This is a genomic window from Paenibacillus provencensis, from assembly GCF_042678545.1.
In the GTDB taxonomy this organism is placed as follows: Bacteria; Bacillota; Bacilli; order Paenibacillales; family Paenibacillaceae; genus Paenibacillus; species Paenibacillus provencensis.
Genome location: NZ_JBHTKX010000003.1, coordinates 1 through 57,671 on the forward strand (window position 1 = coordinate 1; position 57,671 = coordinate 57,671).

Sequence of the window (57,671 nt, forward strand, 5' to 3'; positions counted from 1 at the left end):
ACCGGGATGGACGTACCGCTGGTGTACCAGTTGTTCCGCCAGGAGCACCGCTGGGTAGCTATGTACGGACGGGATAAGCGCTGAAAGCATCTAAGCGTGAAGCCCCCCTCAAGATGAGATTTCCCAATTAGTAAGACCCCTTGAAGACGACGAGGTAGATAGGCTGGGGGTGGAAGTGCAGCAATGCATGGAGCTGACCAGTACTAATCGGTCGAGGGCTTATCCAAAACATAAATCCAAAATTGTTTCGTATCTAGTTTTCAGGGAGTAAATCCTTGAATAAGGCTTTTAGATTTATACACACTCATGTGATGTACCAAATCTAACGCAGATTTTTCTTCGAAAAATCCTGTTTGGTGGCGATAGCGGAGGGGTTCCACACGTACCCATCCCGAACACGACCGTTAAGCCCTCCAGCGCCGATGGTACTTGGACCGCAGGGTCCTGGGAGAGTAGGACGCCGCCAAGCATACCCTAAGGGTTATTTTTTTGCCCTTGAAGTTATTCTTAAATATTAGGGCCCTTAGCTCAGCTGGTTAGAGCGCACCCCTGATAAGGGTGAGGTCGGTGGTTCGAGTCCACTAGGGCCCACCATTTAATCCTAATAGTATTTACTTTGGGGCCATAGCTCAGCTGGGAGAGCGCCTGCCTTGCAAGCAGGAGGTCAGCGGTTCGATCCCGCTTGGCTCCACCATTGATCCCTGATAGCTCAGTTGGTAGAGCACTCGACTGTTAATCGAGTTGTCACAGGTTCGAGTCCTGTTCGGGGAGTCCAATATCCTGAGAGCATTCATTTGCTCTCAGGGACTTAGCTCTCACGGAGAAGTGTCCGAGCTGGCCGAAGGAGCACGATTGGAAATCGTGTAGGCGTCACAAGCGTCTCGAGGGTTCGAATCCCTCTTTCTCCGCCACTAAATTATTGGACAAGCAGTATTTATAGCAAGGCCCGTTGGTCAAGGGGTTAAGACACCTCCCTTTCACGGAGGTAACAGGGGTTCGAATCCCCTACGGGTCACTTTAATTTATTTCTTCGATTGGGGATGAGAACCCATCAGGGTTCGTCGAAGCGTTTACTTCGTTAGCAACTGCATCGCAGTCTCGAACGAATGTGAGAGTATCCCCTACGGGTCACTTTAATATGGAGACTTAGCTCAGCTGGGAGAGCATCTGCCTTACAAGCAGAGGGTCGGGGGTTCGATCCCCTCAGTCTCCATTCTTAATATCGCGGGGTGGAGCAGCTCGGTAGCTCGTCGGGCTCATAACCCGAAGGTCGCAGGTTCAAATCCTGCCCCCGCAATTGAATTACATGGAACTGTGGTGTAGAGGCCTAACATGCCTGCCTGTCACGCAGGAGATCGCGGGTTCGAATCCCGTCAGTTCCGCCACTTTTACTTCTGATTTGGAATACAGTTTTGGTAATCAATTTGCCGGTGTAGCTCAACTGGTAGAGCAACTGACTTGTAATCAGTAGGTTGGGGGTTCAAGTCCTCTCGCCGGCACCATAGTTTCATATGGAGGATTAGCGAAGTGGCCAAACGCATCAGACTGTAAATCTGCTCCCGTAAGGGTTCGGTGGTTCGAATCCATCATCCTCCACCAGTTTCTTTTAATATGGCGGTCGTGGCGAAGGGGTTAACGCACCGGATTGTGGCTCCGGCATTCGTGGGTTCAAGTCCCATCGATCGCCCCATTTTTTACTCCTTATCACTGTTGGGGATTAGCCAAGCGGTAAGGCAACGGACTTTGACTCCGTCATGCATAGGTTCGAATCCTATATCCCCAGCCATTTTAATAAGAGCCATTAGCTCAGTTGGTAGAGCACCTGACTTTTAATCAGGGTGTCGAAGGTTCGAGTCCTTCATGGCTCACTTTTTTAAATAACATATGCGGTCGTGGCGGAATTGGCAGACGCGCTAGATTCAGGTTCTAGTGGTGTAACAGCCGTGGAGGTTCGAGTCCTCTCGACCGCACCATATGTTTTGCGGAAGTGGCTCAGCGGTAGAGCATCGCCTTGCCAAGGCGAGGGTCGCGGGTTCGATTCCCGTCTTCCGCTCCATAATACGCGCCCTTAGCTCAGCTGGATAGAGCGTTTGACTACGAATCAAAAGGTCGGGAGTTCGAATCTCTCAGGGCGCGCCACTTTTATGAAATGATAACAGGCCATTATCATTCTTAATCTGTGTAACGGGATGTAGCTCAGCTTGGTAGAGCACCTGGTTTGGGACCAGGGGGTCGCATGTTCAAATCGTGTCATCCCGATTTCATATATTTTGCGGGTGTAGTTCAATGGTAGAACTCCAGCCTTCCAAGCTGGTAGCGTGGGTTCGATTCCCATCACCCGCTTACTTGAAAAAGCCTTTCGCTTATTGCGGAAGGCTTTTTTGTGCGCGATTTAACAAATTAAAAAAAGCATTTATATTCACCAATCTATTCTCTGTGCTCGGGGGGTGTCTAGGGCTGATTCCTTTTGGCACATTTGCCTCCTCGATCGGATTTCTGGAGAATACAAAGGTTCTCCGACGTGCGGCCTTGTTGGCGGGTGCTCTGATGTTTATCATCGTCGGGGTGTTCCCTTCGTTAAGCGGATGGCTGGCCAAGCTGCCTTTGACGGTTGGAAATGCTGTTCTGTTTGCCGCATATCTCCAAATGTTCGGTACAGCCATTCGAACGTTTCAAGGTGCGGGTATTTAATCCGAAGACCATCTATCGGGTTGCACTGCCCGTGCTTGTTGGAATAAGCATCATGAATATACCGATTTCTGCTTTTAGAGACTTCCCTCCGCTGCTTACGCCGCTGTTGTCCAATGGACTTGTAATGGGTGTTGTGCTTGTGATTATTTTAGAAAATATGGTGGGATGGGACAAATACGAAACGGCCAAGTTAAATAATAAAATGGGATGAGTAGAGGCAGCGAGCTGAACCATAGAAAAAGAAAGCAGTAAACGCAAGATTCAGGTAAAGCTTAAGCTGATGACGATAAGAAGATTTATCTGACTGATCGATTGATCGATAACGGAAGATCAGTGAAAAAATAGGAAGCTACGACGAATCACATGCCGCTTATAGGGAGGACGGGTATGTGTCGTAGCTTCTTTTTTGTACCGTCAGAGGGCAGAATGGAATGCTTCCTCTCTATGCAGCACATTAATATTTTATATTGTGTCGCTTGGAACAATCGGGGATTCGGCTATGACCTTTTATTAATGAGGAGCAGCCCGGATCTTTTTTTTGGTCCATAAATTTAATTCAAGAGAACCTCACTTATGGCGCGTTTAGCCAGCATTTGATGAACGGCATCGTCCATCGGCGGATTATGGAGTCCGAATCTCACATCACGGTACATGCGTGAGAGCGGGTGGGAGCTGGCCAGGCTGTGAACCCCGACGATTCGCATGGCTGTATCTACAATAGAGAGAGCGTTCTGAACAGCAAAGGTCTTCGCTGCGCCAAGGTCGGGAGCAATTCCGGTCAAGTCGCTGTCTGTCAGAGGTCTCTCAAGCTGCTCCCATCTGGCTGCTACACTGTACAAAAAATGCCGGGCCGTCGTAAGCTCCATTTCGATCTGCCCAATTTTGTGCTGAATGTGAGGAAGCTCGATGATGGGATGGGTAAGACTGTTTGGCTGATATGCCGCGGCGAAACGAAGCGCTTCTCTCCTTGCTCCCTGGGCGATGCCAAGATATACGGCTGGAATGTTAAGCAAGTAGGCGTTGGGACGAATGGATTTCTTACCTGCAGCACGTCTTCTAACTAGCGCGTCTTCAGGCAGCAACACCTGGTTCAGCACAAGATCATGGCTCGCTGTTCCGCGCATGCCTGTCATGTTCCAAGTAGGTTCAATACTTACACCTGGCATATCTTTATGAACCAGATATTCGCCTATTTCACCGGTAATCGTATCCGTGGCAGATACGACATAATAATGCAGTGCTGTTGACAGCGAAGTGAATGTCTTCCGGCCTGTCAGCACATAGCCGTTGCGGTCTGGTTTCTTCTGCACAGAGGTCTGCGGCTTCCCTCCACGTGAAGGACTGCCGGTCGCTTTTTCTGAATCAGCTGCGTTAACCAAGGCGCCTTCCGTTATGATGGCTGTACATAAAGCACGGAAAGCCGCTTCATCCCATAGCTGGTTCTGGCCCACGTTAAACACGGTAATATGATGCCATCCAATAGCGAGTGCTGTTGCTGCATCGACCTTGGCGATACGTTCCTGACACTGCAAGAAATCGGAGAGGGATAAGCCAAGTCCCCCATACTCCTTAGGAACAGAATAGGCGTGGTAGCCTGCTGCCAGCAAATCTTCAATCAGTGCGTAGTTCAGCTCATTCTGCTCATCTGCTCTTGCCGCACTATCCATATGTTGTTCTCCAATGTTTCCGATGATCTCAATATGATCTATCTGCGATTTATTGATCACTAGTGACACCTCTATTCGGGTTGGTCTGATCTGAAATTAACAACTATAGCTTGAGTGCCATCTCCTGAATTTGATCGAGCATGCCTGTCATTTCCATTCCGGCATGGTTGCCAAGCAGGATAACCGTTATGCCATTATCCAGATTGCGCGAAATACCTGTGGAATAGCCTGTGCCGCTGCCGTTATGGAACACGATCGTGCCTTCTTCTGTCTCACTGACGATCCAGCCGTATCCATAGTTTTGGTCAGAATAAGGAGAGTACATCGTCTCTTGAATTTCCTCTGACAGAACTTTATCCCCTCGCAGAGCCTGATCCCATTTCAGCAGGTCATCGACCGTAGAATACAGCGTACCGGTTCCAGACTGGGAAACATAATAGCTCGCCTCAGCCCATGTGCCGCTCTGATTAGTATAGCCTTTAATCGTTTTGGTTGAAGGCGTTGCCGTGCCCGTATCCTTCATGCCAATCGGCTTGAAGAAATGCTCCTGAAGATAAGCCCCATACTCTTTGCCTGATATCTCTTCCAAAATAGCAGCTAGCAAAATGTAGCCATTATTGCTGTAACGGTATTCAGCACCTGGCTCTGCCATCAGCTTCTTTGTACGAATCTCGGCCAGTGTATCCTCCATTGTAATCCCTTCCTCACGCGTAAAATTGGAAGGTAGCCCGGAAGTATGCGAGAGCAGCATATGAATTGTAATTTCATTGCCGCGGTCGATTCCGGATACGTATTTCGAAACCGGATCTTCAAGCGAAATATTCCCCTGCTGAACCTGCTGCATGATGGCTGCAGCTGTAAAGCCTTTGGTTATGGAGGCAATGCGTGATTTTTGATCCGGGCGAACAAGGGAATTGATATCCGATAATCCGTAGCCTTTTCTCAATTGAATATCTCCATTACTAGCTACAAGCGCTATGCCTGAATAGCCAGCCTCCTTAAGATACTGGTCAATTGCTGTAGATTCACGATTAATGATTGTCGACGAATCTGATTTCAGTGTGATGATCATTTTGGTAGGTGTATTGGTTAATTGCAGCCCGGCCTTCATCGCATCCGAGAGGGAACGAAGCGGAATCATCAGCGTGCCGCTCATATTCTTGGATGGAGCAGGGAGCATGAGCCGATCGTCATTGATTTGAATGACGTTGGTTCCCGCCCGGTGTGTAATGGTATCGCCATGATCGTAAATTTCCACCGTTTGTTTGGCTTGGTTCCATTTCACTTGTCCACCGAGAGCAGAAGCCGCCTGCCTTAGAGGAGCGTATGTGGTTCCCTTCTCAACAAAAGGGGCATATTCCCACGTCACGGATTGGCTGTCGACTGTAATTGAAGCAGGCTTGGTTGCAACGGAAGCAGCTTGAGCCTGCGAGACACCAATGGTCTGTGTCAATAAAGCAGAGGTAACAAGTATGGCTGATAAAGTTCGATTAAGCATCGAATTCTTATGAACATTTGTGCTGAATCTAATCATGTTGTAAGTAAGCCTCCAATTCTGATTATGACCTTATGTAATGGATCTAACCGGATTAGACGAGCAGCAATCATCAAATCAGGATACCATACTGGTTTCATTTTATAGGATTGATAGCTGGTAAACAACCCATATACTGGGCGGCTTAATTTAATAACTCCTCCATCAAAAATGCTGCCCTGAAACGCAGGCTGCTCGCAGGCAGGCGCAGAGAGCGGCCCGTCAGCTGCTCACATTTGTCCAGTCGATAAATAACCGTATTCCGATGAAGGTACAATTGCTTGGCCGTATCGGCGATATGGCAGTGGTTATCCAAAAAACATCGCAGCGTCTTCAATAGCTCCCCGCGTTCCTTGTCCTCCAGAAAGAGCAAGTGTGCGAACGTTTCTTTGATAAACTCCTGCAGATCCTCCTGTGGAAGCATTCGTAAGAGGTCAGATAACTCTTTGACATGATAGAACTGAACGTAACGCTGCTGCTGGCTGTGCATGCCCGTCTGCAGTGCATCCAGTGCCTCCTGGTAAGCCCTCGGCAGCTGGGACAGCTCATCTGCGGTATTGCTGACCCCGATGGACAGCGATACTTTATGCTGAGACCAGAGCGAATGAATCATCTGCTGTAGACGTGAGGCAAGAAGACGATCAGGCAGCTGGTGCTCGTCTAAGGCAGCTTCCTCAAGGGTATTCACTGGAAGCAGCATGACGACGGCGTCATTTTTGGAAAAAAGAATAAATGAGAAGCCGCTCGCCTTGGCTTCTCCTTTAACGAGCTCATACAGGTCCTCCTTCATTGAAGCTGTACGCCCCCCGATCGAGTCGTTCGGCAGCATGGGTGAATAGGAAGAACTGAAGCTATTGCGGTTGCAAAGCGGTGCATCCTTCTTCAGCACAATACAGTAATAGGAACGCTGCTCGCTGAGACCATATCTGCGGCCGCGATGAATCAGGTCCTGCTTGTCTGAGATCAGCCCATCCACAAGGTCTCCGAAGAAGTCATTCTTGTAGCGGCGGGAGCGTTCCTTGACAGCCTGGCGCTTCAGGAGATCAAAGCTAATAACGTTAGCCGCCTGCTCAAGGGTGAGCAAGGAGAGCGTACTGACAGGATTCTGATTTGTAAAGGACAGCAGGTACCCTTGGGACTGATCGGTTTGGATCGGATATTGCAGCAAATAGGAAAATGGAACAGCACTGCCGGATGGCAGCGGGATGCTGGGAGAGCGGGCTTCGTTCAGCATAGACGGCAGCCAATTCGAGATATCTTGCAGGAACGAGGAGTAGGCAGTTCCAAATCCGGATGATGTAGCAAAAGGCTCCAAGCTGCGGTTCACAAGAATTACAGGATAGGAGAGGAGCCTTGCGAGCTCCTCCAGGATCGTTTGAAGGCTTTGTCCTTCCAGAAGAATATCTGAGAAGTAACGGTGGCTCTCAAGCGCATATCTCATCTCCTCTGTTCTGGATTCCATAATACGGGCCAGCAGCTGATGCAGCGCTTCGGAGAGGGCGCAATCGAGAGACAGCTCAAGCAGTGGAAATTGAAGGCGGTCGGCAGCCTCCTTGGCTTCTTGAGGAATGTGATTAAGATACCGCTTTGTCTTGATGCCAAGTCCGGCACAGCCCAGCTCAGCCATCCTTGTGACCAGCTGTGTCAATACCTCAGGCTTGTCTTTGATGACATATCCGGTGGTGAGGAGGAGCTCGTTAGGCTTTAAGTAATCGAAGATATCGGGCGAGTCCATCATGTTGACCGAGTACACATTACGGTGGAGTCCCTCGCGGCCGGCCGTCACCCGGGAGCTGGCGAGCATGGGAATATCGAGCAGATCGGATATTTTCATAGATTACCTCCGAAGGTATCGAATCTTGAATGCAGCATCTCAATCAAACATCTGCCCGGTTGAAAGGAGCAGGCCTTGCGTGAAGATCGTTAGGGCAAGAAAGATTGGGAGAAGGAAAAATGATTTTTAGGTATTTTACGTCAGGTATACGTGAGGTTATTGCTAGAAGTTGGTTAACTTAACCAACAAATTAAAATGTTTTAGTCTACTATAGCCAATGACAATGAAATATTCAATCCTTTATGATGAGATCAATTCAGCGAAATGTAATAAATACTAACATAAGGCAGGGTGTGATCAACATTAGTACAACGCTTATATATAACGGCACCATTCTTACAATGAATGCGGACAATGAAGTGTACTCTCCGGGATACGTATACATCCAGCATGACCACATCGTAGAGACAGGAGCATGGCCTCTGGAGGAAGGGAGTGTCCGCCATCGGCTTGAGGCAGATCGGAAAATAGACGCCGGCGGCAAAGCCGTCATTCCTGGTCTCATTAACGGCCACACGCATCTGTTCCAGACCTTTCTTCGCGGCGTTTCAGATGACCACCCTTTGTCCGAGTGGCTGCGGCAGGTTATTTGGCCGGGATCGCTTGCCATGGAGGCAGAGGATTTCTATTTGGCAGCACTGATCGGGTGTATCGAAAATTTAAAATCAGGTGCTACTTACATCATGGATCACCATTACATTCATACCTACGAGGAGAACACGGAGAATGTACTCCGGGCTATGGTGGAATCGGGGATTCGTGGACACCTGGCCCGCGGGGGAGTGGATCTAAGCTACGAACCGAGGCTGAGAGAAGAGGAGGACGTTATCTTCGAGCGCACGGCGGCGCTGCTCGACCGCTGGCAGGGCGAAGGGACAGGACGCATCGAGATTGCTATGGGACCATTGAATTTGTACGGATGCTCAAGGCCCTTCCTTGAACGGGCGGCAAAATTCAGCAGGGATCGAAATCTGATCACGCATATTCATGTCGCCGAAACGAGAGATCAGATCGACAATACGCTATCCCGGTTTGGACTTCGTAATCTGGAGCTGGTCGAAGCGGTCGGCATGCTCGGTCCAAGGACTCAAGTGGTACACGGAATTTGGCTCGATGATGGCGAGCTTGAGCTGCTCGCACAGCATCAGGCATCCATTATTCATTGTCCGGTATCGAATATGTATCTCGCTTCCGGTGTTGCAAGGGTGCCTGAAATGCGAAAGGCGGGCATCAATGTTGCTCTAGGTACGGATGGACCGGGCAGCAACAACTGTCAGGATAATCTTGAAGTGCTGAAGTTCACAGCATGTCTGCATAAAGTGTATCATCTGGACTCCACTATGCTTCCTCCAATGGAGGTGCTCGAAATGGGTACCCGCGGCGGAGCCAAGGCAATGGGCAGAGAGAAGGACTTAGGATCACTAGAACCTGGGAAGAAGGCAGATATCGTCATTATTGATATGCAAAAAGCACATATTGCACCAATTCATCGTTATTCCTCGGCACTGGTATACAACGCCAACGGGAACGATGTTCATACGGTGCTTGTGAATGGACAGATTGTTGTGGAAGCCGGACGCTGTACGCTTGTCGATGAGGAGGAGATCATTAGGCACGCACAGGCAAGAGTGAATCGGCTAAGGGAAAAGCTGATGAACCGTTATCCTGTCTACAGTGTTCGCAGCTAATTACGCTTCTATAGAAGGAGGGGATGGGATGGGATGACACATCGAAGGTGGGTGACAAGAAGTATAGAGTGGGGGATGGAGCTTATCTTCTATGTCTTTGCCATTCTGCTGGCTCTGGTTGCAGGCGGGCTCGTGATGGCTGCGGCCAGCGTATCGCCGCTGGAAGCATACGGGCTGATCTGGCAGGGGGCAGCCGGCAGTGTGAACAGTATTAAAGAAACCCTTGTAAAAGCAACCCCGCTCTTATTCGCAGGTCTCAGCTACAGCTTTGCTTATCGAAGCGGGCTATTCAATATCGGAGCCGAAGGCCAGATCTACATCGGGGCACTTACAGGGGCAATGGCTGCTCTGCTTATGCCGGCAGGCACTCCGTTTCTATTGCATCTGCCGCTGTCTCTCTTGTGCGGCTGTCTTGGCGGAGCGATCTGGGGAAGCATTGCAGGTCTGCTCAAGGTAGGCCGGGGAGCAAGCGAGATCATTAATACAATCATGCTGAATTATATTGCTATTTATTTGATCAGCTATATGGTCACGGGCCCGCTGAAAGATCCGAATGGGAGCATGCCTCAATCGGCTCCTCTTCCGGACAGTTCGGTCCTGCCGACACTGCTTGGGTCCAGGTTGCATTATGGTTTTATTATCGCTATTGTCGTCGCGATTATGATGTACTTCCTGCTTCACAAGACGACCTGGGGTTATGAGATCCGCTCCACAGGACTTAACGGACAGGCCGCCAAAGTCATGGGGATGCCGGTGAGAAGAAATATGGTCATGGTGATGCTTGTCAGCGGTGGTCTGGCTGGGCTCGGCGGATATATTGAAATTGCCGGTGTTCAGCACAGGTTATTGCAAAATTTCTCACCAGGCTATGGTTATGAAGGAATTGCGGTGGCACTGCTCGGAAACACGCATCCGCTCGGCAATATGCTATCGGCACTCTTGTTCGGAGGGATGAAGAGCGGAGCGAATGCAATGCAGAGAGCAACCGGCGCTTCCACTTCGCTCGTGCTTGTCATTCAGGCACTGATGATTATCATCGTGGTATGCAACCGGTATTGGTTCGGCAAATACAAACGTCAAATTACAAATTGGATACAACACAAGCTCAAAGGGGCGTATGCCGACCCTCACCCGGGCAAGGTGTCTCTTTCCAAGGCAGGAGGCGGGAAAAATGGGTGAAGAGCTGTGGATCAGTTATGTCGGTGCTGCAATCAGGCTCTCAATACCACTGCTTCTGGCAGCAATCGGTGTGCTGTTCATGTCCAAGAGCGGAATTCTGAACATTGGCATGGAGGGCATGGTGCTGATCGGCGCGCTGGCTGGAGTCGTCGGTGCGTACTACGGCAGCAATGTATGGGCTGGACTTGCTGCTGGAGTTCTGGTCTGCGGCTTGGTTGGCATCATCTATGCATTCTTGACTGTAACGACCGGAGCGGACCAAGTCATCATCGGCACGGCGCTGAATCTACTCGGTCTGGGTTTGACGACGGTCTTTGGCAGGAGTCTTCTGGGCATGGGGTCTGAAACGATACAAGTGGATGCGGTTCCCGTACCTCATATTCCGTTACTTCAAAATATACCTTGGATCGGTCCGGCGTTATTTGAACAAAATCTGCTGGCATACCTCGCATTTTTGCTGGTTCCGATAACAAGTGTGGTTTTATACCGAACACGATGGGGGCTAACGGTTCGTGCCGTGGGCGAGAATCCGCTTGCCACAGATACGCTTGGGGTCAGAGTGCATCGAGTTCGCTACACCTGCTGTCTCATTGGCGGCATGCTGGCAGGACTTGCAGGCTGTGCGCTGTCACTCGGCATTCTGAATCAATTTACGGAGAATATGGTAGCGGGCAGAGGCTTTATCGCTCTATCGGCTGTCATCTTCGGGCGCTGGACACCAGCGGGAACGATGGGGGCTTCCTTGTTATTCGGGGGAGCTGATGCGCTTCAGCTTCGCATCCAATCCTTCGGCATCGAGATTCCGTACCAGTTCATGCTGATGTTTCCTTATATTCTGACCATGCTTGCGCTGGCCTGGTTCTCAGGTAAGGCAAGACAGCCTGCTGCGACAGGCAAACCTTATAAAAGTGCAGCCAATCGTCACGCATAGGCAGCGTCGTGGTGATCAATACACGGAAGGAGGGGATGAACCAGTGCAGTCACACACTTCTCAGCCTATAGAACAGCCTTCGGTTGGAATGAAGAATCCGTCCCTTGTCAGGAGTTCGGCTGATTATATTTTGGAAACCAGAGGACTTACCAAGCGGTTTGGATCGTTTACCGCCAATGATCGACTTGATCTCCACATCAAATATGGCGAAATTCATGCCATTCTGGGTGAGAACGGAGCAGGTAAGAGTACGCTGATGAATATGCTGTCAGGCCTTCTTCATCCCGATGAAGGAGAGCTTCTGTTTAAAGGTAAGCGCGTCAATTTTGATTCACCCAGACAGGCAATGGAAGTCGGAATCGGCATGGTCCACCAGCATTTCATGCTGATACCGGCATTGACTGTGGCAGAGAATGTGGTGCTTGGACTTAAGGAAGACCGAAGTCCCTGGTTTCATTTTCGCAGAGCTTGTGCAGAAATTAAGAGGATCTCAGATGCCTACGGTCTTGATGTGGACCCTACAAAGCGGGTCAGTGAATTATCTGTCGGTCAGCAGCAGCGTGTTGAAATTGTGAAGACATTATACCGCGGCGCAGAATTCATCATTATGGACGAACCAACCGCCGTACTTACTCCACCGGAGGTCAAGGATTTGTTCATTGTACTGCGATCGCTGAAGGAGCAGGGGAAAACTATCGTTTTTATAAGCCATAAGCTGCAAGAAGTGGAAGCGGTCTGTGATCGGGTAACTGTGCTTCGGGCCGGTCAAATGGAGGGTTCTATGGCGATGAAGGAAACCACCCCTGCGGAGCTGGCAAGGCTCATGGTTGGAAGAGAGATCACAGCACTGAGGCATAGTCCATATAACAATAGCCAACGATGCTTGCTCGAGGTGCAGGATCTATCAGTGGTTCGGAGCCAGATCCCTGTATTGTCTGACATCAAACTCACTGTTCAGGAAGGGGAAATTGTCGGCATCGCTGGTGTAGACGGCAACGGACAACGCGAGCTGAGTGAAGCACTCATGGGCCTGGCGGAACTGGCGAGTGGAGAGGTCAAGCTTGACGGCAGACCTGTACAACGTCTGCATCCCCGCTATATGACCGAGCAAGGTGTAGGCTACATTCCCGAGGATCGGCACAAGGAAGGGCTCATGCTGCCTATGAGCATTGGTGAGAATTTGATCGCGAAGCAGTACAAGTCACCCATCTTCAGCAAATTCGGCATGCTGCGGAGGGGGGCGATAAGAAAGACCGCTGAGCAAGCCGTACAGGAGTTTGATATCAGAACGCCTTCGAGCGAGCGTACGGCTGGTCAGCTGTCGGGAGGCAATCAGCAAAAAGTGATTCTGGCCAGAGAGCTCATGCTGAATCCAAAGGTGCTTATTGCGATGCAGCCCACTCGCGGGATGGATGTAGGAGCAGCAGAGTATGTACATAAGCGGCTTCTGGCGGAGAGGGATCGGGGAGTTGGAATTCTGCTCATTTCTACAGAGCTTGAAGAGGTGATGTCCCTCTCGGACAGAATCGCTGTCCTATTCAAAGGCCGTATTGTGGATATGGTGAGCAGGGAAGAGGCAACGCGTGAACGAATCGGCCGGCGAATGGCCGGGATGATGGATTGATCAATTTAAAGGGGGATGCACTAAATGAGGATTAAACGATTCCACTTGTTGTGTACATTGATTCTAGGTATTGCTGTACTGCTTGCAGGATGCGGCGGTGCTGCGGAAAGCGGACAGAGCGAGGAAGCAGCTGCAGGTTCCGGCACGCCTGTTACAGAATCAAATCAGCCGCTTAAGGTCGCTCTGCTCACTCCGGGCCCAGTGAATGATAACGGATGGAATGCGACGGCGTATAAGGGGTTGAAGCAGATTGAGAGCGAGCTTGGCGCGGAAGTACAGTATTCCGAGAAGGTTGCCCAGTCTGATATGGGGGAGTTTATTCGCGGATATGGGATGGATGGGTATGATGTCGTCATTGGTCATGGATTTGAATTCGCAGAACCGATGATGTCTGTTGCCGGTGAATATCCGGATACCTGGTTTCTGGTCACGAGTGCAACCGTGAGCCAAAGCCCGAATGTCGCTTCCATTAGCATTAACAATCGGGAGCAGGGGTATCTGATGGGAACTGTAGCAGCTCTGATGTCTGAAACGGGGACGGTAGCGGCGATCGGCGGGCAGGAGATTCCTCCGATTACGAATTCCGTCAAAGGATTCGAAGAAGGGGCAAAGGCGGCTGTTCCCGATATTAGCGTCCTGACGACCATGACAGGATCCAGTGATGATGTAGCAAAGGCCAAGGAGACAGCAATTTCCCTCATTGAAAAAGGTGCCGATGTTGTTATGACTAACGCGAATCAGGCGGGGATGGGCGGTATTGATGCTGCCAAGCAGGAGGGTGTACTCGCGATTGGCTCCAATGAAGATTTAAACCCTGTTGCACCGGATACGGTGGTTACCAGTGTAATTCAAGATTATCCAACCGCTATGACGGCCGCGATCAAATCCATTATGAACGGAACGATGAAGGCGGAGCCGATGTCCCTAGGCGTGAAAGACGGTGCTGTATACATGAGTCCCTACCATGGATTCGAGGAGAAAATGACTCAGGAAGTCAAGGATAAGGTCCAGGCTACGATTGACGCGCTGAAGAGCGGAGAGATTTCAGTTCAGAACGAGTAGTAGTGATGAATAGGCAGGAAGTATATGAACTCAGGAGGGGATCACAATGATTGATCAAAAACTGCTTAAACCATTAGGCTCATCAGCCCTGTCAGATACCGTGCTCGAGAACGAATGGCATCCGGTATGCGCATCGCATGAGCTTGTTGACAAGCCGATATCTGTCATCGTGCTCGAGGAGAGGGTTGCTGTTTACCGGTCGAGTAAAGGTGTGCATGCGCTGCGCGATCTCTGTGTTCACCGCGGAGCCATGCTGTCCAAAGGCTGGGTAGACAAGAATGAAAACTTGGTCTGTCCTTATCATGGATGGCAATACAATTCGGAAGGCAAATGTGTATGCATCCCTGCTCAAGGAAAGGATGACCGTATTCCACCAAGAGCGAAGGCAACCAAATATCATTGCCAAGAAAAATTCGGTATTGTGTGGGTATGTATCGGTCAACCAACGGCTGTTTTGCCAAGCTTCGATGAATTTGAGAATCCGGAATACCGACCGCTGGTTTGTGGTCCGTATCATGTGAAGGCTGCAGGGACGCGCGTCATCGAGAATTTTACGGACTTTGCACATTTGATGTATGTGCATGGCGGCCTGCTCGGTCACCCGGATTATTCGGAGCTTCCTGATTTCGAGGTGTTCAAGGAACCTGACCGTGTGTATACCGGGGATGTGCCGATCTTTCAGCCGGTTGCCCATTCCGGATCAGAGCATCGCGAGGGAACCACATATGTCTATGTAAAGGAGGTGTTTAGACCGCTTGCTGCCCGTTTATCCAAGAGAGATCAGGCAACGGGTCAGACGCTCTGGATTATGCTGACCGTGCTTCCTGTGTCAGAACAGGAGTGTATCGTGTATATGCCGGTATCTCGCAACTATGCGCATGAGGTGGATGACCAGCAGTTTATTGATTTTCAGGATACCGTATTCGAGCAGGACAAGTGGATTATTGAAACCCAGAAGCCTGAGCTATTGCCGCTGGATCTGCAGACAGAGCTGAATCATAAAGCGGATCTGTTATCCGTAGCTTACCGCCGCTGGATTAATCAGATGGGTGTGCGGATTGGAACGACTTAAGTTAAGAGGGTGCTTCGTACAGAAATAGAGTAAGACAAACAAACAATCAAACAAACACACATTTCAGAGCAACAAAGGTTCACTATGCTATAGCTTGAAAATATAGAGAGAAGAAAAGCCTCCTGACTCTTCAGTGAGGCTTTTTTGTGAGCAGCATCACGATTGAAACTATACTTCTATGTTATCTTTATTGACGCATATAATAAAATATATTGTTAATCTATGTAACTGTTGATAGAATCTGTTTATATTACTAGATTCAAATAGGGAGGATTCATATGATCAAGAGATTTGGTGTTATGTTAATTGCTTTATTTGTGATAGTTTTATCAGCCTGCGGTAATGAAGAGAGCACTACGACAGGGGCTGGAGGAGAAGAGGAGGCATCGGACACCGTCAAAATTGCGACTGATGCGGCATACGCTCCTATGGAATTTATGGATAAAGGTGAGATTACCGGCTTTGACATTGATTTTCTCAAGGAAGTGATGGCCGAAGCAGGCATCAATTATGAACTCAGCAATACAGGCTGGGATGCGATGCTGACCAGTGTTCAGCAGGGCACTGAATTTGCCGCAGGAATATCCAGCGTATCCATCACAGAAGAGCGTAAAGAGACGTATGATTATTCCTTGCCCTATTTTGAGTCGACGAATATGATTCTGTTCAAAGAAGGAACTGTAATCACCAGTGCAATGGATTTGAAAGATATGAAGGTTGCGGTTCAGGGTGCTACTACGGCGGATACACTGATGACGGAGATCATGGGTCAGGGCAACAGCGACCTTAAGAAATTCGAGAGTAACGTCCTTGCCTTCATGGAGCTTGAGAGCGGCGGTGTAGATGCTGCGGTGGCGGATGTGGCTATCGTGCAGGAGTATATGAAGAACAATCCGGATAAAGCATTCGAAAGCATCCTCGATCCGGAGAACTTTGATTCGGAATATTACGGCATTCTGTATCCTAAGGGCTCGGAGCTCAAGGCAAAGCTTGATCCTGCGATCAAGGCGGTTATAGATAATGGAAAATATGCAGAGGTGTACAAAAAATGGTTCGGAGATGAGCCGGATCTAACACGATTGAAGGAAGAATTGGATAAGGCAGCAGAGTAAGCGCACAGGTTAAAACCGGGATGCATGTGTCAGCGGTATGTGCGGGCACATGCTTTTCTTGTTGCCCATATTAAATAAGGGAGTACTGCTCATGGATAATTTTAGATTTGATATCATCGTGGAGTATCTGCCATTGATCCTGAAAGGCATGCTTCTAACGATAGGGCTCTCGATCGTTTCAATTGTGCTGGGTGCTATTCTGGGATTATTTATCTCATTCGGAAAAATGGCAAAGCCGAGGTATTTGAATTGGCCTGCGAGCCTCTATATCAACTTTTTTCGTGGAACGCCATTTTATGTTCAAATTCTGATTATTCACTTCGGTGTCGTGCCGATGTTCTATGGGAGTACAGATGCGATCACTGCGGGGATCCTGTCCATGACACTGAATTCTGCTGCGTATATGGCAGAGATTTATCGAGCAGGAATTCAATCCGTAGATCAGGGGCAGTTTGAGGCAGCCTATTCCTCCGGAATGAACCGCTACCAGACAATGCGTTATATCATTATGCCTCAGGCTATTCGGCGAATGATCCCGGCGTTCGGGAATGAGTTTATTGTGCTGGTCAAGGATTCTTCGCTGCTTGCGATCATTTCCGTTCAGGAGATTATGTTCTGGAGCAACGCGATGAGAGGTCAATATTATGCGATCTGGGAGCCATACTTAACGGCTGCGTTGATCTATTTTATACTGACGTATCTGCTTAGCAAGCTGTTATCTTACATCGAATGTAAACTAAAATGAAAATTTCAGAAAAAGTATAACATCTCAGCCTCCAGTTGCCGATAGATAAAATGTTCTGTCTTTTTTTATAGACAGTATGCTGGTGAAGTCATCTTCATTGATGCATTAACAAGCTGCATGAATTACACATACTGTAGAAAGGGGGCTGTTTCTTTGAAAGAATTACTGAAAAAAAGCTTTGAAAAAATGAAGCTGGGTAACAAAAACGAAGGAAAAAAGAGTAAGGAAGATAGCGGTAACGATAAGCAAAGAAATGAACAGCAGAATGGTAAGATAAGCAGAGAAAAGAAAAGCTTGTTGTCTTTCAGAGTAAGGTTGATTGTGGCATTTCTATTCTTCTTGTTCCTGCCTAGTATAGCCATCTTCTGGGTCTCATACAACACGGCAGATTCAGAGATTCGGAAGTCGGATCATGAGACGATGGAGCAATCCCTCGCACTTGTCAGTAAGCAAATCGACTCTTTGATTGACAGTCAGAAATCGAATATTAATTTGCTTGCAAGACAGACGAATGCGGCGCAAATTGCCAATCAAAGTCCACAGGCACAGCGGCTGCTTGATGATTTGAAGGATGCCAACCCTCAGGTTGAATCTCTTGTCATCGTATCGTCTGGTGGAGATCAGCAAATGAAAGCCCCAATGTATGGAATGAATGAGTCTGTAACAGACCAGCCATGGTATCAGGATGCGCAAAGCAGTGAAGAGGTTATCGTGACGAAGCCTTATAAATCGAGCTCGACAGGTAATGTAGTTGTAACGTTGGCCAGAGCTTTATCAGATGGTCAAGGGGTAGCAAGTATGCAGATCAGTCTGGCAGCGCTGACTTCTACGGTTAATAATGTACATATTGGAGATACAGGTATCGTGTATCTGGTAGATGGTGATGGCAATTATCTTGTCCACTCCCGTTTTAATGCAGGAACCAGTGCGCTTGAGACATTAACAAGTCGTGTAGTAGAGCAGGATAACGGGGACTTGAGTTATGCAATGGGGAACGCAGATAAATATGCGTTCTTTAGCACGCATGCGACTACGGGGTGGAAGCTCGTCGCTGAAATGGATTATGCCGAAGTGGACGAAGCCTCTCGTCCGATTCTAAACGCGCTGATTGTGGTGCTTGGCATTTCTGCCCTCGTGGGAGTGGGGATTATGATTCTGATGATTCGCAGTTTGCACCGTCCGATTCAGGCGATGGTTAGAGCATCCCGCGATATTGGAAACGGAGATCTGACGATCGATCTGTCCGTGAAGCGCAGAGACGAATACGGCATTCTTGCGGAAGGATTTAATAGGATGACCGGTTCTCTTCGATCCGTTCTCGGAGAAGTGAGTGAAACTTCGCATCAGCTCGCAGCCTCCTCCCAGCAGCTGGCTGCCAGCTCGGAGCAGACAACAAGGGCGACAGAACAGCTGGCAACGATTATGCAGGAGACCGCAACGGGAACGATTCATTCCAATCAGAGCCTGGGCGAAGCCAAGCAGCTCGTTGATGAGATGTCACGCGGCGTCAAAGCTATTACAAACCAAGCTGGAGAAGCAACTCTGGCAGCCAAACAGGTATCTGAAGAGTCCCAGGCGGGTATGAGCAGTATCGACCAAGCAAAGCATCAAATGGATCAGATCGGCGCATCGGCGGGTAACCTCAATGAGGTTATTCAAGGGCTTGGAGATAAATCAGTAGAGATACGAAAAATTGTCGAAGTGATTACGAATATCGCTAAACAGACCAATATTCTATCCCTGAATGCTTCAATCGAAGCATCAAGAGCAGGTGAGCATGGGCGAGGATTTGCTGTCGTAGCGAACGAAGTGAAGGAGCTGGCAGCACAGTCGGCTTCCTCTGCAGCACAAATCGCTAAATTGACCCATGAAATGGAGCAGGGAACAGGTGCTGCGACAGAATCTATGGGCACAGCAACCAAAGAGATTACCAAGGGGATCGCTACAGTTCAGGAGGCAGGCGAGCGGTTCAGAGTGATTCTGCAGTCCATTCAAGAGGTTGCTGCTCAGATGGAGGAAGTATCCTCTGCATCGAAGCAGATGGATGCCTCCATGGTCCATGTCGGAGAGTCGTTTGAGGTCGCTGTAGCGATCTCGGATCAGATATCCGCTGGAGCGCAGGAAGGGTCTGCTGCTTCGGAGGAGCAGCTGGCAGCCATGCAGGAGGTAGCTTCTTCTGCAGCAACTTTATCTAATATTGCAGATGAGCTTCAGGAGATTATTCAGCGTTTCAAATTGTAGAGAAATTTACAGAGCGCCCTATCATTCCTTCGTGCTAAGGAATGATAGGGCGCTCTTTTTATTATGAAGTTGGAGTACTGTCGATGGCCTTGCGGACATAGCCTTTGGATGAAGCGAGCAGCTTCCTGGCTGCTATCGCGTCTGAACCGGTCATAATCATAACAATGGCTGTCTTGACATGGCCTTCTGATTCTATATAGGCATCATTGATCTGCTCTTCGGCTGCTCCGGTTGCCAGCTTAATGATTCGTTTGGCGCGATGGACCAGCTTCTCATTGGAAGGGTTAAGATCAATCATCAAATTTCGATATACTTTACCGGAGCGAATCATGGCTGTCGTCGTCAGCATATTCAAAATAAGCTTCTGTGCGGAGCCGGACTTCATTCGGGTCGAGCCCATGATGACCTCGGGCCCGGTTACAGCTTCAATCGTATAGTCTGCCAGCGGCTTCATGGCTGAATTGGGGTTGTTGCAGAGTCCAACGACAAGAGCGCCCAGAGCACGAGCTTCCTTCATGGCACCCAGCACATAAGGCGTTCTGCCGCTTGCGGCAATGCCGATAACAACATCGTACGGGCCGACCTGATGGGAGTGCATATCTGAGCTGCCCCCTTGTTCACTGTCCTCTGCACCTTCCACAGCTGCTCGAACTGCCTCGAAGCCTCCGGCGATAAGCCCTTGTATGAGTGTTGGATCCGTACCGTAGGTTGGAGGGCATTCTGATGCATCAAGGATGCCGATCCTGCCGCTGGTACCAGCACCGACATAAAATAAGCGTCCGCCTCGTTCAAAACTATCCACAATTCGATCGGCAATTCTTGCGATATCAGGTATGAGCGGTCTAATCACCTTGGCGATTTGCTGATCCTCATCGTTAATGAGCTTCATAATTTCAATGGAATCCAGCTGATCAATATGGTCTGTTCTCGGATTGGGCTGTTCAGTAATCAACTGGCTAAGTTTATGACTTAGATGATTCATAAAAGGTACGGCCTCCTTCGCTCCTGGCCCGAACTCTTGAATAGACTATGAATTATGCTATTCATCTATATGGCCGGGCCTCTTGATTACAAGCTTCTCTATATTAGTGAATCTTCTTTTGTAAGTAACGGCAGGACAGAGATGAAGCGGTAGATGTAAAGGAAAAGAGAGATTACATCATACGAGTCCATGGGTTCCTTGAGCGGGGGAGAACCGCTGTCGTGCAATCAGGGCTGCTCCATAGGCTGGCGGCCTGTGTTCTGAACCTGTGACCATATTAAGGTGGGGGAAGATAGTACTTACGCATTCCTCATAGTGTGCTCTATATATAGAGGAATGAAGGAAGATAGAGCCAGTCATAGCGACCATTTCCTGCTGAAGATCAGGGTGAGAACGTAGAAGAGCAATGGTTGTGTCTGCCAGACTTGCGGCCTGAGATCTAAGTATGCTGCATGCAAGCAGATCTCCTTCCTCGGCGGCACGAATGCACAGCTTAGCATAAGAAGCAATGATCTTCTTACTAAAGGGCTGTTGATAGATGAAGGTACGAAGCTCTGTTATCTCGTTTAACCGACAGGCTTCTTGAACGAGGGAAGTCAGTAAGGTAGGTGGGGCGATGTTGTCATAACTTCTCATGATCCCTTGAAGAGTCTGCAGGCCAATCTGATAACCGCTGCCCTCATCCCCAAGGAGATGCCCCCAGCCTCCGGCACGGTGAATGCCTCCCTCTCTTGTAAATCCATACACAATGGAGCCTGTTCCGGCGATCACAAGTACGCCTGTGTGCACCCCAGTTGCTGCCATGAGAGATATTTCTCCCTCTGTACAAACCGCAATAGGAAAGGAGAGGGATCTGCGTTTCAAACATCGTGTAACCTGATTTATGAGCGTGTTCTTCTCTTCATCCGAGTAAAAACCTGACATACCAAGACAAATACCATTACACAATAGAGAGCGTTCGTTAATAAATATGAGTGTGGTTTCAAGTAACCTGTCGAGCTCATTGGCTGCTTCAAGAGGTGGAATTGTATAGGGGTTGGTTGCCCCGCCATAGAATTGAGCGAGAATAGACTCGTCATCAAGCACGGCTATTACTTCTGTTTTGGAACCGCCACCATCCACGCCTATAAAGACATTCAACGCTTCACCCCTTCTCATTTTTTTATTTAGTATAGGTCATAATTTCCAGGATGTAAAATAAAATTTTAAGTATATAAATAATTATTGAAATTATATTTCATACCTCATATAATAATATCAATCCAAACATATTTGGAAGGATAGAGAACTGAATATGTTAGCTTATCTAACCTATATGTACATATTTTGTTGAATGGAGGTGGAGCTGCACACATGAATGGTGGCTTGGTTCGTCTCAAGGAATTCTATGAAACGCTGAATCCTTCGGAACGTAAAATTGCGGCCTACATTCTGCAGCAGCCTGGCGAGATTATCGAGCTCTCCGTTGCCGAGCTGGCAGCAAAAAGTGGTGCAAGTCAGGCAGCGATTATCCGTCTATGCAAAACGATCGGCTTCAAAGGCTATCAGGATCTTAAGATTAAAGTGGCAGGTGACTTGCAGGAGTCGGATGAGCAGGCAGGCTATCAGGAGATCAGACCGAATGACAGTGTATCTGCGATGATTCGAAGCGTATCGAACAACAATATTCAGTCCATCCGAGATACGCTGAAGATTATGGACGAGGCGATGGTTGAGCGAGCCGTTTCTTTAATGGATCAGGCAAGGCGTATCTATTTCTTTGGCGTTGGAGCTTCAAACCTAATAGCGATGGATGCACAACAGAAGTTTTTAAGAATTAACAAGATGAGCTTCTCCTTTGCTGATCCGCATCAGCAGCTGACCTCAGCGGTCACGATGACAGAAGAAGATGTGGCCGTCTGCATTTCCTATTCGGGTGAAACGGAAGAAGTGCTTCGTGTAGCTGAACTGGTCCGGGAGCGGGGGGCAGGAGTGATCAGCATGACCAAATACGGACATTCCAAGCTAAGCAAGCTTGCGACCGTACCTCTATACACATCATCCACAGAGAGTGAAATTCGAAGCGGTGCGATGGGTTCCCGAATGACTCAGCTCAATCTGATTGATATTTTGTATCTCTGTGTAGCCAGCAAGAATTACGAGCAGTCGGTGAAATATCTGGAGGAGAGCAGGCGGGCCCTAAGAAGGTAGTCTAGTCTAATCTACGGTGTTCCTTTAAGTGGAACGAATGAGGGGAGATAGGTGCTAATGCGTAAAACATGGATTATGCTGACCTCTATTCTTATGTTTGCGGCGACTGCCTGCAGCGGGGGAGGAGGCAGCGAACAAAGCGCGGATGCCAAGGATACGGTGACGGTCTGGACGTATCCTGTTCATAACAAGTATGAAGAGGACCTGAAGGAACTCCTCGCCGATTTTAATAAGGAACACCCGAATATCACCGTCAAGACCGAGATGCTCACCTGGGCTGAGGGCCCGAAGAAATTTGATGTCGCCTTGAATGCGGGTAATCCGCCGGATCTGTATTTTCACAGTGTAGATGGAAGCTATGTCGATTCTGGTCTTGCTATTCAGCTGGATGATTATCTGACACCCGAGATCAAGGAGGATTATTACCCGGGAACGCTGGAACTCGGGCAGATTCAAGGAAAACAATACGGGCTTCCGATCTACCAGTACCAATGGGGTTGGGGAGGCAACAAACGTATTTTTGAGGAAGCTGGAGTTGATTGGCAGAAGATTCAGCAGGAGGGCTGGACTTGGGATGAGTTCCTTGAAATTGCGCCAGATCTAATGGGAACTGCTCCTGACGGATCTCCGCAATATGCCTTTGTAACCGAAGGACAGACCATGGAAATTATGGAGCTGCTATCTCGCAACAACAATATGCCGGATGTACTGAATGCGGAAGGGGAGTTCCAGTGGAATGATGATCGGATTCTAGAAACGCTGAAGTTCCTGGAGACCCTTCGCACAGAGGGCTATATGCCAAAAGAAACGGCAGCCATTGCTCCTGCGAAACGTGTAGAAATGTTCTATGCCGAGCAGGCGGCCATTATCTCCAAGGCCATCCCTTATTACGATGTGCTCATCAAGCAGCGGAACGCGGATATTGATGCAGGTACGGTTCAAGGAGCCAAGGTTGAATTCGTATTGCTGCCGGTTCCCCATCATAAGGATGCTCCGCAGAAATCAACAATGGGCGGCGAGGGCTATGTAGCCTTTAGACAGAAGAATGATAAGGGCGAGCAGCATGCCAAGAACACCTTCCTTGTCATGGAAGCACTAAGTGGTGCCAAAGCCGGAAATTCAGCCAATGAGCTCGTGCTGCCGTTTGTTAGAAAATCACAGGCTGAATATTTTGAAGGCAAGGGTCTGGGTACTCCAGAAACGCTGGAGGCAGCCAGCATCATGGCAGAGCATATGGAGCAGCCAGTCGTTCTCTCCCTTGATTCAGCGCTTGCAGCGAAGCAGAAGCAGTTCAAGGAACAGGTGATGAAGCCGAACATTCAGGCACTATTTACAGGCGAGAAGACAGCCGAAGAGATTGCGGCCGAGTTCAAGGCTAAGGGAGAAGAGATGTTCAAGTAAAACCTAGATTAAGAAAAGGGGGGAAGATGTATATGAAAAAACCGCTTGCGCTTATGATCGCTATGATGATGCTCATCGTGACAGCCTGCGGCGGCGCTTCTGACAGTGAAGCGGAGACCGTAGATGCGGATGCCAAAGACACGGTAACCGTGTGGACTTACCCTGTTCATGGCACGTACGAAGATGAGTTAAAGGAACTTATCGCTGATTTTAATCAGGAGCATCCCCATATTACGGTCGAGTACGAAATGCTTACATGGGCAGAGGGTCCTAAGAAATTTGACGTTGCTCTGAATGCGGGCAATCCGCCAGATCTGTATTTTCACAGTGTTGATGGCGCTTATGTGAAGACGGGGCTTGCACTTGAATTGGACTCCTATCTGACCGAGGAGATCAAGAATGACTATGTGCCCGGCACACTAGAGCTTGGGCAAATTCAAGGCAAACAGTATGGCTTGCCGATATATCAATTCCAGTGGGCATGGGGCGGCAATAAGCGCATTCTGGAGGAAGCGGGAATTGACTGGAAGCAGATCCAGCAGGAAGGCTGGACCTGGAGTGAATTCAACGAGGCGGCTGCCAAGCTTACAGGCACGGCTCCTGACGGCACCACGCAATATGCGCTCGTCACAGACGGAACCTCGCTGGATTTTATCGAATTGCTGACCCGCAACAATGGAATGCCGGATGTACTTAACGCCAGTGGCGAATTTCAGTGGAATGACAATCGTATATTAGACACACTTACCTTCATACACAACCTCATTGATCAAGGCTATATGCCAAAAGAAACCGCAGCCATTGCTCCCGCAAAACGGACGGATATGTTCTATGCCGGGCAAGCGGCCATCATCTCCAAAGCACTTCCCTATTATGATGTCATGATTCAAAATCGTAACAAAGATATTGATGCCGGCACCGTCCAAGGCGAAAAAATCGAATTTGTATTGCTTCCCGTACCGCATAATGACGGGGCTGAGCCCAAGTCTACCATGGGCGGTGAAGGTTACGTTGCCTTCAAGCAAAAGAATGACAAGGGCGAGCAGCATGCCAAGAACACGTTCCTTGTGATGGAGGCGCTGAGCGGCGCCAAAGCAGGGAACTCGGCCAACGAGCTCGTACTTCCTTTCGTTCGGCAATCACAAGCCGAATATTTCGAAGGCAAGGGCCTCGGCACACCGGACACCATAGAAGCTGCGAATATCATGGCAGAGCATATCGAGATTCCGGTAACCCTCTCACTCGACATTGACAAATCAGCACAGCAGAAGCAGTTCAAGGAACAAGTCGTGAAGCCTAACATTCAAGCCCTGTTCTCCGGGGAGAAGACACCTGAGCAAATCGCGGAGGACTTCAAGGCAAAGGCAGAGCAAATGCTCAAATAAATAGCGTGATTAGCAGAGGAGGCTGTCCTGAGGACGGAGTCCTTGGGACCCTTTCTGATTAGAAGGAATGCCTATGGATGGATTCAATTTCGATAATAAAAACTCGAGGGGGTGAGGATTGATGCAGACATCACTTGCGCCAAAAAGGACACCTTCCCGGCAAAGCCCAATGCGAGCGATTAAGGAATATGGCTGGGCCTATCTCTTCATATTAGCTCCGGTTCTGCTGTTTCTCGTATTTACGCTTTATCCGGTGGGTCATGCTTTTTTTATGAGCTTCCAGGAGTACGGCATTATGAATTCCACCTGGGTAGGGTTGGATAACTATAGTCGGTTATTCCAGGACGCTACATTCTGGAAGTCGATGCGAAACACCGCTTTTTTCACACTGGGAACAGTGCCTGTCAACATTATTATTACCTTCGTCTTGTCTGTGCTGATCTTTCAAATGAAGAGTAAGTGGCAGACCTTCTTCAAAGCAACGCTATACCTGCCGGCAGTCGCATCTGGCGTTACGATCTCCGTGGTATGGCTGGCTATATTCGATCCGACCGAAGTCGGACTTCTCAACAGGTTCCTTAGCTGGTTTGGGCTTGATCCTGTGATATGGCTGGGACAATCCAGCACAGCGCTCTTCTCGCTCATCCTGATGAGCTGGCTCGGCTCCCATGGCGCGGGGATTATCCTCTACATGGCCGCTCTGGGCGGCATTCCGAAGTCGCTCTATGAGGCCGCGGATATTGATCATGCCAGTGCATGGACCAAGTTTACGAAGATTACTTGGCCCCTGCTTAAACCAACAACGCTCTACCTGCTCGTTACAGGCGTAATCGGGTCGTTCCAGGTATTCATTTCGGTTTATTTGATGACCCAAGGGGGTCCGAACTTCGCGACAACTACGATAGCTTATTTGATCTATCAAACCGCCTTCGTATTCTATGAGTTTGGTTTGGCTTCGGCGCAGTCGTTTGTACTGGCTCTCATCATCGTGGTCATCTCCGTAATCCAGTTTAAATACTTCTCCAGCGATGTTGAATATTAAAGGCGGCTATAGAGGGGGTGTGATGTATGACGATGAAACTACAAAAAAAATCGGTTCTGCTCATTCTGGCAGCCGTTATTATTTTGCTCTGGGCGATTATAACGATCATTCCGCTGTACTGGATGCTGGTCGGCTCTGTTCAGGATACGAAGGTGTCAGCTACTTTCCGGCCGCAGATGATTCCTGAAGTGATCTCGATGTCGCCTTATGAGCGGTTCTTTGGCAAAACGGATGCCTGGCGCTGGTTATGGAATTCGTTTATTATCGCAGCCATTACCACGATTACGAACGTGTTTTTCGCTTCGCTCGCAGGCTATGCCTTCGCCAAGCTCAAATTCCCGGGGGACAAGGCCATCTTTTGGGTGCTGCTCAGCACGATGATGATTCCTGCGCAGGTTACGCTTATTCCCCTCTATATTTTGATGGTGAATGTGTTCAATATCGGGGACACCTACACGGCGATTATCTTGCCGACGGCTGTCAGCGTGGGGAATATATTTCTCATGAAGCAGTATATGTCCTCCCTTCCTACTTCGCTCATTCATGCGGCACGGATTGATGCCTGCAGCGAGTTCGGGATCTTCTGGAAGGTCATTCTGCCGATGGCGAAGCCGGGACTTGCTGTCCTGGCGATCTTCAGCTTCGTTGCCTCATGGAATGAGTTCTTCTGGCCTTTCCTTATTACGAATTCAAGCGATATGCGGACCATTCAGGTTGGGCTTGCTTCCTTCGTGTTCGGCGATGCGTCCGATTTTGCCGCCATGATGGCGGGAGCGACCGTGGGCGCAATGCCCATGATTATCCTGTTCTTCTCCCTGCAGCGCTACTTCCTGCAAGGCATTACTATTGGAGCCGTTAAAGGCTGATACGAGAAAGGAGGAATACCTATGGCACGCGTGGAGTTTCGACAAGTGCGCAAGCAGTTTAGTGATGACAAAAAAGGGACCTTTACCGCGGTAGCGGGCTCCGACTTCGTTATTGAGGATCAAGAATTTGTCGTGTTCGTTGGTCCCTCCGGCTGTGGAAAGACAACATCGCTTCGAATGATTGCAGGACTAGAAAAGCAGACGAGCGGCGATATTCTAATCGGCGAAAGGGTCGTCAACGACCTGCATCCGAAGGACCGGGACATTGCTATGGTGTTTCAGGATTATGCGCTATATCCTCACATGACGATTCGGGAGAACTTGTCCTTTGGTCTTCGCAATCTGAAGAAGGATAAAGAGTATATTAATCAGCAGGTGGAAAATGCGGCCGGTATTTTGGGACTCACGCATATGCTGGAGCGGAAGCCGAAAGAGCTGTCCGGCGGTCAGCGCCAGCGTGTGGCCGTCGGCCGGGCCATCGTCCGGGACCCGCAGGTGTTTCTGTTCGATGAGCCGCTCTCAAACCTTGATGCCAAGCTTCGCATCCAAATGCGGGTAGAGCTGAGCGAGCTTCACAAGCGGCTTGGAGCAACCATTGTTTATGTGACCCATGATCAGGTGGAAGCGATGACCCTTGGAGAACGGATCGTGGTGATGAACAACGGCATTATCCAGCAGATTGATTCCCCGACCGAGCTGTATGCCAATCCGCAGAATATGTTTGTCGCCGGCTTTATCGGTTCGCCTGCGATGAACTTCATTGATGCTGTCGTTGAGGGCAACAGGATTCGTATTGAAGGAGCGGAGCTGACTCTAACAGATGAGGTAGCCGCCGGACTTGCGGGTTATCACGGCAAGAAGGTTGTGCTCGGTATTCGTCCAGAGCATATTTACGGAGAGGACATCGCTCCGAGTCTGAATGAATATCACAAGATCGAAGCGAAGATAGATGTCGTTGAGCATCTCGGATCGGAGAACCTGATCTATTTTCACATCGGGAGCCGGTTGATTACGGCGAAGGTCAATCCCGAAACAACAGCTTATACGGGAATGTCCAAAACCTTCTTGTTTAACTTGCATAAGGCCCATTATTTTGATCCGGAGACAGAACAAAGAATTATTTTAACTTCGTAAAGGGAGGAATGACGATGCGTAAGCTGAGTGAGGTGTTGGTCAAGACTGGAGCGGAGATTTATCGGGAGATCATCCCCGTTGCCCTATACAGTGTACTCAGTTCATTGATTCTGATTCCCACTGTACTGCTGCTGCCCATAACGGCTGCCTTGTTTGTCATTCCTTTCATTTATATGCCGCTGTTCTTTGGTGTACTGAATGTATTCCATCATAAAATGGAGCGTAAGAGCAGAAGGAACGGGCTCAAGGATTTGGCTGCCGGAGTGCGAAAAGGGTATTTTCCCGCGGTTGTCATGGGGCTGTTCATATCGCTGCTCGTGTTCATTCTCTGGTCCACTTGGTGGTATTACGGGGGCCAAGACGGCATGTTCTATACCGTTATTGCTGTTTTTCAGACTTATTTTGTCATCATGGCGTTCATCTCTCAATTCCACACGTTCCAGCTTGTTCTACAGAAGGAGATGGGGATCTTCAAGGCGATGGGAGAAAGTGTCAAGCTGCTCCTGCGGCATCCGGGTTACACCGTCGGCGCCTTCTTCCAGACGGTATGTCTCACTGTGCTGCTCGCTCTGACAGCAGTCGGCTTCCTCGTACTGTTCAACGGGATGATGGGAATTTATATGTACAAGGTGACGGCTAATTTAATTGAAGAAGAGCAGGCCGCTGCCGAGTTGAGTGAACAGGGGATCACGGCCGGCTCTGTTAAATGGATGTAATATTTTACAAAAAACAAATTTCTTTTACAAAATTCTTGTGTTCTGCTTACAGAATGGATTTAGCCTGATAAAGGAAGAAAGAATCTGTTAGTCAGGCTAAATCCATCACAGAATACAGGAGTGAATTTATGGTGTTAAGAAAATGGAAGCGAAGGTTATCAGTATTATGTCTAGGTTCCATGCTAGCAGGACTTTGGGCTCCGGCGGGAATCATACGGGCTGAGGGCGTGGACTTGAATAGAGTCAGGTCAGATTTATTCGTAACAGAGATTCAGCCAAACAATACAGGATCTGATGATTATGAGTTTTTTGAGCTGTATAATGCTTCCGAGTCAGCTATTCAGCTAAGTGATTACCGTCTCATCTACCATTATACGGATAATCCTGAATCGGATAAAACCTTTACACTTCCAGAAGGTGCTGTTGCACAACCTGGACAGGCCGTCGTATTATGGTACAACAAAAGCAGGAAAACATTGGAGGATTTCAATAACAAATTTGGAGTTAATCTCGATGAACATCGGGTTATTGAAATTTCTGGCTTTGACGGGTTTGCCAATGGAGGTAATCGGGGAGTCATTATTCAGGACAATTCAGGTCAGCAACTCGCTACAGCGAATTATTTATCCACGGATGTTAGTGATGGGACGAGTGTGCACTATTATCCTTCAACCATTAATCAAACACAGCCCATATATGAGCGTCAAGGTTTAGCGACACCAGGTGCTGTAGCTCCAGAACAATTGGTACCGCAAGTGGAAACGCAGGGTCCGGCCATTGTACATACACCGGTTACTCTTACTTCGGATGATGAGGATCTTATAATTCAGGCGGAATTTCAAACAGCTATTCCGGAAGAGGATTTAGGGTTTTCACCAGAATTTACCGAAGAGCCGACTGTAACAGAGGATACTTATGAAGCTGATGAAGCGAATGAAGCTGAGCAGCAAAATGAGGATCCAAATCGTACATATGAGGGAGCTGAAACAGAAGCAGAGCAGCAGGCAACGGTTACCGGTTCGGTTTATTATCGAAATATATCCGAGTCGGCATTCCATGTACAAACGATGAGCTCAGCTGATGGGATCAGTTATATGGCATCTATTCCGAATGATTCACTGACAGAGTCGCAGCTTATTTATTATATTGAAGCAGGATCACAAGGGGCTGTATCAAGAACCGAAGAATATACGGTAAATGTTGAACAGACTGACGTAGATTACAATTCGGTTCCTTCATTGCTTGTGACTGAGCTTGTCCCGGATTCAACGAATGTCGGCGGAGCCGATGGATATGAATTTATTGAGGTGTATAACAATACAGCTCAAGATATTAATTTAAAGGACTATAAACTGTACTACCGCTATACGGATTCGGGTCCCTCGGCAGACGTCATATGGCCGACGACTAATGAGGAAATTTTGATTCCTTCTCGGGAAGCATTAGTCTTTTGGGTGATAAATTCAGCGAATGGTGAGCTTACGGCCGAAGATTTTAACGCTAACTATGGCAGCAGTCTTGTAGAGAATGAGAATCTGTACAGGGTATACTCAGGTGGTATGGCTAACGGAGGCAAACGGGCCGCTGTGATTGGTACCAACACTCATGTTGATATTTCCTCTGCAGCTTATGCTAACGATGAGGAGACCAAGGCAGATAAAGGCATTTTCTATCGTTATCCAACTGGTGGCAGCACAGAAATGGTGAGATACAGTGCTGGTGTGCTGGATGCAACCCCGGGTACTGTAGAATCTATTCAGATTCCTTCAGTGCCGGTACATACGGAGACGGATGACGAAGAACCTGTACTGAGTTCTGCCGAAGTACCTGATGAGGCGAATCAGCTAAGTAATATGGATATGACATTTGGCATCACTGATAATTCTTTAGTGAAATCAGTTGCTTTATTTTATAAGACAGACAAAAATTCCGAATTTACAAAAAGATATCTGTACTTATCCTATGACGACTCGAAATACCATTATACCGTCTATTCACCAGAACTTATTGGCAGCAGCCAGCTGGAGTACTATTTGGAACTGTCCGATGGAACGAATGTGATTGAGACGGATCCCGAAGTTGTCATGATTGTTGGAAACACAATTTCAGATGAACTTCGCTTGAATGTACAAGACGAGCAGGTCGTTAGGGGTAAAACGGTCATTAAAGGAACAAATGGTATAGATAGTAAGCAGGATATTTCACTGTTCATCGATGATGCGGCAATTCCTGCTACGGAAACATTCAATGCTCTTGAGCATGATGCTTACTTTGCATTTGAAGTGACGGGTGTCAATTACTACTTCAAGAATGGAGTTACTAGTGGAGAGGAAATCCTTCATACCTTTCAGGATCCAATCAATCAGTATGAGACCCTGACAGTGCCGATTGACGCTGGGCGGTTCAATGAAGGAGACAATGTACTGTCCATTCGGGCAGGGTCCAAATCTTCTCCATTTGATGATCGTAAGGAAGAGAATAAGGATGATTTTGTTATCCGAAACGTCCGGTTAGTTCTTGCTGATGGGACAACACTATATGACTCGAACTACAATGACCCTCAAGAAGAGATTAATATGGGTGACAGCTCTGGGCGTCATGAATATGTAGATTTTACATTTAATATTACAACGGATGAGCTTAAGTCGAAGGCGTACTCATGGGATACAACCGTGGTAAAAGACGGGGAGCACAATGTCACAGCTGAGGCTGGGGAAGAAGCAGTTAGTGCCGACATTATTGTTGATAATACACCACCAAGCATCATCCCTACTGTGGAGGATGGTAAAGAATACCGCGGAGAATTGACGATCGATGCAGTCATTGCGGATGAGCTTGCAGGAGTAAAGGAAACTCATGCGGAGCTTGACGGCGAAGACATTACGCTGCCATATGAGACATCATCATCCAAGCTGCCTGCTGGAGAGCACACACTAAAGATTCAGGCAGAGGATCAAGCAGGTAATGTAAGTGAGAAGGAAATTAACTTCACCGTTCCAGATGAAAACCCGCTGATGCCGGAGCTTGTATCTCCTGAGGATGGTGCAGAACATGTACCGCAGAACACAAAACTGACAGTAAAGGTAACGGATCCTTCATCTGATACGATGGATGTGTCTTTCTACGAAGGTTATCTGCATGATGCTAAGCAATTGGAATCCTTCAAAGGATACCGTAATGCAGCAGACGTTGAGCCACCTAAAGAAGAAGTGCCTGCTGGAGAAGCAGCGATGACCGAGGACGACTATGCCCAGATCGCAAGCGTTGACGGACAATATTTGACGGATGACTCCGTGGAGCAATTTCCATATCATCGATTTGAGGCTGCATTGGACTCTTCTGTCAAAGATACAGATCTGGTTCAGCTGGAATGGGCCGGTAAATCGATAGAAGGACGTAAAGTTAGTCTGTATGCATACCACTCTGCTAAGAGAGAATGGAAGCTGCTGGATCAGCAGATTGCAGGAAATGAGGACTTTAAGCTTGAGGCCATAGTAACAGCTGGTGAGTATCGCAGTAATGGCAAAATTCAGATGATGATCCAGGACGAGCTACCTGTAAACGAGGATCCATATGATTTTTCATTTGTATGGATGTCGGATACACAGTATTACTCAGAGAGTTACCCAAAGACCTATCAAAGCATTGTAAATTGGATTGCTGATCAGAAGGAAGAGCAAAAGATAAAATACGTTATTCATACCGGTGACATTGTTGATGAGTCTGACAAGGAATATCAATGGATTGAAGCGGATAAGAACATGAAGATGCTCGAGGAAGCAGCTGTTCCTTATGGAGTGCTGGCGGGAAATCATGATGTATCTAATCAGTTCGGTACCTATGATGAATACTGGAAATACTTCGGAGCCTGGCGGTTTGAGGATAAGCCGCATTATGGAGAGTCTTATAAGAATAACATGGGGCATTATGATTTAATCTCTTCAAACGGCAATGATTTTATTGTTGTATACATGGGCTGGGGCTTCGGTCAGCCGGAGATTGATTGGATGAATGAGGTGCTCGCCAAATATCCTGAGCGGAAGGCAATTCTGGCATTCCATGAATACCTACTCGTATCCGGTAACCGTGCACCAATTGCTGACAAAGTCTACGAAGAAGTCATCCTTCCGAATGAGAATGTAATTGCCGCCTTGTCGGGACATTATCATGATGCGGAGCTGAAGGTAGATGAGATCGATGATGACGGTGATGGTACACCCGATCGTAGTGTTTATCAGATGCTTGCAGATTACCAAGGTGCAGAAGCGGGCGGGCTTGGCTATATCCGACTCATGCAATTTGATATGCAGAACAACAAGCTGCACATCAAGACATACTCGCCTCTCTTGAATGATTACAACTATTATGATCCAACCGAATATCCTGCAAAAGATGAGTTTTCACTTGATCTGGACTTGCAAGGCAAGCTGAAGAGAGTATCTACAGACTATGCAGGTATTAAGGTGTATACGAATGAGCTGATTGGCAAGGTAGAAGGTATTGAGAGTGGAAGTGAGGCCAGTGTGAATTGGTCAGGGATTGCGGACAATTCGTTGTATCAATGGTATGCCGTTGCCGAAGATAACCACAGTGGATCTACCAAGTCGAATATCTGGCATTTCTCAACAGGTGAGTTCGGCGAAAATCCAGAAACGGATAATCCGGGTACAGGAAACACGGGTAACCATGCTGGCGGCGGAAGTTCCGAAGAGCTGAGGCGTGATCCGGTCATTAGTAACGGAATAATTTCGGTTCGAGTTACAGCGGATGGAAAAGCCGTGATAGCTCAGGAGGATATCTCTGAAGCTATTACTCAGACGGGAGAATATATTACGATTCGACAGGAAGGAAATCAAGGAGAGTCTGAACAACTGCAGTTACAAATGGAGACTGAAGGCCTGCGGCTGTTGCATGAAGAGCAGAAAAATCTGCGTATAGACACAGGCTCCCTATCTATTGTAGTTCCATATGCAGCGATGCAAGGTGAGGCAATGGAAGGGGAATGGCTCACTTGGAACGTCCAGTTTGTACTTGATGACGAGAGACGTGGGTGGATAGAAGCAGCAAAAACAACACCTGCTCTGCTGCCTTCGAATCTTGTTGCAGATATCAGTTGGTATTCAGGTGACCGCAGACTTACTGCTCTTGCCGCTCCAGTTCAAGTCAATTGGCAGATCGGCACCTCGGATATTGACACTGAATATGCAGGGGTATATAAGGTTCATGCCTCCGGAGCTGAATATATCTATGGTAAGTGGAAGGATGGAATGGTTTCTTTCGAGACGGATGAAACAGGTCTGATTGTAGTGATGGAGTATCACTCCATGTTTCATGATATGCAGAACCATTGGGCTAAGGAAATAACGGAAAAAATGGCAGCCAAGCATATCGTGAAAGGGACTTCAGAGAGTAATTTCACACCAAACGCATCTGTAAGCAGAGCGGATTTTGCCGTAATGGCCATGCGCAGTTTGGGGATTGAGCAATCAGAAGATGGAGCATCATTTGAGGATGTGGCAGATCAAGCCTACTATGCAGATGCAGTTGCTGCAGCTGAGCAGTTAGGCATTATGCAGGGCAGTGGGGGGCTGTTCCGTCCTGAGGACCAGATGACGAGGGAAGAAGCGGTAGTCGTGCTGATGAGACTGTTCGAGCATATGGAAATAATTGAAGATACGCCGAACAACTCTCATTTGTTCACCGATTTGAGCACAGCAAGCAGTTGGGCGCAGGAAGCAATTCAAGCTGCCATGCGTGAAGGGCTTATCAGCGGAAGAACAGATGGAACCTTCGATCCGCATGACACATTGACTAGAGCGGAAACTGCACAAATTATATACAATTTGCTGCAAAGGTAATAAAAAGGCGCAGGTAGTGATATCCTGCGCCTTCTGTATAGCCAAGGGAGGGTATGACATGAAGATAAACGTGCTTACCGGAGCTGACCGATTATCCAAAGTATCACATCCATTTCTTGAAGGCAAAAGAATAGGACTGGTTACGAACCCTACAGGCATGACCGCTGATTTCAGAACGACGGTTGAGGTGTGTGCACAGCTTGAGAACAGCCGGCTGACCGCCTTATTTGCCGGAGAACACGGGCTGTACGGTGAGCGTCAGGCAGGGGTTCTGTTCGAGGATGAGATTCATCCGGTACTCGGAATTCCGGTGTTCAGCCTGTACGGCAAGCATAAGAAACCAACGCCGGAAATGCTGGCACAGGTGGATACGGTTATTTTTGATATGCAGGATGCAGGGGCGCGCTTCTATACGTATTTGTCCACCCTCTTCTATATAATGGACGCTTGTGCTGCCAGTGGGAAATCGCTGCTTATTCTTGATCGAATCAACCCGATTGGGGGAATGAAGGTCGAAGGGGGTATATTGCAGCAAGGATATGAATCCTTTGTGGGTGCCTGGCATACACCAATACGCTATGGGATGACCATTGGAGAGATCGCCTTGATGCGGAACAAGGAAGAGGGTATCGGATGCGAGCTAGATGTCGTCAAGCTTGAAGGCTGGAGGCGAGCGATGACCTATGCCGAAACGGGACAGCCTTGGATGATGCCGTCACCTAATCTCCCCTCGCCAGAAACGGCTGAGATATATGCAGGGACTTGTTTCTTTGAAGGCACGAATGTGTCTGAAGGCCGGGGCACGACCAGACCATTTGAGTGGATAGGAGCACCCTGGATGGACGGCGAGCGGATTGCACGGCGGATGGAAGCTCATCAGCTTCCCGGTGTCCATATTCATCCTGTATATGCTTCACCGGTGTATTCCAAGCATCAGGGACTGCTGTGCGGTGGTGTTCGGCTGTTCATTACGAATAGAGATCAATTTAAAGCAGTAGAGACAGGACTGATGCTGTTGCACGAAATTGCATGCTCGTATCCTCAGCACTTTGAATGGACCCCGCCTCCTTCAGGCGGCAGTCGTTATTTTATTGATCTGCTCACGGGAGGAAGGGAAATTAGAGAGTGGATTCAAGACGAAGAAGGACTTCGGAGGATCCTGGCGAATTGGCATCAGGACGAAGAGAAATGGCATGAGAGAAGAGCATCTTATCTGATCTATGGGAGCTGAGAACATGAATTCAAATTCTAATGTAGAAGCACTGCTTGCTCGTTTAAGTCTGCGTGAAAAAATCGGTCAATTGCTGCTGTGCGGACTTCCGGGTCCTGAATTGACAGAGCCGCTCGCAGAATTTATCAAGGCGAATCCTGTCGGGGGGATTATTTATTTTGCCCGGAACGTAGAGAACCCAGGACAGATGGCGCAGCTTACACATCAGCTGCAAACCACTGCGAGTGAAGCGGGACAGCTGCCGCTGCTGATATCCATTGATCAGGAAGGCGGTATGGTTGCACGTATAGCGGATGGAATTACCTTATTCCCTGGCAATATGGCGATTGCTGCTGCAGGCTCCAGCGAGGATGCTTATGAAGCGGCACTGGCCAGCGGCAAGGAATTAAGTGCACTCGGTATTAATTTGAATTTTGCACCCGTACTGGATGTGAACAACAATCCGCTTAATCCGGTGATTGGAGTCCGTTCCTTTGGAGAGTCGGCACAAATGGTAGCCGAGTATGGTGCCCAGGCGGTTCGGGGATATCAGGATGCAGGTGTATCTGCGTGTGCGAAGCATTTCCCTGGACATGGCGATACAGCGGCTGACTCGCATCTGGATTTGCCGATTGTTCCCCATGATTTGGAGCGAATGAAGCAACTGGAGCTGACACCTTTTGTGAAGGCGATTGAAGAGGGTGTGGACTTTATAATGTCCGCTCACATCTACTTTCCGGCACTTGAAGCTGAGAAGAAACCGGCAACCTTATCTTCATCTGTACTGACAGGACTGCTGAGAGAACAGCTTGGCTATGAGGGAGTAATCATGACCGACTGCATGGAGATGCATGCCATCGTCGATACATATGGCACCGTGGAGGCTTCTGTAATGGCACTTGAAGCAGGAGCCGATCTGGTGCTGATCAGTCATACCCATGAGCTGCTTGCCGGGGCATATCAAGCTATTGAGCAGGCAGTGGCTGCAGGCCGTCTCAGTGAAGAGCGAATTAACGAGTCAGTCCGCCGTTTGCTGTCGCTGAAGATCCGGCGCGGCATCATGATGGAGGATGGCAGCTTCCCGGAAGAGGTGCTGGCTGCACCTGTGAGTGACGCGAGCGGCTTGCCAGCGGGTGTCGGACTTGCAGAGCATGGAGACATCGCTCGCCGCATTAGTGAACACAGCATGACACTCGTTCGTGATGAAGCAGGCATGCTCCCGCTGTCCGGGAGGAAGGTGCTCGCTGTGACCGTGGCTTCCTCTGCGATGACCATTGCGGATGAGAAAATCAAGGATCAGCTTAGTCTTGGCGCTGCGCTGGTGGAGCAGGGGCTTCAGGTGGAAGATCTGAGTATAGCGGCAGCAGAGGTCGCGGAGCAGAGTGAATCTGTTATCACTGCAGCAAGCAGCCCGGACATTGAGCAAATTGTGATCGCTACTTATAACGCTCATTTCTATGCCGAGCAGGCACAGCTGGTGAAACAGCTGCAGGCTACGGGCAAGCCGCTCGCGGTGGTCGCTACGCGCAATCCTTATGATCTTAAGGCGTTTCCGGATATTAAGGTATATATCGCGGCTTATGAGAGCAGGCCTATCGCCATGAGGAGCGCTGCAAGAGCCTTGCTTGGCTCGATTCCATTCAAGGGCAAGCTGCCTGTAACCCTTGGTGATGAGATGACAGCAGGCACCTCCTCGCGATGATCAGCATAACAGGCTTCAAAACAGAGAGTCTAGCCATCGGGCTTATGTCAGGTACGTCGCTCGATGGTGTGGATGCAGCACTGGTTCGAATAAAAGGGAGTGGGCTGACTACGACGTCCAGACTGATTGCCTATGTACAGCTTCCATATGAGGAGGGTTTCAGAGAGCAGATCAAAGCACTGTGTAATATCGAACAGTCTAGTGTAGCGGATGTTTGCTCCATGAATTTTCTGCTTGCAGACCGATTTGCCGCTGCCGCAGAAGCCGTATGCCAACAAGCGGGCATCGCTATGGATGAAGTGGACTTTATCAGCTCGCACGGACAGACGGTGTGGCATATTCCGAAGTCAGACGCAGCACAGTCACTTGCCCGCTCGACCTTACAGCTTGGGGATTTGTCGGTCATCGCAACTCGGACCGGAAGACCGGTCGTGGGTGATTTCAGACCAGCAGATATGGCGGCAGGAGGGCAGGGCGCTCCACTTGTTCCTTATGGCGATCTGATATTGTTCGGTGATGCACTGCAGGGGAGAGTATTGCAAAATATTGGGGGAATCGGGAATTGCACGGTTCTCCCTGCTGCCTGCACGGCTGATCAGGTAACGGCTTATGATACGGGACCGGGTAACATGATTATCGATCAAGTGGTGCTCGAATTGTCTGGAGGAAAGCTTGCCTATGATGAGAACGGGAAGTGGGCAGCTGAGGGAACGCCGGATAAAGGCTTGGTGGCTAAAATGATGCAACACCCCTATTTCTCACAGATGCCCCCTAAATCCACCGGCCGTGAACTATTTGGAGCGGCATATGCAGCGGCTGTTCTAGCCGGTGCAAGGGAGCGTGGATTGTCCTCAGCGGATATTGTAGCTACCGCTACTTGGTTCACGGCGAAGTCGATTGCGGACAGTTATGAACGCTGGGTTTTTCCTAAAAACAAGATTGATCAAATCATTGTATCTGGCGGGGGTGCGCATAACGAGGTGCTCCTAGCTATGCTGAGTGAGCTGCTTCCGGGCCGGACAGTTGCCAAAGCAAGCTCGTTTGGGATTGATGATGATGCCAAAGAAGCGCTGATCTTTGCACTGCTCGGTAACGAATGTATCCACGGCATACCAAACAACATCCCCTCTGCTACTGGCGCCGGTCGCCGGGTTGTGATGGGCAAACTGGCGCTCGGCTGAACCGGAATGATGCGAAAGATCGCCCTGTGGAATCGGATCATCAAATGAATCGTTCAGATTGCCTTGTTGAATGTGTGATAAGCAGGATTGTGATGGGAGTTTACCCTCATTGTCCTGCTTTTTTTGATGTTCGCATCATTCTGAGAGCTGAAGATCGAATCTGACATACATAAAATTGAAAATTTATAGATAAAAATTATATATGTTTGACAATAAACAAACATAATAATATTATGTCTATATAAAATATAATGGAGAGTGCGAATAATATGGATGTGAATAAAGCCTATATGTATGATGCAGGGCTGGAGGAGATTAAGCGTGGATATATGGAGCGCGATCTCGAGTTCGTCTGTGTTTGCTGCGGCGAACGGATTGAGAAGGGAGTTATCTATCCGGTTGATGGCATTCTCTATGAAGCATTCAGGTATATTCAGATCCATATCGAGCAGGAGCATGGGTCTGTGTTTGAATATTTGATTTCACTGGATAAGAGTGTGAGCGGACTCTCGGATATACAGCGCAAGGTGTTAGCGAAATTCTATGAAGGCAAGAAGGATGCCGATATTCAGAAGGAGCTTGGTGTAGGATCAACATCGACCATACGCAATCATCGTTTTGTATTGAAGGAGAAGGAGCGCCAGGCCAAGGTGCTGCTTGCGGTGATGGAGCTGCTGAGTGAGATTGATACGAATCGCCCTGCCGAGCTGGAGGCTCCGATCAGCAAACGTGCAGGTAACAATGATGACAGGTACAGCATTAGCTCCTCTGAACAAGACAGGGTGCTTAAGAAATACTTCCCCCATGGCGTGGAGGGGCCGCTTAAGACCTTTTCCATGCAGGAGAAGCATCGCATCATTGTGATGAACGAGCTTGCTAAGCGCTTTATACCCGGCGTCGAGTACACGGAGCCTGAGGTGAACCGGATGCTGGAACAAGTGTATGAGGACTATGTGACGGTGCGCAGATATATGGTGGATTACGGAATACTGAGCAGGGAAGAAGACGGAAGCCGGTATGTGTTGACCAATTCTATAGGAATGGAGGATAAGAAGATGAACCGGAGAGAGGAATTACAGCTGCAGGCGAAAGAAATGAAGACCGAGGCAGGGGTTTACCAAATTCGCAATAAGGAGAACGGCAGGCTCTACGTTGCCAGCACACCGAATTTGAAATCTATAAACGGACAGCAATTTATGCTGAACATGGGAAGTCATCGAAATAACGGGCTGCAACAGGAGTGGGCAGAGCTTGGTGAGAGTGCATTCGAAATTGAAGTGCGGGAGAAGCTGAAGGTGCCGGAGGGCAATCCCTTCTTTGATGCAAAGGATGCGCTGAAGAAGCTGGAGGCGAGCTGGCTTGAGAAGCTCAAGCCTTATGCACCGAACGGCTACAACACTTTATAATGAGGAATTTGCATAAATATCAAAAAGAACACATGTACAATCGAGATTATTGTGCATGTGTTTTTTGTTTTTTTGGTTAATACTGGGGTATAGTGGAACTCATCTTTATATCCCGGGAAATAATCTTACGAAGGGTGGAAGGAAGGAATGGCTGATAGACGGAAAATACTCATCACAGGTGCCGCGGGAAGGATCGGAAGCTGTCTAGCCCAAGGCTTACAGGCGACAGAGGCGTATGACATTATTGCGGCAGATCTGAATGCGAATGATGCACAGGGCATTAAACCGCTGGATGTCACAAATGCGGAACAGCTGCTTGCTCTTACGGAAGGCGTGGACACCGTGCTTCATATTGCATGGGCGAAGGATGAAGAAGACTTCCTGGGCAAAGTGCTGCCGATCAATGTAACAGGGGCCTATCATTTATATGAAGCAGCACGCAAGCAAGGAGTGAGACGCATTATTTTCGCAAGCTCAAACCATGCGACTGGCTTCTATAAAGTGGAGGAAAAAGTAGAGGTGACAGATCCTTACCGCCCAGACAGCTTCTACGGATTAAGCAAGTGCTATATAGAGCTGCTCGGGAGATTGTATGCAGATCGGCATGGGATATCCTCCATCAATATCCGAATCGGCAATTTCCCAGGTGATGACCGTCCGCATTCGGCAAGAGCCGCCCATATTTGGATTTCAGAGCGGGATATGGTGCAGCTAGCTGAGAAATGCATCGAGGCCTCGGATGATCATAAGTTTCTATGCTTGTACGGGACTTCGGCCAATACCGACAATTACTACGATATCGGATATTTGGAATCGCAGATCGGGTACAAGCCTCAGGACGATGCTGCCGACTTGCTTGAAGAAGCCAAAAGGAAAGGGGTCCGGATTAAGGAAGACGAGACAGATTACCAGGGTGGAGGAATGACGGGAGCACCGCATTAGGTGTGGAAATTCTGACGATGAAAGATAGGAATAAGTGCGATGAGCTAAGAAGGTATTTGCAAGAAATATCATCTTAGCTTATTTTATTTGCATACATAGAAACCAGTTCGTTCCTGATTAAGGTTGTTTGTATAAGCCATCATCTATACAATATATAAAACAAATGAACGGAAGCGTTTCATTAACTATTTTCTGCAGATCTAAGATACCCATGTCCCGACTTTGGGCGCCTGGCGGATTAGTTGGGCTTTTTTTTGTATTCAAGAGGAGGTATGAAATATTGAAATCCATATGCAAAGTGATGATCGTTGATGATGAGATGCTGGTAAGGCAGGGCATTAAGCATCTAATGAACTGGGAACAGGCCGGATTTCGAATTGTAGGCGAAGCTGCGAACGGACTTGAGGCACTTGATCTTGTGGAAGAGGTGAAACCTCATATCATTCTGACCGATATCGTGATGCCCATCATGGATGGCGAGAAATTCGTGAAAATTGTGAAGGAACGGCATCCAAGAATCGAAGTTATCGTTCTCAGCAGCTTTAGTGAATTCGAGTACGTCAGGTCCACCTTCCAAAGCGGTGTAGCTGATTATATATTGAAACCAAAGCTGGAAGCCGATTATTTGCTCAGCATTCTGAATAAAACGGCAGCCCAAATCGTGGAGTTACAGGAAACTGCAGTAGAAGAACCGGCAGAGGAGAGGTACATTGAACAGGCAGCGGAGAAGCTGATTGCAGGCTATGAAGCCGAGTTACCGTCAGGAGTGCTGGATACCGTCCTGCGGGGGGACAGCTATGTCCTCTTCGGCATGGATATGAAGCACATCGCAATGCAGGAAGTAAGATCTAGCTTGATTCAGATCGTAGAAACGATGATCTCACAGGTTACAGATACGGTAAGCATTCATCTGAATATGAAGGACCAGGCTCTTTATTTAATGAATATGGACTCTGGGGTTTGGAACAGCCTCATTATGGAAGTAAGAGAAAGGATAGGGCAGCTGCCGCCGGAAAAAAAATCAGGGGTGCACTTTGTTTTGACTGATCGTTTTACGGATTTTTACCAGTTAGGAGAGGTGTATCGGAATCAGTTCTTGTCGCTTGCGCGGTATTCCTTCTATCTGCCGGATATGCATTTTATCTTTGGCGGGGATCTGCCGGACTTGCCTCAGGTGACAGCAGACCTCGATATGGGGGAGCTGACAGAGCAGCTGAAGCGGAAGCAGTTTCAGAGAGGCTTTGCCGGATTTCTGGAGCACATTCATCTCAAATCCATGGATTACCGAACAGATACTTTCGAGTTCAAGGCCTATCTAGGCAATTTTATTTTTAATGTGACGAGCACACTTGGAAAAATGAAATATGATACAGAGCGGCTGGAGCAGAGCAAATATGAGTTCTTCCGCAGAATTGATGAGGCGAGATATGCCCGGGATGCGATCCAACGGATTGTTGATTTCATTCATGAAGCCGAGCAGGTAATCGGCGAAACCAACACTGCGGTAAATCCGAATATGGCGATGCTGCTGAGCTATATTCAGGAGCATTTCAGGGAGCCAGTTACTCTAACCGAGGTAGCCAAACAATTTCATTTCAACCCATCCTACTTGTCGAGCTATTTCTCGGCTCATAATAACGAGGGGTTCAGCGAGTATCTGAACAAGATCCGTGTTCAAAAAGCGATGGAGCTGCTTACTTCAACAGAGGAGTCAATCTCTGAGATTAGCGCAAGTGTCGGGTATTCGGATCAGAGCTATTTCACCAAAGTGTTCAAGAAGCTTACGGGTTTATCACCAAGCACCTATCGCAGAGAGCAATTTGCAAAAGAGGAATGAGACATATGAGAATGTTCAATAATCAAAGCTTGTTTGTCAAACTGTTCCTCGTTACATTAATCAGTCTTATTACGGTATCTGTACTCACACTGGCAATAACGATCCGGATGTCGGAGCAGGTCTTCCTGCAAACCTTCAGCATCACGAATACGAAGCTGCTGAATCAGATGAAATCGAATCTTGAATCCTATAACGGAGCGGTGGCTACTACTACGAACTTGGTCAGTCAGAGCGGAACCATACGCAACTATTTGACGAGCGGAGATACGGATTCCGTATCTCTGGCGATGCAGACATACAATATGACCCAGCGAATGAAGACCATCAGCTCTAATCTGAGTGCTTATGAAGTCAGTATTATGATACTAGGCGCCAATGGACGCAGCTACACGACAGATCCGTGGTACTGGTCCGGAACAGCAGCTGAGCTTGCGGATCATCCGATCACAGAGAGAACCATTCGTAATCCTCACAAGATCGTGTATCAGCTCTACCATGATGACAGTCAGTCAGGTACATGGAAAGAGCCTGTGCTGATTGCTTCCAAAGCGCTGTATCATCATGGCTCGGATGAAATTTACGGAACCATATATGTCATGATCAGAGACAGCATGTTCAAACCTTTCTATGCCAATTTCACGAGTGACGGAAATGATGTGCTCCTGATGAATGATGAAGGAATGGTAATCTCCAGCAATCAGCAGGAGCTGATTGGAATGACAGATAAAACCCTGCTGAACAAAGTAGTCGCTGACCAGCGAAGTGGAGAGTTGGGGAAGAATGCCGATCTGCTGGGTGATGACCGCATCTTGTTCTCCGAGTACTTACCTGAGTTCGACTTCTATCTGGTCAACCTGATCGATAAGGATGCTGCTATCGGACAGTTGGTTAACGTAAGAGCGCTGACACTGACCACCCTTGGTATTGTGGGAATAACTCTTATTATTGTGTACTTTATGACTAGAAAAATGACAAGATCTCTGCGAGGGCTGATTCATCAGATGTCAGGTATCCCAACGAAAGGATTCAGCAATTATGTCGATATCTCGACAAGCAGCCGGGAGGCTCAGGAGCTCGGAAATGCGTTCAATTTTATGCTGGACGAGCTGAATGACTACGTAGACAGACTTGTTAAGACCGAGAAGCAGCAGCGTAATGCAGAGCTTGCAGCACTGCAGATGCAGATCAATCCTCACTTCCTATACAACACACTTGCGTCAATTAAATTTCTGGTTCAGCAAGGAGACCGTGAACGGGCAGCAGAGACGATTAACTCCTTAATTACCCTGCTGCAAAATACGGTAAGCGATGTGGAATCGACCATTCCCGTGAGGCAGGAAATAGAGACACTGAAAAACTACGTGTATATTAACCATGTTCGCTATGGAGACAAAATTCGTGTGAACTATTTCATAGAGCCCGGTGTCATGGATTATGAGGTTCCTAAACTCATTATTCAGCCATTTATCGAAAATGCATTTTTCCATGCTTTTAATCACAAAGGGGAAGGAAGCATCATCATTATGATTTCCTGTCAGCATGAACAGCTGATCTGTGAGGTCGTTGATAACGGAGACGGAATGGATATGGAATTAGATCGTCATAACAAAGCTGGTGAGGAGACCAAGCTTCCGCAGACAAAGCGGAATCGCAAGCTGTTCTCTGGGATTGGTATTAAAAATGTGGATGAGCGGATTAAAATCATGTACGGGGAAGACTATGGTGTCCAAATTACAAGCAAGCCCGGGGAAGGAACCAAGGTGAAAATCAGTCTGCCGCTAATTCAATCCAACAAGGACAATCCATAAGGTTCAGAATTATACCGTGTCTGCCAAAATCATGGAAATAATCCTAAACTACAGGTTATGAGTACATGTATTCATAAAAATATTGCAAAAAGCTAAAGATATTACCTGACAATGACTCTTGTACTCTTGCCAACACCCAATAAAAGAACAAAAGCTTGCAAAGATAGTTCTAAAGAAAACGCATACAAGAGTGATAAGATGGGAGCATAGCAAGAGTAAACGCTTCCATCTTTTATTTTTTCAGATTTTGCATCAAGCCGAGGCGCATGTCCCGGACATAGAACATCTCATTTACAAGCCTTGAGGGGGTTATGATTTTGAAAAAATTATTGTCTGTAATGCTGGCGAGTAGCGTACTGTTGACCGCTTGTGGCGGCGGTGGAGGAGAATCCGGATCAGGGGACAGCGCAGATACGAACGAAATTACCGTATGGGCCTGGGACCCGGCATTTAATATTGCGGCAATGAACAAAGCAAAAGAAGCGTATGCTGAGGTTAATCCAGACGTGACGGTCAACATCGTGGAGAACGCACAAAATGACATTGTACAGAAGCTGAACACGGGACTTAACTCTGGATCTACAAGAGGTCTTCCTAATATCGTATTGATTGAGGATTACAGAGCACAAAGCTTCCTGCAATCCTACCCGGATGCTTTCTATGAATTAACCGATGTGATCAATGCTGAGGACTTCGCAGATTATAAGATTGGTCCAACGAGTGTAGACGGCAAGCAATATGGTGTACCGTTTGACTCTGGTGTCACCGGCATGTATGTCAGAACGGATTATCTGGAGCAGGCAGGCTATACGCTTGAGGATCTGCAGGATATCGATTGGAAGCAGTACATTGAGATCGGTAAAGACGTAAAAGAGAAGACAGGCAAAGCGATGTTGACTCAAGACCCTAACGATCTGGGTATCATCCGTATGATGATCCAATCCGCTGGCAGCTGGTATACAGCTGAAGATGGTTCAACACCAACGATCGCTGATAACGAAGCGATGAAGTCGGCGTTCGAGATCTACAAAGAAATGATGGATTCTGGTATCGTCAAAGTCAACTCGGACTGGAGCCAATTCGTCGGTGCATTCAACAGTGGTGAAATTGCAACCGTTCCTACAGGAAACTGGATTACACCATCCATCAAAGCCGAGGCATCTCAGTCTGGCCAATGGGCAGTAGCTTCACTTCCTACGCTTCCTGGTGTTGAAGGTTCTGTGCATGCATCCAATCTTGGAGGAAGCTCCTGGTATGTTATGAATGTGGATGGCAAAGAGGCGGCCGCTGAATTCCTGAAGCAGACCTTTGGTTCTGATGTGGATCTGTATCAAACCTTGAATACAGATGTAGGTGTTATCGGTACACTCAAAGCAGCTGCAGAAGGTGAAGCGTACAAGGCAGAGGATGAATTCTTCCAGAATCAAAAAGTCGTATCCGATTTTGCTGCTTGGACAGAACAAATTCCGAACGTGAACTACGGTCTGAACACCTATGCAATTGAAGACATTCTCGTAGTAGCGATGCAGAGCTACCTTGGTGGACAGGATCTGGATACCGTTCTGGGTGATGCTCAGTCTCAAGCGGAAACGCAAATTCGCTAATCTTAGAATAACAACAAACCCTTGCTCTTTACGCTGCTTCTTAAGAGGATTGCTCTTTTGAGGAGAAGGGGCAAGGGTTTTCTAAAGAACAGAATAGATTAGATAAATAGAAGCTTAGTTATGGAAGGAAGTGGAGTGGCGTGAAACCTGCGAAGTTGACCTCAGGCCGCAAAAGTTTAGCCAGTTACAATCGCACGAATTTAGCGGGCTGGTTCTTTATATTGATACCGGTTCTGGCAATCAGTATTTTCTATTTCTATCCGATGATTCAGGCGTTGATCCTGTCGTTTAAATCCGGCCGGGGGATGAATCTGGATTTTGTCGGATTCGACAACTACATCCGGTTGTTCAGCGATGCTAACTTCATTACAGCTGTAAAAAATACATTTATTTACTTGATCATTCAGGTTCCGGTCATGCTCGTACTGGCGATCTTTATCGCAGTCTTGCTGAACGATGAGAATTTGAAGTTCAAAGGATTTTTTAGAACTGCAATCTTCTTGCCGACGGTAACTTCCCTCGTTGCTTATTCGGTCGTATTTAAATATATGTTCGGTGCAGACGGTATCGTCAACAAGATGCTGATGAACTTTCATCTGATCTCTGAGCCGATTCAATGGATTACAGACCCGTTCTGGGCAAAAGTAACGATCATTATCGCCATTACATGGCGCTTTACAGGCTACAACATGATATTTTATTTATCTTCTCTGCAAAATATTGACAAATCGGTATACGAGGCTGCGAGAATTGACGGGGCAAATGCTTTTACACAGTTCTTCAAAATTACGATTCCACTGCTCAAACCGATGATCCTGTTCACAGGAATTACCTCCACGATTGGTACACTCCAATTGTTTGATGAGGTCGTCAATATCACGAAGGGCGGACCTGGTAATTCGACCATGTCGATCTCGCAGTATATCTATAACTTATCCTTTGAATATACGCCGGACTTCGGCTACGCAGCAACAGTATCCTATTCCATCGTCGTTATGGTTGTACTGCTTACCATTATTCAGAACAAGATTGGAGGCGATAAAAAATGATCAAGCCGAAACGCTTTTTTACGTATTTGTTCCTTATTATCGCCACCATCGTTTCCATCTTTCCGTTTATATGGATGATTGTAAGCGCAACGAACCAGTCGGTGGACGTTACCAAGGGAACATTGCTGCCGGGGTCCCATCTTATAGAGAACGTTACGAACTTATTTAACAGTGTAGATATGTGGCAGGCGCTCTGGAATTCGGCCAAAATCTCCATCACCACAACCATTCTGTCCTTGCTCGTTGCATCGGCAGCCGGTTATGGGTTTGAGGTATACCGCAGCAAGGCCAAGGATGTCGTATTTAACATCCTGCTTGCATCCATGATGATCCCGTTTGCTGCAATTATGGTGCCCTTGTATCAAATGTTTGCGAAGGTATCCAACATCGCACCATTCTTCGGCATTGACACAGCGGCGGCCGTTATTCTGCCAACCTTTACAACGGCATTCCTGATCTTCTTCTTCCGTCAGAGCACGAAGATGTTTCCGAAGGATCTGCTCGAAGCAGGGCGTATGGACGGTCTAACAGAGCTTGGATTGTTCTTCCGTGTATATATGCCGACGATGAAATCCACTTATGCTGCTGCAGCCATCATTACGTTCTTGAACAGCTGGAACAACTACCTGTGGCCGCTGATCGTGCTTCAATCTCCGGAAAATATGACGGTGCCGCTTCTGATCTCGAATCTCGGATCGGGGTACGCTCCGGACTATGGACTAATCATGTCCGCGATTGTAATTACAACATTGCCGACGGCCATCGTATTCTTCTTGATGCAAAAGCATTTCGTTGCAGGAATGACGGGGTCCGTTAAATAATTAAGTAGTGAGGAAGAAGGACTGTCTGCATACTCGAAGAGCACAATCTTGGAATATCAGCAGTCCTCTTCATTTTATGACAGGAGGAATCATACGAATGACGCATCAACAGAAACCGAGCCTTGCCTGGCTGTCTGACGTAAACGTATTTTCAGTGAATCGGGTGGCGGCTCACTCCGATCACTATTATTATGAAACGATGGAGGAAGCGAAGCAGCGCTCGGAAATGCCGCTCCGCCGAAGCTTGAACGGCAGCTGGAAGTTTAGTTATGCTGTCAATCCAGCACAGCGACAGGCTGATTTTTATAAGACCGAAGTATCTGTAAGAGGATGGGATTCTATTGAAGTGCCTGGACACATCCAGCTGCAGGGATATGGGAAGCCGCAGTATGTAAATACGATGTATCCGTGGGATGGTCATGAGCATCTTCGTCCACCAATGATCTCGGAGGATCATAATCCGGTGGGAAGCTATGTTAAATATTTTGAAGTGCCTGCGGAGTGGAATCAGCGTCCTGTATTTATCTCTTTTCAAGGGGTTGAATCCGCTTTCTATGTGTGGCTGAACGGTGAATTTGTCGGTTACAGCGAAGACAGCTTCACTCCGAGCGAATTTGAACTGACTCCGTATCTTACAGACGGGGAGAACAAGCTCGCTGTCGAGGTGTATCAGCGCAGTACAGGCAGCTGGCTGGAGGATCAGGACTTCTGGCGTTTCTCGGGTATTTTCCGTGATGTTTATTTATATTCCACTCCTTCCATTCATGCTCGCGACCTGTTTGTCCATACCGATCTTGATGAACGTTATGAACAAGGGAAGCTAACTGTCGATGTGCAGCTGAGCGGAGCTCCGGCATCGAAGGTGGCTGTAGAGCTGAAGAATGAAGCGGGTCAGGTTACTGCTCTGGGTGATGTGAGTTCTCCTGGTCAATCTGTATCCTTAACACTGAATGCAGGCATAGTTGATCTATGGAGTGCGGAAGCACCGAATCTGTATACCATGTACGTCTCGATCTATGATGCGTCCGGCGAGCTGGTTGAAGTCGTACCTCAGCGTGTCGGGTTCCGCAAGTTCGAGATGAAGGATAAAGTGATGCATCTGAACGGTAAGCGCATTGTATTCAAAGGCGTAAATCGTCATGAATTTAATCCGCGCAGAGGGCGCAGTATCACGAAGGAAGACATGCTGTGGGATATTAAGACACTGAAGCAGGGGAATATGAACGCAGTCCGTACCTCGCATTATCCGAACCAATCGCTGTGGTATGAGCTGTGCGATGAATATGGTGTGTATGTCATTGATGAGATGAACCTGGAGACGCATGGCTCGTGGCAGAAGATGGGTGCAGTAGAACCGTCCTGGAACGTTCCGGGCAACCTTCCGGAATGGCAGGATATCGTTATGGACCGGGCCATATCGATGGTAGAGCGGGATAAGAATCATCCGTCAATCCTGATCTGGTCATGCGGTAACGAATCTTATGCAGGCGAAGTCATCGTTAACGTATCGAATTATTTCCGTGACCGGGATCCTTCCCGTCTCGTGCATTACGAGGGTGTATTCCATAATCGGGACTATGATGCGGCGAGTGATATGGAGAGCCGGATGTACGCCAAAGTCGCGGATATCGAGGAGTACCTGAATGCAGATCCGCAGAAGCCGTATATCAGCTGCGAATATATGCATGCCATGGGCAACTCGGTCGGCGGAATTGTGAAATACACCGAGCTGGAAGAGAAGTATCCGATGTACCAAGGCGGATTTATCTGGGATTACATGGATCAGGTGATTGTGAAGAAGGACCGCTACGGCAAGGAGTTCATGGCATACGGTGGTGACTTTGATGATCGCTCTACCGACTATAACTTCTCGGGTAACGGGATTGTCTATGCCGATCGCAGATGGTCACCGAAGATGCAGGAAGTGAAGTTCGTGTATCAGAACGTGAAGCTGCTGCCGGATGCGAAGGGCGTGACGGTGAAGAATGAGAATCTGTTTGTGAATACAGATCTGTTCGATCTCGTATGCAGCTTGAAGCGGGAAGGCCTAGAGCTGTTCCGCAGCGAGGAGAGTGTCTCGGTTGCTCCTGGCGAAGAGCAGTATGTGAGTCTTGATCTGCCGGAGCATAGAGAAGCCGGAGAATACACGGTAGATGTATCACTTGTGCTGAGAGAAGAGGAGCTGTGGGCAGAAGCAGGATTTGAAGTGGCCTTTGGACAGCATATCTTCCAGGTGGAAGCGGCCGAAGCAGCTACATCTCCTGCAGCATGCAGTGAGTTCCGTGTAGTTGAAGGGGACGTGAATATCGGTGTGCATGGCAGAAGCTTCTCGATCATGTTCTCGAAGCAAGCAGGTACGCTGATCTCTGTAAATTATGGAGGACGCGAGATGATCTCCGCGCCGCCAGCGCCGCTCTTCTGGAGAGCGATGACGGATAATGACAAGGGAGCAGGGCTCCACTTTGAATCTTCTGTCTGGTATGCGGCAAGCCTGTCCCGCAGATGCGTGAAGTGGGAGCTGAGTGAGGGAGCGAATCAAGCGACTGTAGCGTATACGTACAGACTCAGTGTATCGGATGAGGTCAGCGTCAAGGTTGCCTACACCGTATTTGCAGATGGCAGCATTCATGTGAAGTCGGATTATAAAGGGGCGCAAGGCCTGCCTAAATTCCCGATCTTTGCACTGTCCTTCAAGGTTCCGGCCGATTATGCGAATCTGGACTATTATGCACAGGGGCCAGAGGAGAATTACATTGACCGTGCTTATGGAGCGAGACTTGGCCGCTTCCAGATCAGAGCAGAGGACAATATAGCGGCATATCTCGTGCCGCAGGAATCTGGCAACCGCACGGGCGTAAGACGTGTTGCGATTACGAACGAGCTTGGACAAGGGATCGAGATTGTGGCTCCAAGTACACAGCCGGTTGAAGCGAGCATCTCGCCATTTACTGCATTCGAGCTGGAGCATGCGACGCATCATTACGAGCTGCCAAATGTGCATCATACAGTTGTCACGATTGCAGGCCGCCAGATGGGTGTCGGCGGTGATGACAGCTGGGGCGCACCCGTGCTGGATGAGTACCTAATTGATCCGGCGCAGGATATGTCCTTTGAATTTACGATTTCGAAAAAGTAAGATAAGAAATATACAACACAAGAAGGAGCCTTCCATTTCAGGAGGGCTCCTTTTTTAGCAGGCTGGTTATAAGATTGCTCGATTCAAGCATGAGTTTGGTTATAGCGGTCCAAATATATCGTATCATTCCTGTTATTCCTCAAAAGAAAGATTGGTTGGTTCGTCGTTCATTTCGTAATCGAGCCTCAGACTCGTGGTCGGCACGCTGAGATCGACCTCCTCAAATTGAAAACCGTCTACCCACACCTTCCCTTCACCCATAAGCAAAACTCCGAACGAAATTGTGCCGCTCTCTTCAGGCACGTCGAGCACGATCGCATAATGGTTCCAGTGTGTATCGCCTGTAATACGGCGGTCATTCATATTGTCAAACTGGAGCACGTCCTCTGAGTGGCTGTCCACACGCATCCACAGCCCGCAGTATTCTTTTACATTTTCGGTTTTGACAAATCCGGAGAAACGCATTCTTTTTCCTTTGTATTTGTCTGCTCTAAATTGCTGCATCATCGTGGCAAAGGCCCCATCATCCATGGGAGTCCGTGCCTTTAAATATCCAGATGTGCTTCCTTGGTGTACGGTATTCCGGTCAATGCCCATTTCATAATCCTGGGGATGGCTCCCACTGATAAACCAGCCTTTGATTGGTGAAGCAATCTGCTCATTCATTTGACCCTCTCCTTGTTCATGGTTATAGGTGTGAAGAATGAATAATTTACGATAACGGCCAGGCGGCATGCCGTAGAGCTTCTTAAATGCCCTTGTAAAAGACTCCTGGCTCTCAAAATGGCAGTGCAGTGAGATGTCGATAATGGAAGCATCCGAGTATAGCAGCAGTTGGGCGGCATAACACAGCCTTCGTCTCCGTAAATAATGGGCCACGTTCATACCGACCTGTCTTCGGAACATGCGATGAAAGTGATAAGGCGAGAAGCTGACGTGAGCAGCGATGCTCTCGAGTGACAGCTGATCCTCCAGATGGGCTTCCATATAATCGATACTTTGTTGAATCGCGCGATGGGTACTCAAGGTCAGGCCCTCCTTTGTCTACAAGGATAGCAAAACAAACAGGAGCGTTTTTGATTTTTTTTGCGCAACTTAAAAAGATTCCAAATCGATCAGGATCTTTTTTGTAATAAATTATGAAACTACTGTTTCCTAGAGCGGCATTATATGAAAAGAATTACTGATGAGTACCAGGTCCTTCCTAGCTTCGCGATTCTTTGGGTTATAGTGGGTAACCTTTTTGATAAGCCGATATTCTCCAGGAGGAAGCTTGCGAGCCTGATATGCCTCCATCTCTGCGGTCTCACCCGGGTTCAGGCCATAAGCCGGCTCATGGAAGGAAACATTGACGTGTGCTTCTCTCCAGCCTGAATTTGTATTCTGCTCAATAAAGACATCTTCCCCGTAAGTCAGGTTAAATTGATCAGATTGGTTAGCCATGTGATAGGTAACGGTTTCTCCTCTCAGATACTCTTTCTCGTCCGTGCCTAGAAGCAGCTGTTCTGTTCTTTGCAGCTCCGATGGAGTATGTGGGGATGCCTTTCCTAGCGTTACATTGGATTTATAGTATGCATTGATCAAATCTGTCATAATATCAGTTAATTGTGTCAGCTCCTGATGCGCCTTATCACATTCATTCCATTCGTGACGATAAGTTTCATTCCTGAATTTTACGATGAGGCTGTAGCTCTCATAGGGTGTCTTGCTGCAAGTTGTGTTTCCCTCGCTGCTCGTGGTAAAGGCCCCATGCTTGACCATCTCCTTATAGATTTGCGTGCGGGTCTTTACATTCAGATGAACATCGTTTGCTGTAAAAGACTCTCCATTCTCTAAAATGGCTGTAATCTGCTTTGTTTCTGTATCTATTGCATTTCCTTGATCCACGCCATATTCCAGCCGAAAGTCCAGCGACTCTAGGTGACCCAGCTGGTAATCAAGCAGGATTAGGGGTTCACTTAAATTTCCGTTATCGCACTGTGAGAGGGAATACACCAAGGCATTGTCTGTGTCTGATTTAAGCAGGGCATTACAGCTGAATGTGCTGATTTCATTTGAACCGTAGGCATCTTGAGTTGGATCATAGAGCACCTCTATTGTATCGTCTTCCATGTGTGTTAAGGTGTGATAAATCGGATCTCCTTCAATTGTGTAGGATACGATTTTTTGAGAAATGCGTTCTTTATTCAGAAATTCATCAAGGTAATACAGCCCTGTAACTTGTCCGTGCAGGTTTATGACTTCCTGATCGGCAGGTGATTCCTTCGGTGTCTGAATCTCAGGCTGAGGTGGTTCAAGCTCTGCATTCGTAGTACAGCCGGATAGGGTAAGCATCAGCAGAACAAAGAGCAGTAATACTTTTTCTCTCAAATTGAGGACCCCCATTTCATTGAATTGCGAATTCGCTTACTAGCAATTGGACTCTGTCATTTGAAAAAAAGTTCCATAAAATTAAAGAACAGCTGATCCAAGTGGTGGATGAGCTGTCCTTTGATTAGGTTACGGTAGATGATCTGCTTTATGTATAAATTTGGGTTTTTATATGTCTTTTTATGCTATAATTTGCAAGTACGGTATACGGCTAGAAGGGCGGTCGGCTAGTCTCCCAGAAGGGAGGTGATGCCCGTGGAGGTTAAAGATGCACTCTCCCTAATGTTCATGTTCGGTATGTTCATTTTGGCGCTTCTTTCCTACATGAAAAAATAGACCGCCCTCGGCAGGGTAACGGTCTATTCTCGACCTAGCTGTGTGGCCGACTGCTCTTTATGCAGTTATTGTACAGTGGAGTCGTGTTCCAGCACGGCTCCTTACTTATTCTTACCACAGTATAACTCATTTTATAACCCTTTTGTAGGTCTTAATTCATGGACGATATCAATTATAAAATGTAAACGAATACATACTATCTATGCAAAGGTGGTAAGGGTCGATATGAATGAACTGACGGGAAGTAGGACTCCATACTTGAACGTTGACAGCAGCCAGATACAAGAAGCTTTGATCCACGGTAATCAACAGTCTGCTTCCCTGCTAGGCACATCAAATTGGAAGGCTCAGCTGAAGGAGACGAGAGAGAGGCCTGAATTCAGTCTGTACTGGCAGCAGATTGCGCAAACGGCACAGTTCGCGGTGCAGGAGTTGCTTCCTCCGCTTACCTATTCTGTGTTCAGGCAGTTTGCAGAGACCGGAGCGCGAAAAGGCTATGAGGACGTATATTTTGAACGCAGAGCGAGGGTTGCGGCCCTTGGACTTCAAATCGCTGTGGCGAAGGATGAGGCAGAAGAGCGGATATATTTAGCTGCTCTGGAGGATGCTCTCTGGGATGTATGCGGGGAGTATACCTGGTGCTTGACGGCCCACCTTCCGGCAGAGGGCGATCCTGCGTCAGAGGTGGATCTGTTTGCTGCCGAGACGGCAGAGATGCTTGCCGAGCTGTTGTATATGTATGAAGATGTGTTAGATCGCACCGTAGCGGAGCGTATCAGAAGAGAAGTGCGGCAACGGGTGCTTGATCCGGTATTTACAAAGAAGATGCCCTTCTTCTGGAGACAGACCGATCATAACTGGTCGGCTGTGTGTGCGGGAGGGAGCGGGATGGCCGCACTCTTACTAATGGATAATACAGACGAGCTTGCAGCCGCGATTGAGCAGGTATGTGCTTCGCTTGAATCTTTTCTTAGCGGCTATGGAGCGGATGGCGGATGTGCTGAGGGACTTGGATATTGGGTGTACGGCTTCGGGTACTACACCTATTTTGCAGAAATGCTGAGAGAGCGGACGAATGGCAGGCTGGATTTGCTGGCGGCTGCCCATCCTCGCACCATAGCCGCTTTTCCTTCGAGAGTTCATCTGTCTGACGGTGTGTATGTCAATTTCTCTGATAGTGGTGAGAAGGAGGTGCTCCCTACAGGTCTCCTTCATCGACTATTGGAGCGAACCGGATCTCAAGTCGTTCCTTATGATTGTGTACCAGGGTTGTTAAGTGATCCGGTGAGACGATGGGCGCATGTGCTGCGAAATGGGCTGTGGACAGCGAGTGATACAGTTCTGAATGCAGAATCATCCATGAAGGTGAAGGAGAATACTCCTGATTTGCATGTCAGCGCATTTGACGAACTCGGATGGTGGATCTGCCGGGCTCAGCGATCTGGAGCGGATCAGAACGAGCATAAGCATAAGCATGAACATGAGCATGGACATAAGCAGAAATCTACAATCTGCGGGTTTGCCATCAAGGGCGGGCATAATGGCGAGCCGCATAATCATAATGATCTGGGTCAATTTATACTGCATGCAGGCGGAGATAACATCATCTGTGACCTGGGAGCAGGGATGTATACTCAGGCATACTTTCAAGCAGGAAGAGAGCGCATTATTAACATATCGTCTGGCGGACATAATGTTCCTGTCATAAACGGATTTATGCAGGGAAGTGGCAGTGGATATCGCGCCAGAACCATCAGGCAGAGTCAGAATGAACTCAGTTTTGAGGTGGAGCTGGATTTGACGGAGGCATACCCCGACGCAGGGATTGCGCGCTATACCCGTTGTGCTCAGTGGATTTGTCCTCCTGCCGAGGACAAGGCCACGATGGAGCTGACAGATCGGTTCGTCTGGAGCTGTGAAGAAAAGCATTTTGAGGAAAGGCTTATCAGCCACTTCAAGCCAGTAATTGTAGAGACAGGAACGGTGTGTTGGTATGGGGAACAGGCTGTGCTTCAACTGCACTATGATCCGGAGCAGTTGGAGGCATCCATGTACTCTACGGATCATGTTGATCATGACGGAAATCCGTTTACTTTTTATACCACTTGTCTTACGCACAGGAATGTTCAATCTGCAGAGCTTGAAACGTATTGCAGGCTAAAGTTTGAAATGAGAGCAGGCGAGCATGATCTACAATAGAAAAATGAAGAATTGCATAAATCCTCGAAATGAAATCAAAAAAGGCTGCAGAGAATCCTTTATTCTCGCAGCCTTTTTCAGCGGCCTCAATGATGATATTTACTATTGAATTGTATTTTGTGTGACAATCCCGCTGTTGAAATAAATGGACAGTACCACAATGCTGATGATAACAGCGGCGCCTACGGTCCAGAACACTAACTTTTGTAGCATGATAAACTCCTTTTACATATTCATTTAATGCGGATTGATGAGAATCCTTAATTAATAATGGCATCATTAGCTATTATACACATCAAATGTTAGTAAAAAGAGACAAAATTATAATATTTTCAAAAACAGAAGTGCTCAAGCTTTTCGCAGCAGCAAAAAATCGGCAGAGGACAAGTCCGGATATCGCTGTGGAATGATCTCTTCTACCTTGTATTCTGGGAATGCCGCCAAATAATCAAATATGTTCCGATCCTGAATCGTTTCTACCCCTGAGGCAGAATAGGCGTTCGTTATGCGAGTATAGATGATGACCCAATCAGCAGATACGCTGAGCAGATCTCGAAGGGTGCTGATGTAGTCCTCTTCGCTGGTAATGTGATACAGCACATCAAGACATACAGCAAGGTCGGCTTCTATAAACCCTTGATTGAGGAATAATCCTGGATTATATAACATGAAGCTCTTGGAAGGATCAGAAGCAAAGCGTTTCGCGCACATCTGAATGGAGGAAGCGGATACGTCCAGTCCGAGATATTTTTTATAGTCCATGTAGCTTAGCTGATTGCCATCTCCGCAGCCAAATTCGATGACGCGCTCCAGCTTATGCAATGCGATGAATCGATTAATGACTTCTGCCTTGAATTCAGCCAGCAGCCCATATGATCCAGCTCCAGAGGTGCCCCCGTTCCTATACGTGTTTTCCCAATATCCGATATAGTCAAATGACATATGTGTTCCCTCCTCTCCTGTAACGTATGCGATATCCTGCCCCGGGTATGCTTTGCAATCCGATGCCTCATCAGCATGAGCTTCACGCTACACAACTCTCACTTTATTTGGAAGAATGGAGGGGCTTCCATATATAAAAAGTAGGCTAATAGACTAATTAATTATTCTCCTCTG

At 48.0% G+C, this 57,671-nt stretch carries 40 protein-coding genes, 18 tRNA genes and 2 rRNA genes; 52 read left to right on the forward strand and 8 right to left on the reverse strand.

Annotated features, from left to right (window positions below; genetic code table 11):
- From ACFQ3J_RS18680 to ACFQ3J_RS18785, 22 genes are all read left to right on the forward strand, one after another.
- Positions 1-227: ribosomal RNA gene (locus tag ACFQ3J_RS18680) — 23S ribosomal RNA — on the forward strand; the annotation flags it as partial.
- Between the two features lie 125 nt (positions 228-352).
- Positions 353-469: ribosomal RNA gene (rrf, locus tag ACFQ3J_RS18685) — 5S ribosomal RNA — on the forward strand.
- Positions 470-517: 48 nt separating this feature from the next.
- Positions 518-594 (forward strand) — tRNA-Ile (locus tag ACFQ3J_RS18690).
- Between the two features lie 24 nt (positions 595-618).
- Positions 619-694, forward strand: a tRNA-Ala gene (locus ACFQ3J_RS18695).
- Positions 695-698: 4 nt separating this feature from the next.
- Positions 699-771 (forward strand) — tRNA-Asn (locus ACFQ3J_RS18700).
- A 48-nt stretch (positions 772-819) separates the two neighbouring features.
- Positions 820-911: transfer RNA gene (locus tag ACFQ3J_RS18705), tRNA-Ser, on the forward strand.
- A 32-nt stretch (positions 912-943) separates the two neighbouring features.
- Positions 944-1,015 (forward strand) — tRNA-Glu (locus ACFQ3J_RS18710).
- A 125-nt stretch (positions 1,016-1,140) separates the two neighbouring features.
- A tRNA-Val gene (locus ACFQ3J_RS18715) sits at positions 1,141-1,213 on the forward strand.
- Positions 1,214-1,223: 10 nt separating this feature from the next.
- Positions 1,224-1,297, forward strand: a tRNA-Met gene (locus ACFQ3J_RS18720).
- 11 nt (positions 1,298-1,308) lie between these two features.
- Positions 1,309-1,385 (forward strand) — tRNA-Asp (locus ACFQ3J_RS18725).
- A gap of 41 nt (positions 1,386-1,426) precedes the next feature.
- A tRNA-Thr gene (locus tag ACFQ3J_RS18730) sits at positions 1,427-1,502 on the forward strand.
- Positions 1,503-1,513: 11 nt separating this feature from the next.
- Positions 1,514-1,599: transfer RNA gene (locus ACFQ3J_RS18735), tRNA-Tyr, on the forward strand.
- A gap of 15 nt (positions 1,600-1,614) precedes the next feature.
- Positions 1,615-1,690, forward strand: a tRNA-His gene (locus ACFQ3J_RS18740).
- A gap of 21 nt (positions 1,691-1,711) precedes the next feature.
- A tRNA-Gln gene (locus ACFQ3J_RS18745) sits at positions 1,712-1,786 on the forward strand.
- A gap of 9 nt (positions 1,787-1,795) precedes the next feature.
- Positions 1,796-1,868 (forward strand) — tRNA-Lys (locus tag ACFQ3J_RS18750).
- Between the two features lie 18 nt (positions 1,869-1,886).
- Positions 1,887-1,973: transfer RNA gene (locus ACFQ3J_RS18755), tRNA-Leu, on the forward strand.
- Between the two features lie 8 nt (positions 1,974-1,981).
- Positions 1,982-2,056: transfer RNA gene (locus ACFQ3J_RS18760), tRNA-Gly, on the forward strand.
- A 6-nt stretch (positions 2,057-2,062) separates the two neighbouring features.
- Positions 2,063-2,139 (forward strand) — tRNA-Arg (locus tag ACFQ3J_RS18765).
- A gap of 46 nt (positions 2,140-2,185) precedes the next feature.
- Positions 2,186-2,259, forward strand: a tRNA-Pro gene (locus tag ACFQ3J_RS18770).
- A gap of 13 nt (positions 2,260-2,272) precedes the next feature.
- A tRNA-Gly gene (locus ACFQ3J_RS18775) sits at positions 2,273-2,343 on the forward strand.
- Positions 2,344-2,436: 93 nt separating this feature from the next.
- Positions 2,437-2,691, forward strand: a complete 255-nt coding sequence (locus ACFQ3J_RS18780; RefSeq protein ID WP_251583864.1) for a solute carrier family 23 protein — start codon at positions 2,437-2,439, stop codon at positions 2,689-2,691.
- A 52-nt stretch (positions 2,692-2,743) separates the two neighbouring features.
- Positions 2,744-2,902, forward strand: a complete 159-nt coding sequence (locus ACFQ3J_RS18785) for a hypothetical protein (RefSeq protein WP_251583670.1) — start codon at positions 2,744-2,746, stop codon at positions 2,900-2,902.
- Positions 2,903-3,242: 340 nt separating this feature from the next.
- Here ACFQ3J_RS18785 and ACFQ3J_RS18790 read toward each other — a convergent pair whose 3' ends face one another.
- The 3 genes from ACFQ3J_RS18790 to ACFQ3J_RS18800 form a co-directional block, all read right to left on the reverse strand.
- Positions 3,243-4,418 carry an acyl-CoA dehydrogenase family protein gene (locus ACFQ3J_RS18790; protein ID WP_379293628.1) on the reverse strand — a complete coding sequence of 392 codons (1,176 nt, stop codon included), beginning with the start codon at positions 4,416-4,418 and terminating at the stop codon, positions 3,243-3,245.
- A 43-nt stretch (positions 4,419-4,461) separates the two neighbouring features.
- Positions 4,462-5,892, reverse strand: a complete 1,431-nt coding sequence (locus ACFQ3J_RS18795) for a serine hydrolase (RefSeq protein ID WP_251583672.1) — start codon at positions 5,890-5,892, stop codon at positions 4,462-4,464.
- 145 nt (positions 5,893-6,037) lie between these two features.
- Positions 6,038-7,726 (reverse strand): PucR family transcriptional regulator, encoded by a 1,689-nt coding sequence (locus ACFQ3J_RS18800; RefSeq protein WP_251583673.1) that lies wholly within the window; start codon positions 7,724-7,726, stop codon positions 6,038-6,040.
- A 293-nt stretch (positions 7,727-8,019) separates the two neighbouring features.
- Here ACFQ3J_RS18800 and ACFQ3J_RS18805 point away from each other — a divergent pair, with 293 nt between their 5' ends.
- From ACFQ3J_RS18805 to ACFQ3J_RS18845, 9 genes are all read left to right on the forward strand, one after another.
- The gene (locus ACFQ3J_RS18805) at positions 8,020-9,414 is read left to right on the forward strand and encodes an amidohydrolase family protein (RefSeq protein WP_251583674.1); all 1,395 of its coding nucleotides are present in this window, start codon (positions 8,020-8,022) and stop codon (positions 9,412-9,414) included.
- A gap of 33 nt (positions 9,415-9,447) precedes the next feature.
- Positions 9,448-10,593 carry an ABC transporter permease gene (locus ACFQ3J_RS18810; RefSeq protein ID WP_251583675.1) on the forward strand — a complete coding sequence of 382 codons (1,146 nt, stop codon included), beginning with the start codon at positions 9,448-9,450 and terminating at the stop codon, positions 10,591-10,593.
- Positions 10,586-11,524: an ABC transporter permease gene (locus tag ACFQ3J_RS18815; protein ID WP_251583676.1), complete on the forward strand. Its 939-nt coding sequence runs from the start codon at positions 10,586-10,588 to the stop codon at positions 11,522-11,524. Before ACFQ3J_RS18810 ends, ACFQ3J_RS18815 begins: the two co-directional genes overlap by 8 nt.
- 88 nt (positions 11,525-11,612) lie before the next feature.
- Positions 11,613-13,148 carry an ABC transporter ATP-binding protein gene (locus ACFQ3J_RS18820; RefSeq protein ID WP_251583865.1) on the forward strand — a complete coding sequence of 512 codons (1,536 nt, stop codon included), beginning with the start codon at positions 11,613-11,615 and terminating at the stop codon, positions 13,146-13,148.
- A 24-nt stretch (positions 13,149-13,172) separates the two neighbouring features.
- Positions 13,173-14,210 carry a BMP family protein gene (locus ACFQ3J_RS18825; protein ID WP_251583677.1) on the forward strand — a complete coding sequence of 346 codons (1,038 nt, stop codon included), beginning with the start codon at positions 13,173-13,175 and terminating at the stop codon, positions 14,208-14,210.
- 46 nt (positions 14,211-14,256) lie between these two features.
- Entirely contained in the window at positions 14,257-15,282 is a 1,026-nt protein-coding gene (locus ACFQ3J_RS18830; RefSeq protein ID WP_251583678.1) for an aromatic ring-hydroxylating dioxygenase subunit alpha, read from the forward strand.
- Between the two features lie 278 nt (positions 15,283-15,560).
- Positions 15,561-16,394, forward strand: coding sequence for a basic amino acid ABC transporter substrate-binding protein (locus tag ACFQ3J_RS18835; RefSeq protein WP_251583679.1), 834 nt, complete (start codon positions 15,561-15,563; stop codon positions 16,392-16,394).
- 91 nt (positions 16,395-16,485) lie between these two features.
- The gene (locus ACFQ3J_RS18840) at positions 16,486-17,139 is read left to right on the forward strand and encodes an amino acid ABC transporter permease (protein ID WP_091159298.1); all 654 of its coding nucleotides are present in this window, start codon (positions 16,486-16,488) and stop codon (positions 17,137-17,139) included.
- Positions 17,140-17,292: 153 nt separating this feature from the next.
- Positions 17,293-19,380 (forward strand): methyl-accepting chemotaxis protein, encoded by a 2,088-nt coding sequence (locus ACFQ3J_RS18845; RefSeq protein WP_251583680.1) that lies wholly within the window; start codon positions 17,293-17,295, stop codon positions 19,378-19,380.
- A gap of 61 nt (positions 19,381-19,441) precedes the next feature.
- On the opposite strand, the gene murQ is transcribed toward ACFQ3J_RS18845, so the two are convergent.
- Together murQ and ACFQ3J_RS18855 are read right to left on the reverse strand one after the other, a co-directional pair.
- On the reverse strand, positions 19,442-20,362 hold the full coding sequence (gene murQ, locus ACFQ3J_RS18850) for an N-acetylmuramic acid 6-phosphate etherase (RefSeq protein WP_251583681.1): 921 nt from the start codon (positions 20,360-20,362) through the stop codon (positions 19,442-19,444).
- Between the two features lie 177 nt (positions 20,363-20,539).
- Positions 20,540-21,502, reverse strand: coding sequence for a BadF/BadG/BcrA/BcrD ATPase family protein (locus tag ACFQ3J_RS18855; RefSeq protein WP_251583682.1), 963 nt, complete (start codon positions 21,500-21,502; stop codon positions 20,540-20,542).
- A gap of 213 nt (positions 21,503-21,715) precedes the next feature.
- Here ACFQ3J_RS18855 and ACFQ3J_RS18860 point away from each other — a divergent pair, with 213 nt between their 5' ends.
- From ACFQ3J_RS18860 to ACFQ3J_RS18950, 19 genes are all read left to right on the forward strand, one after another.
- The gene (locus tag ACFQ3J_RS18860) at positions 21,716-22,552 is read left to right on the forward strand and encodes a MurR/RpiR family transcriptional regulator (RefSeq protein ID WP_091159304.1); all 837 of its coding nucleotides are present in this window, start codon (positions 21,716-21,718) and stop codon (positions 22,550-22,552) included.
- 57 nt (positions 22,553-22,609) lie between these two features.
- Positions 22,610-23,953: an ABC transporter substrate-binding protein gene (locus ACFQ3J_RS18865; RefSeq protein WP_251583683.1), complete on the forward strand. Its 1,344-nt coding sequence runs from the start codon at positions 22,610-22,612 to the stop codon at positions 23,951-23,953.
- Positions 23,954-23,985: 32 nt separating this feature from the next.
- Entirely contained in the window at positions 23,986-25,338 is a 1,353-nt protein-coding gene (locus ACFQ3J_RS18870) for an ABC transporter substrate-binding protein (RefSeq protein ID WP_251583684.1), read from the forward strand.
- Between the two features lie 121 nt (positions 25,339-25,459).
- A complete protein-coding gene (locus ACFQ3J_RS18875) occupies positions 25,460-26,380 on the forward strand; it encodes a carbohydrate ABC transporter permease (RefSeq protein ID WP_091159309.1) in 921 nt (306 codons plus the stop codon).
- A gap of 32 nt (positions 26,381-26,412) precedes the next feature.
- The gene (locus ACFQ3J_RS18880; RefSeq protein WP_091159766.1) at positions 26,413-27,246 is read left to right on the forward strand and encodes a carbohydrate ABC transporter permease; all 834 of its coding nucleotides are present in this window, start codon (positions 26,413-26,415) and stop codon (positions 27,244-27,246) included.
- Between the two features lie 21 nt (positions 27,247-27,267).
- Positions 27,268-28,380: an ABC transporter ATP-binding protein gene (locus tag ACFQ3J_RS18885; RefSeq protein ID WP_091159311.1), complete on the forward strand. Its 1,113-nt coding sequence runs from the start codon at positions 27,268-27,270 to the stop codon at positions 28,378-28,380.
- A 14-nt stretch (positions 28,381-28,394) separates the two neighbouring features.
- Positions 28,395-29,096: a hypothetical protein gene (locus ACFQ3J_RS18890; protein ID WP_251583685.1), complete on the forward strand. Its 702-nt coding sequence runs from the start codon at positions 28,395-28,397 to the stop codon at positions 29,094-29,096.
- Positions 29,097-29,224: 128 nt separating this feature from the next.
- The gene (locus tag ACFQ3J_RS18895; RefSeq protein WP_251583686.1) at positions 29,225-34,954 is read left to right on the forward strand and encodes an S-layer homology domain-containing protein; all 5,730 of its coding nucleotides are present in this window, start codon (positions 29,225-29,227) and stop codon (positions 34,952-34,954) included.
- Between the two features lie 58 nt (positions 34,955-35,012).
- Positions 35,013-36,185, forward strand: coding sequence for an exo-beta-N-acetylmuramidase NamZ family protein (locus tag ACFQ3J_RS18900; protein WP_251583687.1), 1,173 nt, complete (start codon positions 35,013-35,015; stop codon positions 36,183-36,185).
- Positions 36,186-36,189: 4 nt separating this feature from the next.
- A complete protein-coding gene (gene nagZ, locus ACFQ3J_RS18905) occupies positions 36,190-37,866 on the forward strand; it encodes a beta-N-acetylhexosaminidase (RefSeq protein ID WP_251583688.1) in 1,677 nt (558 codons plus the stop codon).
- A complete protein-coding gene (locus ACFQ3J_RS18910; protein WP_251583689.1) occupies positions 37,863-39,047 on the forward strand; it encodes an anhydro-N-acetylmuramic acid kinase in 1,185 nt (394 codons plus the stop codon). Before nagZ ends, ACFQ3J_RS18910 begins: the two co-directional genes overlap by 4 nt.
- A gap of 269 nt (positions 39,048-39,316) precedes the next feature.
- Positions 39,317-40,453: a DUF2087 domain-containing protein gene (locus ACFQ3J_RS18915; protein WP_251583690.1), complete on the forward strand. Its 1,137-nt coding sequence runs from the start codon at positions 39,317-39,319 to the stop codon at positions 40,451-40,453.
- A gap of 147 nt (positions 40,454-40,600) precedes the next feature.
- Positions 40,601-41,395: an NAD-dependent epimerase/dehydratase family protein gene (locus ACFQ3J_RS18920; protein WP_251583691.1), complete on the forward strand. Its 795-nt coding sequence runs from the start codon at positions 40,601-40,603 to the stop codon at positions 41,393-41,395.
- 280 nt (positions 41,396-41,675) lie between these two features.
- The gene (locus ACFQ3J_RS18925; protein ID WP_251583692.1) at positions 41,676-43,232 is read left to right on the forward strand and encodes a response regulator transcription factor; all 1,557 of its coding nucleotides are present in this window, start codon (positions 41,676-41,678) and stop codon (positions 43,230-43,232) included.
- Positions 43,229-45,040, forward strand: coding sequence for a cache domain-containing sensor histidine kinase (locus ACFQ3J_RS18930; RefSeq protein WP_251583693.1), 1,812 nt, complete (start codon positions 43,229-43,231; stop codon positions 45,038-45,040). Before ACFQ3J_RS18925 ends, ACFQ3J_RS18930 begins: the two co-directional genes overlap by 4 nt.
- A gap of 317 nt (positions 45,041-45,357) precedes the next feature.
- Complete coding sequence (locus tag ACFQ3J_RS18935) at positions 45,358-46,644, forward strand: ABC transporter substrate-binding protein (protein ID WP_091159325.1); 1,287 nt, start codon at positions 45,358-45,360, stop codon at positions 46,642-46,644.
- 155 nt (positions 46,645-46,799) lie between these two features.
- Positions 46,800-47,693 carry a carbohydrate ABC transporter permease gene (locus ACFQ3J_RS18940; RefSeq protein ID WP_251583866.1) on the forward strand — a complete coding sequence of 298 codons (894 nt, stop codon included), beginning with the start codon at positions 46,800-46,802 and terminating at the stop codon, positions 47,691-47,693.
- On the forward strand, positions 47,690-48,514 hold the full coding sequence (locus ACFQ3J_RS18945) for a carbohydrate ABC transporter permease (RefSeq protein ID WP_170862495.1): 825 nt from the start codon (positions 47,690-47,692) through the stop codon (positions 48,512-48,514). The genes ACFQ3J_RS18940 and ACFQ3J_RS18945 overlap by 4 nt, the downstream gene beginning before the upstream one ends.
- A gap of 97 nt (positions 48,515-48,611) precedes the next feature.
- The gene (locus ACFQ3J_RS18950; protein WP_251583694.1) at positions 48,612-51,650 is read left to right on the forward strand and encodes a glycoside hydrolase family 2 TIM barrel-domain containing protein; all 3,039 of its coding nucleotides are present in this window, start codon (positions 48,612-48,614) and stop codon (positions 51,648-51,650) included.
- A gap of 132 nt (positions 51,651-51,782) precedes the next feature.
- On the opposite strand, the gene ACFQ3J_RS18955 is transcribed toward ACFQ3J_RS18950, so the two are convergent.
- Both ACFQ3J_RS18955 and ACFQ3J_RS18960 read right to left on the reverse strand, forming a co-directional pair.
- On the reverse strand, positions 51,783-52,676 hold the full coding sequence (locus ACFQ3J_RS18955; protein WP_251583695.1) for a helix-turn-helix domain-containing protein: 894 nt from the start codon (positions 52,674-52,676) through the stop codon (positions 51,783-51,785).
- A 129-nt stretch (positions 52,677-52,805) separates the two neighbouring features.
- The gene (locus ACFQ3J_RS18960) at positions 52,806-54,020 is read right to left on the reverse strand and encodes an immunoglobulin-like domain-containing protein (RefSeq protein ID WP_251583696.1); all 1,215 of its coding nucleotides are present in this window, start codon (positions 54,018-54,020) and stop codon (positions 52,806-52,808) included.
- A gap of 255 nt (positions 54,021-54,275) precedes the next feature.
- On the opposite strand from ACFQ3J_RS18960, the gene ACFQ3J_RS18965 reads away from it, so the two are divergent.
- Together ACFQ3J_RS18965 and ACFQ3J_RS18970 are read left to right on the forward strand one after the other, a co-directional pair.
- Positions 54,276-54,356 (forward strand): putative holin-like toxin, encoded by an 81-nt coding sequence (locus ACFQ3J_RS18965; protein WP_305954055.1) that lies wholly within the window; start codon positions 54,276-54,278, stop codon positions 54,354-54,356.
- Positions 54,357-54,581: 225 nt separating this feature from the next.
- Complete coding sequence (locus ACFQ3J_RS18970) at positions 54,582-56,555, forward strand: heparinase II/III family protein (protein ID WP_251583697.1); 1,974 nt, start codon at positions 54,582-54,584, stop codon at positions 56,553-56,555.
- Between the two features lie 348 nt (positions 56,556-56,903).
- On the opposite strand, the gene ACFQ3J_RS18975 is transcribed toward ACFQ3J_RS18970, so the two are convergent.
- Positions 56,904-57,497 (reverse strand): class I SAM-dependent methyltransferase, encoded by a 594-nt coding sequence (locus ACFQ3J_RS18975; RefSeq protein WP_091159334.1) that lies wholly within the window; start codon positions 57,495-57,497, stop codon positions 56,904-56,906.
- Positions 57,498-57,671: the final 174 nt, after the last annotated feature.

What these genes read in the sequence shown, in the direction of transcription:
- murQ (WP_251583681.1), bottom strand. Translation starts at nt 20,362, where the DNA reads ATGAATCATCTAAGTCATAAACTTAGCCAGTTGATTACTGAACAGCCC.
- ACFQ3J_RS18865 (WP_251583683.1), top strand. Translation starts at nt 22,610, where the DNA reads ATGCGTAAAACATGGATTATGCTGACCTCTATTCTTATGTTTGCGGCG.
- ACFQ3J_RS18830 (WP_251583678.1), top strand. Translation starts at nt 14,257, where the DNA reads ATGATTGATCAAAAACTGCTTAAACCATTAGGCTCATCAGCCCTGTCA.
- ACFQ3J_RS18945 (WP_170862495.1), top strand. Translation starts at nt 47,690, where the DNA reads ATGATCAAGCCGAAACGCTTTTTTACGTATTTGTTCCTTATTATCGCC.
- ACFQ3J_RS18890 (WP_251583685.1), top strand. Translation starts at nt 28,395, where the DNA reads ATGCGTAAGCTGAGTGAGGTGTTGGTCAAGACTGGAGCGGAGATTTAT.
- nagZ (WP_251583688.1), top strand. Translation starts at nt 36,190, where the DNA reads ATGAATTCAAATTCTAATGTAGAAGCACTGCTTGCTCGTTTAAGTCTG.
- ACFQ3J_RS18835 (WP_251583679.1), top strand. Translation starts at nt 15,561, where the DNA reads ATGATCAAGAGATTTGGTGTTATGTTAATTGCTTTATTTGTGATAGTT.
- ACFQ3J_RS18975 (WP_091159334.1), bottom strand. Translation starts at nt 57,497, where the DNA reads ATGTCATTTGACTATATCGGATATTGGGAAAACACGTATAGGAACGGG.
- ACFQ3J_RS18825 (WP_251583677.1), top strand. Translation starts at nt 13,173, where the DNA reads ATGAGGATTAAACGATTCCACTTGTTGTGTACATTGATTCTAGGTATT.
- ACFQ3J_RS18910 (WP_251583689.1), top strand. Translation starts at nt 37,863, where the DNA reads ATGATCAGCATAACAGGCTTCAAAACAGAGAGTCTAGCCATCGGGCTT.
- ACFQ3J_RS18885 (WP_091159311.1), top strand. Translation starts at nt 27,268, where the DNA reads ATGGCACGCGTGGAGTTTCGACAAGTGCGCAAGCAGTTTAGTGATGAC.
- ACFQ3J_RS18880 (WP_091159766.1), top strand. Translation starts at nt 26,413, where the DNA reads ATGAAACTACAAAAAAAATCGGTTCTGCTCATTCTGGCAGCCGTTATT.
- ACFQ3J_RS18920 (WP_251583691.1), top strand. Translation starts at nt 40,601, where the DNA reads ATGGCTGATAGACGGAAAATACTCATCACAGGTGCCGCGGGAAGGATC.
- ACFQ3J_RS18915 (WP_251583690.1), top strand. Translation starts at nt 39,317, where the DNA reads ATGGATGTGAATAAAGCCTATATGTATGATGCAGGGCTGGAGGAGATT.
- ACFQ3J_RS18970 (WP_251583697.1), top strand. Translation starts at nt 54,582, where the DNA reads ATGAATGAACTGACGGGAAGTAGGACTCCATACTTGAACGTTGACAGC.
- ACFQ3J_RS18900 (WP_251583687.1), top strand. Translation starts at nt 35,013, where the DNA reads ATGAAGATAAACGTGCTTACCGGAGCTGACCGATTATCCAAAGTATCA.
- ACFQ3J_RS18930 (WP_251583693.1), top strand. Translation starts at nt 43,229, where the DNA reads ATGAGACATATGAGAATGTTCAATAATCAAAGCTTGTTTGTCAAACTG.
- ACFQ3J_RS18870 (WP_251583684.1), top strand. Translation starts at nt 23,986, where the DNA reads ATGAAAAAACCGCTTGCGCTTATGATCGCTATGATGATGCTCATCGTG.
- ACFQ3J_RS18840 (WP_091159298.1), top strand. Translation starts at nt 16,486, where the DNA reads ATGGATAATTTTAGATTTGATATCATCGTGGAGTATCTGCCATTGATC.
- ACFQ3J_RS18810 (WP_251583675.1), top strand. Translation starts at nt 9,448, where the DNA reads ATGACACATCGAAGGTGGGTGACAAGAAGTATAGAGTGGGGGATGGAG.
- ACFQ3J_RS18820 (WP_251583865.1), top strand. Translation starts at nt 11,613, where the DNA reads ATGAAGAATCCGTCCCTTGTCAGGAGTTCGGCTGATTATATTTTGGAA.
- ACFQ3J_RS18950 (WP_251583694.1), top strand. Translation starts at nt 48,612, where the DNA reads ATGACGCATCAACAGAAACCGAGCCTTGCCTGGCTGTCTGACGTAAAC.
- ACFQ3J_RS18785 (WP_251583670.1), top strand. Translation starts at nt 2,744, where the DNA reads ATGAATATACCGATTTCTGCTTTTAGAGACTTCCCTCCGCTGCTTACG.
- ACFQ3J_RS18800 (WP_251583673.1), bottom strand. Translation starts at nt 7,726, where the DNA reads ATGAAAATATCCGATCTGCTCGATATTCCCATGCTCGCCAGCTCCCGG.
- ACFQ3J_RS18860 (WP_091159304.1), top strand. Translation starts at nt 21,716, where the DNA reads ATGAATGGTGGCTTGGTTCGTCTCAAGGAATTCTATGAAACGCTGAAT.
- ACFQ3J_RS18875 (WP_091159309.1), top strand. Translation starts at nt 25,460, where the DNA reads ATGCAGACATCACTTGCGCCAAAAAGGACACCTTCCCGGCAAAGCCCA.
- ACFQ3J_RS18895 (WP_251583686.1), top strand. Translation starts at nt 29,225, where the DNA reads ATGGTGTTAAGAAAATGGAAGCGAAGGTTATCAGTATTATGTCTAGGT.
- ACFQ3J_RS18795 (WP_251583672.1), bottom strand. Translation starts at nt 5,892, where the DNA reads ATGATTAGATTCAGCACAAATGTTCATAAGAATTCGATGCTTAATCGA.
- ACFQ3J_RS18815 (WP_251583676.1), top strand. Translation starts at nt 10,586, where the DNA reads ATGGGTGAAGAGCTGTGGATCAGTTATGTCGGTGCTGCAATCAGGCTC.